Raw genomic sequence first — 55,564 nt, 5'->3', positions numbered from 1 at the left:
GGTCCGCCGTGGATCCGGTGAGATCCTGCACGGTGGTCTCCAGGGCGTTCGCGAGCCGGACCAGGAACTCGATCCCCGGAGCGGGAACCCGCTCCTCCACATAGGCGATGAAGCCGGGCGCGGAGCCGGACCGTTCGGCCAGCTCCTCCCGGGACAGGCCGAGCTGTGCGCGCCTGGCCGCGACGCGGCGGCCGAGGTCGCTCGTGGCATGCGGGGTGTGGGGTTCACCGGCCATGTTCATCACGACGCTCCTTCCGTGCTCTCGGGACGCCGGTGGGGTACGACGGCGACCGGGCACGTGGCGTGGTGCAGGGCGCGGTGGGCGACCCTGCCGAGTTCCAGACCGACGATCCCGTCCCGGCGCCGGGCCCCGACGACCAGCAGGTCGGCGGCGGCGGAGCGCTCGGTCAGCACCTTGTGGGCGGGACCCTCGACGGTGGTCCTGCGCAGGCGCACTCCGGAATGTTCGGACGCCGCGGCCTCCAGGGCCTTGTCGAGCAGTTCGGAGGACCGTTCCGCAAGGTGGATTCCTCCGTCGCCACTCAGCAGCGGGTGGTCGACCGGTTCATGGACCGGCCGCCGCCAGGTGCGGACGACGTCGAGCTCCGCGTCCCGGGCCGCCGCCTCACGGAAGGCGAAACGCACGGCGGGCGAGTCGATGTCGTGCTCTCCGACGCCGAGCAGCACGCGTCCGTGGCGTGCCTCCAAGGCGTGCCGGTCCCCTCTCACGACGACGACCGGGCAGTGGGCCCGGGCGGCCACGACGAGGCCGACAGAGCCGAGCATGAGGTCGGCGAACTCGCCGCGCCCGCGCGATCCGACGACGAGGATCGCTCCCTCCTGCGCCTCCCTGAGCAGCGCGGTGGACGCGTCCTCGGCCAGAACGTCCGTGGTGAGGGGGAGGTCGGGTGCGCGGCGCCGGGCGCGTTCGGCCGCGGTGCCGACGATGTTCTCGGCGAGGATCTGGCCCGAGGGCCGGTCCGTGGCCCAGGTCGGCACGACTCCTTCGTACCGTTCCCACAGCGAGGCATGGACGATCCGCAGGGGAAGCCCGTGCCGTACGGCTTCGTCGACCGCCCAGTCCAGGGCCGTGAGACTGGCGTCGGACCCGTCGACTCCTACCACCAGAGGCGATTCCATCGCGTCCACCCGCCTTTCCGCATGATGTGGTGGCCTGCTGCCACGCTCGCACCGGGCGGGAGGAGCCGGGTAGGGCCGGTCGGTCCCGGTCGCGGCCCGCCCGGGACACCTACGGAGGCAACACGGCGACACGCCGGGAGGAGGGGCCCATCCGCTTCTCGCGGATCCTGATCGCGCGGTGCACGGCTCGAAGCCGCTTCCCCGCGTCCCTGGAGCGGGCCCCTCCTCACTTTCACGAAAGCACCGGTCGACGGTCCGGGCCAGGGCCGTCCGGGCCCCGACGTGCCCCTTCCGGCCCTTGTCGTCCGCCGCCCGGCGGCGACACCCTCGCAGCAACAGGACTCGGGCCGCGGAAGTACGGGAGGCCGGTCGTGAAGCACCCACGTACCGTCGACGACGTGATGACCCACGCGGTGGTCTCCGCCAGGCTCGACGCACCGGTCAAGGAGATCGTGCGGTCGATGCGGCGCTGGGGTGTGAGCGCGGTTCCCGTGCTGTCGGCCGAGGGGCGGGTGGTCGGCGTGGTGTCCGAGGCGGACGTACTCGGCAAGGTTCCGGGAGAGGACCACGACGACTCGGGTCCGGTGACGGCGGGCAGCTTGATGTCGGCACCGGCCGTCACCGTGCCACGCGGCGCCACGATCGCGGGGGCGGCGCGGCTGATGGGGCGTGGGCGTCTCAAGCGTCTTCCCGTGGTGGACGAGGACGGCCGCCCGGTCGGTGTCGTCAGCCGGGGCGACCTGCTCAAGGTCTACCTGCGCTCCGACGCCGAACTCGCCGAGGACGTGAGGCACGAACTCCTCACGCACCTGATCGCCGAGGGCGACGCCGCACTCACCGTACGGGTCACGGACGGGGCGGTGACGCTCTCCGGACGCCTGCCACGGTCCGTACCCGCGGATCTGGCCCTGCGGCTCACCCGGGCGGTGCCCGGCGTGGTGGACGCGGCGGCGGAGTTCACGACCGCGTAGCGGCCTTGGTGTCATGGGGCGTGTCACGTGGCGGAAAGTGCTGGACCCGCGCGTCCGGACCGGGGAACACCAGAGTGACCCGGCCTGTGTCCGACCATCGGACGTCGAAGGGGGGAGTGCCGTCCGCGTGGTGCAGACCGATGATCTCACCGTCACGCCCCTCGTCCCCGACCGTGGAACCGCCCACGATCAGACGGTCGCCGACGCGGGCCCACAACCCTGCGCGGGACGTCTCCTGGCCCTGCCGTGTTCCAGGCGCAGCCATGGTCCTCGCCTCCCGGCCCGAGTGACCGGCCGCGGCCCTCCCGAGACCGGTGCTCACGCCTCCACCATGCGTCCCGATCGGCCGCTCGTCATGGGGCCGACCGTCCCGGAAGGGGACCATTCGGCACTGCCCGAGGGCCGGCTCCGCGCAGCAGGGTGAGATCTACCGGGGCCGCCGCGTGCCGTGAAGGAGGACCGTCATGCAGCACCGTACGGTTTCCGAGGTGATGACCCACAACGTGGTCACAGCCGCCCCACAGACCCCGTTCAAGCAGATCGCCCGGCTCTTCGCCGAGAACGACGTCTCCGCGGTCCCGGTCGTGGGCCCCGACCGACGCCTGCTCGGCGTGGTCTCGGAGGCCGACCTGCTGCGGTCCACGGCCGAGCTCCCCGACCTGGAGGGACGTTGGGCAGGCGTCCGACTGCTGTCGCAGGAACGTGGGCTGCCCGACGCGGAGACGGCCGCCCAGCTGATGACCTCGCCGGCCGTCACGGCACAGCCGTACTGGAACCTCGCCGAGACGGCCCGGACGATGCACCGCAAGAAAGTGAAGCGGCTTCCCGTCACCGACGAGACCGGTCGGCTCGTCGGGATCATCAGCCGGAGCGACCTGCTGCGGCCCTTCCTGCGCGGTGACACGGCGATCCGTGAGGAGATCGAGCACGACGTCCTGGTCGACACCCTGCGCCTCGGTCCCAGCACGATCCGTGTGACCGTCGACGACGGAGTCGTCAGGCTCACGGGCCGCGTCGACGAGCGCGCCGACATCCCCGTGATCGTACGGCTCTGCCGATCGGTCGACGGAGTGGTCGCCCTGCACGAATCGATCGAGTACGCCTACGACAACCTGGCGTTCGACGTGGAGCCACCGCGATGACCGCCCCGTGGGTGGTCAGTGGGACGGAACTCACCGAGGACGACCATCCGGCCCTCGACACCTGGGACGGCTGCGCCGCTCGCCCGGTGGACGAGGCACGTACGTCCGCGCAGGGAAGGAGAGGATGATGCGGCACCGGAGGATCGACGGGCTGATGACCCGTGAGGTGGTGAGCGTCCGCGGCGACGCACCGTTCAAGGAGATCGTGCAGGTGTTGTCGCAACACCGGGTCACCGCGCTGCCGGTGGTGGACGGAGAGAACCGGGTGATCGGAGTCGTGTCGGAGAGTGATCTGATGCGGAAGACGGCCGACCAGGCCGCCGTCCCGGGAGACATGCCGGGCGTGCCGGGGCTTCAGGCGTGGGAGCGTGCGAAGGCCGAGGGGACACGCGCGGAGGAGCTGATGTCCGCACCGGCCGTGTGCGCCCGCCCCGACTGGACCGTGGCGGAGGCGGCACGGCTGATGGAGGTCCAGGGGATCAAGCGGCTCGTCGTCGTCGACGACGAGGACAGGCTGGTGGGCATCGTGAGCCGCCGTGACCTGTTGGGCATCTTCCTGCGTCAGGATGACGACATCCGCCGGGAGATCGTCGAGGACGTGCTCGGTGCCACTCTGCGTCTCGACCCGGACTCTCTCACGGTCGACGTGCGTGACGGACGGGTCGACCTCACCGGGAAACTGCCGTTCCGCGGCATGATCCCGGCCGTCGAGCGCATGTGCGCGACAGTCGACGGAGTGGTCTCGGTCTCCTCGACCCGTCTCACCTACGACATCGACGACACCGAACAAGGAGGTGGACGATCATGACGCAGGGCATTGTGGTCGGCCTGGACGGCACGGATCAGGCGAACGCCGCCGCGCAGTGGGCGGCGGAGGAGGCGGTGCTGCGCGGTACCGGGGTGCGCCTGGTACATGTGAAGGAGACATCGCCGGACGCCCTGCTGCCGTTCGCGGCACGGGAGCCCGACGAGCCGTGGGCGGAGGACCTGCTCGCCCGCACGGCGGCCGGGCTGCGCGAGCGTCATCCAAATCTGTCGGTGACCACCAGGCTGTTGCCGTCGGAACCCGTGGCGAGCCTGGTCTCCGCGGCCGAGGAGGGCGACCTGCTCGTCCTCGGCTCGCGCGCCCTGGGCGGCACGGCCGGATACCTGATCGGCTCGGTCGGGATGACGGTCGCCGGTCTCGTCGACCGGCCCGTCGTCCTCGTACGGGCCCCCGGCACGTCGCCTTCGCAGGGACCCGTCGTGGTCGGCGTGGACCTGCGGCAACCCGTGGACACGGTTCTGGGATTCGCCTTCGAGGAGGCGGCACGGCGACTCGCCGGGGTGCAGGTCGTCCACGCGCAGCAACTGCCTGTCTACGCGACGCTCGGCCCTCCCATGGTCCCGGACATCCGGCCGACCGTCGCGCCCGAGATCCAGCGTTCGCTCGACGATCTCCTCGAACCCTGGCGAGCCAAGTTCCCCGACCTGGCGGCGACCGGGCGAGTGGCGATCGGGTCGGCCGGCCAGGAGCTGGTGCGCACTGCCGGGGACGCGGCTCTTGTGGTCGTCGGTCGCCGCGCCCGGGGATCGGCACTGGGTACACGCATCGGCAGCGTGGCCCACGCGGTGCTGCACCACAGTCGCTCGCCGGTCGCCCTCGTCCCCCACGACTGACCTCCGAGCCCATCAGCCGTCGGACGCCGCAGGCCGCAGCCGTACCGCCGTGACCTTGTACTCCGGACACGAGGTCACGGTGTCGGCGTGCTCCGAGGTGAGGGAGTTGACACCGCTGGCCGGGAAATGGAACGCATAGAACACCTGTCCGGGAGCGAGTTCCCTTCCGACGCGGCCGACGAGTCGCGCCTGTCGTGGCGGCTCTCCACGATGACGGGGACGCCGTCCCGCAGTCCGTGGCGTGCGGCGTCCTCGGGATGCAGATCCAGGCGGTCCTGCGCGTCGAGAAGGAGATTGCCGCCGCGCCGGGTCATGCTCCCGGAGTTGTAGTGGGCCCATCGGCGCCTTGTGACGAGCACCAGGGGATAGTCCTCGTCCGGCTCCTCGCCGGGCGGCAGACAGAGGGCCGCCGGCAGGTGGGCGCGCCCGTCGGGAGTAGCGAACTCGACGGCGTACAGAGTGCGTTCACCCAGCTGGTCAGGCGCGGGACAGGGCCAGGGCACGACCCCCTCCTGGTCGATCCGCCGATGCGAGAGACCGGCGACTCCCGTCCCCGTCCTGACCGTTTCGTACGGGATCGTTTCGGCGTGCGCCCTGGCCGCGGCGTTCGAAGCGGAGCTGGTCCCCCTGGGAACGGCGGCTTTCTTCGGCATGGCCCCCGGCCTGGGCGCCGGGTCCGGGGCGTTCTTCGCGCTCGTCGCGCGTCTGGTGCCCGCCGAACGGGTCGGCTCGGTGACGGGCGTGGTCGGGGCGGCGGGCGGCCTCGGAGGCTTCTTCCCGCTCCTCGTGATGGGAGCGGTCGACAGCATCGCGCACGACTACACGTGGGGGTTCGTCCTCCTCGCCGTCACCGCGACGGCCGCGGGCGCCCTGGCCGCCACCGCTGTCCGCCGACACGCCCGGGCGACCGCGGACGTCTGACCGCGGTCACGAAGCGGCTCGAGCGGGCCTCGCGGCCACCCTGCGATTAGGTCCTTCGGCCCATCCACCGGGCCTGGGTGGCCGTAGCCGCACCTTCCTTCAGAAGGTTGGTATGGAAAGCATGAACACCGACCAGACGCTCCTCGTCGCCTCCGGCGTGCGCAAGATCTACCGGACGGGCTCCGTGGAGGTCACGGCCCTGCTCGACCTGGATCTCCTCGTGCGGCACGGGGAGATGGTGGCGGTCATGGGACCGTCCGGCTCCGGAAAGACCACGCTGTTGAACTGTCTGTCGGGGCTCGACGACATCGACGGCGGCCGGGTGGAGGTCGACGGTCACGACCTGTTCGCCATGTCGGACGCCGCGCGCACGGAGCACCGGGCCCACACCATGGGTTTCGTCTTCCAGGCGTTCAACCTGATACCGGTGTTCTCCGCGGTGGAGAACGTCGAACTGCCCCTGCTGCTCGTAGGCACCCGGCCGCGTGAAGCGCGGCGCAGGGCCCTGGACATGCTGGACAGGGTGGGTCTCGGTCACCGGGTCGAGCACCGACCGAGCGAGATGTCCGGCGGCGAGCAGCAGCGGGTGACCATCGCCCGCGCCTTGGCCGGACGCCCGGCCATCGTCTGGGCGGACGAACCGACGGGCAACCTCGACAGCGCGATGGCCGACCAGGTCATGGACCTGTTGTGCGGCCTCAACCGGGACGAGGGCCAGACGATCGTCCTGGTCACCCACGACAGTGCCATCGGCGCACGCGTCCCCCGCCTGATCCGGATGCGCGACGGGCAACTGGTCGACGACGTCCGCCAAGCCGTCGTCACCCCGGCCGCGATCCGTGACTTCCCCATGGGCTGATCATGTACCCGAACCTCCTCGTCCCGCTGCTCAGCGCCCTCGCGCTCGCCCTCGCGGCCCTGGTGCTGGTCGCCGTCCGGCAGCCGGTGTCACGGCGGCTGGCCTTTCGGCAGGTCGCCCGTCGGCGCACCGAGGCGGCGCTGGTGATCGGCGGATCGATGCTCGGCACGGCCATCGTCATCGGGGCCCTGGTCGTCGGCGACACCTTGAACTTCTCCGTACGACAGGAGGCGTACCGCACTCTGGGACCGGTGGACGAGCGCGTCGTCGCTCCGCCCGGCCCGGCCGGGCGCGTCGTCACCGAACGGCTGGCCGCCCTGGCCGGCGATCCCGACGTCGACGGAGTCCTGAACGCCCAGGCCACCCAGGCATCGGCCGTCAGCAGTGCCGGCGACCGTACGGTCGCCGAGCCACGCGTCCTGGCCTGGCAGGTGGACTTCGACAAGGCGGCGCGCTTCGGCGCACCGGGCGGTGACTCCGGTCTCGGCGGACCGAACCCGAAGCCCGGCCAGGTCGTGGTCAACGAGCCGCTGGCCCGGTCCCTGAGCGTGGAAGCCGGGGATCCGATCACGGTGTATCTGTTCGGAGCACCGCAGACGTACCGGGTCGAGCGTGTGGTGCCGGAACAGGGCCTTGCCGGTGCGGGCCTGGGTGGCAGGCTGAACCGCAACGTGTTCCTGCCGTCGCAGTCCCTGGACTCCGCCGCCCGAGCCGTCGGCGCCGAGCCGCGCTCGGTCACCTTCGTCTCCAACCGCGGCGGCGTCGAGGGCGGCGACGCCCTGACCGACCGGGTGACGGCCGACATCCGGCAGTCACTGGGGCCGCTCGCCGCGCAGACGGCGATCGACACTCCGAAACACACCGTCCTGCGGGACGCGAAACAAGCCGGAGACTCCCTCGGAGCCCTGTTCCTCATGATCGGCAGCTTCAGCATCATCGCGGGCGCCCTGCTGCTGGTGAACATCTTCGTGATGCTCGGCGAGGAGCGGAAGTCCCAGATGGGCATGGTGCGGGCCGTCGGGATGAAGCGCTCGCGCCTCGTCGGGTCCTTCACCCTCGAAGGGGCCACGTACGCGTTGCTGTCCGCGCTGCCGGGCGTGGCCATCGGGGTCGCCGTCGGCTGGGGCGTCGCCGTGGTGGCCGCGCAGATCTTCCAGGGCTGGTCGGTCGGCGGCAGCAGCATCCGCATCGCGTTCGCGATCACTCCTACCAGCGTCCTCAACGGACTGGCCATGGGCCTTCTCATCGCCTTCGCGGCGATCCTCGCGACCAGCGTCCGCATCAGCAGGTTCAACATCATCGCCGCGATCCGCGACCTCCCCGCCACGCCCGGACGAGGGCCACGCCGCCGTCTGCTCGCGGTCTCCACCGCCCTGGCCCTCCTGTGCGCGTTCGTGGCCGTCCCGGCCGTGGCGCGCAGCCAGCCCGACGCGACGTACCTCATGCCGGCGCTTGCCCTCGCCTTCGCCACTCCGGCGCTGCTGCGCGTCCTTCCCCGTCACACGGTCACCACCCTGGTCGCCGGGGCCGTGCTGGCCTGGACGCTCCTGGCGCCCGTCATACGCCCTCGGATCTTCGACACGCCGTCGATGTCCGTGTACGTCATACAAGGCGCCCTGGCCGCCTTCTCCGCCGTCGTGCTCGTCAGCGACAACCAGAAGACACTGCTCCGCCCCGTACAACGGTTCCTCCAGCGCCCGACGGAAGGCGGCCTCGCGGCGCGGCTCGCGGTCGCGTACCCCTTGGCCAAGAGATTCAGAACCGGTGCGACGCTGGTGATGTACACCCTGATCGTGTTCGTCCTCGTGCTCCTGACGGAGATCTCGGGCATTCTCCGCGCCGGCGTCGACGGCGTCGTCGCCGACGCCACCGCCGGATACTCCCTGCGACTGGACTACAACCCCGAGGTCGCAGGAGACCGACTCGTCTCCGATCTGCGCGGCGGCCCGTCGGTCGCCGGCATCTCCGCCGTGACACCGCTGCTCAACGCCACCGGGCGGGCCACCGACCCGGGTGGCCGCAGCCCTCAACCGCTCGACACCGCCGTCGTCGGCGTACCCGACGGGGCGATCACCGGCATCACGTTCCGCGAACGGCTGCCCGGCCTGGCCGACGACCCCGCGGTGTGGCGGGCCCTCGCCTCCGACCCCCGGTACGTCGTTCTCGACGGCTTCTTCGGCAGCACCGGCGGCCCGGCGGGCGACTACTACGACCCCGGGGACACCCTCAACCTGACGGATCCCCGGACGGGCCGTAGCGAACAGAAAATCATCGCCGGCGTGCTCAGCAACGGGATGGTCTTCTACCCGGGCACCGGCGCCAGTTCGACCACCTACCCCGTGGTGATGAGTGAACAGGCGACGCGCGAGCTCTTCGGTACCCAGGCGCAGAACGCCTCCGCACTGGTGAGAACCGGCCCCGGCACCTCCCCCGACGCGCTGGCGACCCGACTGCAGGGCGAGCAGCTCTCGTCCAGCCTGGTCGCCACGCCCATCGAGTCGGACATCCGGCGCCAGTTCGACTCCAGCACCGCCTTCTTCCACCTCATGCAAGGTTTCCTTGTCCTGGGCCTCGGCGTGGGCATCACCGGCCTGGGCGTCGTCATGGTCCGAGCCGTACGCGAACGCCGGCGCACCATCGGCATCCTGCGGGCCCTCGGCTTCCGGGCGCGGACGGTCCAGCGGTCCTTCCTGTGGGAGAGCGCCTTCGTCGCCGTGGAGGGAATCGTGCTCGGCTCGCTCCTCGGCGTGCTGACCACCTGGCTCATGTACAGCAACAGCGCCGCGTTCGAGGGTCTCGAAGGAGGATTCCCGGTCGAATGGACCAGCATCTGCGGCCTGGCCGCAGCCACCTTCGTCGCATCACTCCTGGCCACGATCGGGCCGGCCCGGCGCGCGGCCGCCATCCGCCCGGCCCTCGCGGTCCGCGTCACCGAATGACGAGCACCCCAGCAAGGCCCATCCGACCGACCCCGATGGTGAAGCGCCTCCGTCACGAGATCCACTTACGCAGCATCCCTTCGTCACGCGTCGAGCTGCCGGGCGATGTCGTCCGCCCAGGCGTCGATCGCCGCCCAGTCCCGGTGGTCCCCGTAGCGGCAACCGAGCAGCCGGAACAACAAGGCACCCTTCCGGTCGAGGTGTTCACGCCGGATCACACCCGAGAAACGCCGATGGTCCCGAGGACGGACGACCTCGACGAGAGCGGCGACACGCGGCTGCACCATGCGTTCGGCAAGCCGGCGCAACGGCCCGGGCAAGGCGGCGGCCATGCCGACGCTGAACATCCACGTGGGCTGATCGTCCCAGCGGTCGGCGTTGTCCTTGACGAAGCCTTCCGCCGTCGGCAGCCAGGCGCCGTTGTGGACCGCGCTGCCCAGCACCAGCGCGTCGCCCGGCAAGGACCGCTGTCCCCCGGAGGACGCGCGCAGCGCCTGGATCTCCACATGACGTCCGTGCAGGCGCAATCGCTCACCGATCCGGTCGGCGATCTCCTGCGTGGAGTGATGCTCGGACGCATAGAGGATCCGAACGGAGACCATTGCACCTCCTCCATGAATCCCAGCGTCGCACCATGAGGTGTGGTCCGCATTGCCCACTGCGGTGCGCACACCGCCCCTTAGGACCGTGCCCTATGCGGCCCGTACGTCAGAGCGCGTCGGGGCCGCGCTGCCCCGTGCGTACGCGCACCACCGTTTCCACGGGTACCGCCCACACCTTGCCGTCGCCGATCTTGCCCGTGTGGGCGGCGCGGACGATGGCGTCGATGGCTGGCTCTGCGTCGGCGTCCTCGACGACGACCTCGATACGGGCCTTCGGGACCAGGTCCACCCGGTACTCGGCACCCCGGTACACCTCGGTGTGCCCGCGCTGACGCCCGTAACCGCTGGCCTCGGTGACCGTGAGCCCGTTGATGCCGAGCTCCTGGAGCGCGTTCTTCACCTCGTCAAGGCGGAACGGCTTGACGATCGCGGTGATCAGCTTCATGCGGAGGGCTTCCTGTCCTTGACGAGCGAGGTGACGGGGGACGCGGCGTGCAGCGGCGAGCCGCCGTGGCCGAGCACGCCGTGATCGTAGGCGGTCTCCGCGTGCACCGTCTGGTCGAGTCCCGTCAGCTCCTCCTCGGCGGAGGCCCGCAGCCCCATCACCCGGTCGAGAACCTTGCCGATCCCGTAGGTGACGAGGAAGGTGTACGCCGCCACGGCCACCACGGCGAGGGCCTGCCGGCCGAGCTGGCCGAGCCCACCACCGTAGAACAGCCCTTCCTTGTCAACGGTCATCACCGACGTCGCGAACAGGCCGATCAGCAGCGTACCGACGACACCACCGGCGAAGTGCACGCCCACGACGTCGAGGGAGTCGTCGTAGCCGAAGCGGAACTTCCAGGCGACCGCGTACGAGCACACGACGCCCGCGGCGAGACCGACCACGGCCGCGCCGGGCATCCCGACGACCCCGCACGCCGGAGTGATCGCCACGAGGCCGGCGACCGCGCCGGACGCCGCGCCGAAGGTGGTCGGGTGACCGTCGCGCCGCTGCTCGACGAAGAGCCAGCCGAGCAGGCCGGTGCACCCGGCAACGAGGGTGTTGAGGAGCGACGCGGCGGCCAGGCCGTTCGCGCCGAGCGCCGAGCCGCCGTTGAAGCCGAGCCAGCCGAACCACAGCAGACCCGCGCCGAGCAGCACCATCGGCAGGTTGTGCGGCCGCATCGCGTCCTTCTTGAAGCCGATACGCGGGCCGAGCACCAGACACATCGCGAGGCCGGACGCGCCTGACGCGATCTCGACGACGAGTCCGCCCGCGAAGTCGAGGGCGCCCAGCGAGTGCGTGATCCAGCCGCCGGGACCCCACACCCAGTGCGCCACGGGGACGTATACGAGAAGCGTCCACACCGGCACGAAGACGAGCCAGCCCGCGAACCTGGTGCGGTCCGCGACCGCGCCGCTGATCAGCGCCGCCGTGATGATCGCGAACGTCAGCTGGAAGGTGCTGAAGAGGAACGTGGGAACCGTACCGGTGAGGGTGTCCGGACCGATGCCCGCCAGGCCGAGGTGGCCCAGGCCGCCGACCAGTCCGGCGAAGGCGTCGTCGTCGAACGCGAGCGAGTAGCCCGCGACCAGCCAGACCACCGTGACGAGGGCGATCGACACGAAGCTCATCATCAGCATGTTGAGGACGCTCTTCGTGCGGACCATGCCCCCGTAGAACAGGGCCAAGCCGGGGGTCATCAGCAGAACGAGTGCGGTGGCGGCGAGCAGCCAGGCGGTGTCGCCGGTGTCGAGCCGGAGTGCGGCGGCGAGGGGCATCGAAGGTCTCCTCCTACGGGTTGGGGAGAGCCTCGTGGCGGCGCATTTCGCGATGCGTACACGGAAGTTTCCGTCATGTTTCGTATGGCGCGGGGATTGGCGAACCCTCACAATGCGGCGTGCCTGGGCGAGGCCCACCTGCGCGGTCTGGCGGGCAACGCTCGGACAAGCATTTCCGGCCCCGTCCCCGGTTCCGCACCACCGACCGACCTGGCCATCAGTCACGGCAAGCACCGTTGCAGCACTAGGAACAGAGCCCGCGGCACGCCACCTTCCGTTGCCAGACGGGCTTCGATCGGCTCACGTAGTCCGAGCAGGCATTGCAGACGCAGCCCAGATCCTCTACTCCGACTATTCGCCATCGGCTGCACCGTCACCACCCTTCACCGAGATCCGGACCATGTGCGCTCCGGCGCCCCGCCGTTGATGCTCCGGACCATCGTTCCTGCTGATCAGAAAGGCATCCCGCCCGTACCACCAGCAGACGAAGAACCTGCTGTTCCTCAGCGGCGGAGGAATCAGGCTGCTTCCCATAGGCCGGTGTCCAGGATCCGGGCGGCCTTGGTGACACTGCCCGGCATCAGATGCCGGTAGGTCCGGTACGTCTCCTCGATGGACTTGTGGCCCATCCACTCCGCCACATCGGTGATGGGAATGCCGTTGCCGAGAGCGTTCGAGGCGAAGTAGTGCCGGAAGCCGTACATCCCCACGCCGCCCTCCGGAGGGAGGGTCGTGAAGAGCTTCCTCACCCGGCGCCGCTCCATGCCCTCGGTGAAGTAGCCGCCCGGACCGCGCAGCAGGTAGCCGTCCTTCGTGGTGCCGTGCTTCTCCGCGTAGCGCTCGATCGCCTCCCGCACCGATCGCGGCAGCGGCACCTCCCGGAACTCCCCTACCTTGCGGTGCTTCAGCTTCGCCGGGCTCAGCGTGTTGGAGTGGATCTGCTCCCGCACCCGGTAGACGTCCTGGGCCACGACATTGTTGACGTTCACCGCCCGCGCCTCACCATTGCGCAGGCCGCACCCCGCCATCATCACGATCTCCAGAGCCAGATCCTCATCCGCAACGGCCAGCGCTTTCGTCACGTAGGCGAGAGACGGAATGGCAACCATTGCCCGAACGTATTCCGGTTCCTGGACGCCCTTCACCGGGTCGTCCGCCATGGCCCCCTTGGCGTATGCGTCTCGCAGGATGGTCTTGAAGACCCGGAAGATGTTCACCTGGTTTCCGCGGCCGACCCCGTCGCCCTCCATCTGATCCAGGAAGCGTTCGACCACCATCGGGGTGACCGAGTTCAGCTTGCGCGATCCCAGGCGCGGGACGATGTGCACGTTGATCGAGCTGTCGACGTGCTCCCCCGTGGAGTAGTCCGTCATCTTGCACTGCCGGGGCCGCCACTGCTTGGCGTACTCCTCGACCGTCAGCTGCCCCAGTTCCCGGCGGGCCGCCGCCACGGAAGGCGCCGTGGTCTTCTTCTCCGCGTACAGCTGCGTGAGGCGTTCGATCGCCTCGTCCTGGGTGCCGTAACCGGACTCCTCGTGCTGCCTGCCGAGCGCGTCACGGGAACGGATCGAGTACGGGTGAGGGCAGCGGGTCGGCTTGGCGGAGTCGCAGTACTTGAAGAAGGGCTCCATGCCGCGGGCGAGCTGTCGGGCCATGTGACGCACCATCCGTTCCAGCCCAAGAACCTGCTCAGGCGCCGTGCTGTCGGTCGCAGGTCAGCAAGCGGGGACGCGTCGGGGACGCATGCTGACCGTTTGCTGACCTGAGGGGGGCGCATGAGGCCCCTGACCTGCGGAAACGCCAAATAGTCAGATCTTGGACTTGAACGGAGTGCGCAGCACTTTGGACTCCTCTGAGACGGCTCCCTGCCTGCTTTCTGCAGGTCAAGGGCGGCATCGACTTTACACCGACACCCTCGTCCGATGTTTGTGATGAACGTCCATCCGCACCCCCGAGGCGGCGGACCGCTGGACCCTGCTGACCCTCGCGGTCTCCACCGACTGCGACTGGCCCGGGCCTCTGGCCCCACCCCTGGGCGGGTGCGCCCGGACCCCGGTCCGGGCGCACCCGCCCGTGCGTTGTACTGGCCCGTGTCGCCTGACTACGCCGAAGTCTCGGCCCCTGCGCTGGGGGCGAATCCGCTCCCCTGCTCGGCGAACACCTTGATCGCTGCGCCCATGAACTCCACCATCCCGGGGTGGTAGGAATCGTGGAACGCCCTCATGGCCTCGTCCTCGGCGTAGAAGAGCGACATGCCGATGTAAGCCTCCCTGGAGGGGGTGTAGAACCGGCAGATGATGTCGAAGTGCCTGCGGACGAGCTCCTGGATCTGCTGGTCTCCGGGCAGGAAGCCGTCGTCCAGGAAAACCGTGATCTCCCGGTACAGCAAGTCCCAGTCCTGGTGGACCCGCTCCCTGTCCACATGTTCCCAGTCGTTGGTCTCGGCAAGGCTCTTCGCCTGCTCCTCGGCCAACGACCGGCGACACTCGTCCTCGTAACTGTTCCCCACGACACCGGTTCCCGTCGTTTCGTCACCTCTCCGGTGGATCCCCAAGAGGCCGCCAACATGTCGACATCGACCGGCCGCTGATGATCAACTGCCGGTCCAGGCCGAACGGTGACACACAGGCACCGGGTCGGCAAACCATTTCTCGGACCCTCCGGCGCTCCGTCCCGGTCACCTGGCGGCGGAAAGGCACAGCTCGAACGGCCAGCCATCGGAGCGGGCCGTCCAGCCGCTCGACCTCGCGGCCCGGGTTCCCGCGGCGACCTCGCTCGGCAGGACGAACTCGGCCGGCACCGGGGCCGGTTCCATGACGGTTGGTCGACCGATCTCCACGACGAGTGTCGTCCCGGGGCGGGCAGCTTCCTCCGCCACGTAGCCCAGGGTGCCGAGGCGGTATGCGCAGAACCGGCGGTTCCTGCTCACCCCCGGCGGCACTCGACGCCGTCGACGACGATGCGGCGGGAACCCTTCCTCGTTACGAGCTGGTGTGTGACAGCGGTGGAGGCGTGTTTGTCTGGTCGGGGTCGTGGTCGTGGTCAGGCGTTGGCGGTGCGGTCGGAGACGAGGTCGGCGATGGCCCGGTAGGTGTCGGGCAGAGTCTCGCGTCGGTGGATCCGGCGGGCCAGCTGCTTCCAGCGTTTGTGGTCGGCAAGTGCGTGCTCGACGGTGATGCGCTTCGATGGGTGTCTGTGCCGGGCTTCTTCTCTGGCTGCGTGCACGTGCGGAAGGGCGATCTTGTTTGGCTTTCTGGGCGGTGTGATCGCCTGCCCCGGGTGGTCGCGGCGGAGGCCCAGATATCCGTCGTCCAGGAAAACCTCCACTCCACATCAGGGAAGTGCTGGAAGCAGACACCCATTCCTTCGTTGCGTATGGCGGTCGCGTCATGCATCCGCCCTGGTCTCAGGGCATCAGTCCATAACGTGCGGCCCTGGCGGTCGGCGATGACGGTGGCCTTCATCGTGTTCTGCTTCTTCTTCCCCGAGACGAACCCCCGGCGCCCGCCGCGGCCGGCCAAGGGCCCGCGGACCTGGACCTCGGTGGTGTCCAGGCGTAGCTCGATACCCTCGGCCGGGGCATAGGCGAAGACATCCGCCAGGGTCCGAAGCCGCAGGCCAGGACAGTCGGGGACCGCGCATCCGCGTTCGGCCAGGAGCCCTCGTATCTCTCCGGTGGCGCGGGTGATGGTGGAGCGGTCGACACCGAACAGCAGGGCGAGAACGAAGTGCGGGAGATCGTGCCGCAGGTGGATCAGAGTGGCGACCAGCCGGCCGACGAACACCAGCCGATGCCGGGCACCTGCCCCTGCCTCGCGTTTTCTGGTCCCGCCGCGTGCTTCGTGACGGCGTCCCTCGACCACGGCCTGCCACGGGCAGGCCAACTCCTCGGCCAAGCAAGCCAGATGCTGCCGGGAGATGCCTGTGAACAACTGACGCGCGAGAACCGCCCGGTTGACCATGATCGCCTCAGCCGGATCATGCCATCCACCAGCACGGACGCCTCACCCGCTATCACGCACCAGCTCGTCAGGCCCCCAGGGGGACGGCGAGGCGCATGACTCACAACACCGGCTGGGAAGCCACCATCGGACCTGGAGGGCCGCCGCCGCGACGTCGGCTGGATGCTCCGGGCCGCCGCCTCGTCTGCACGCTTTCTCGTCGTCGCAGCAGTGCAGCTCGCGGCTGCTGGCTGAGCGGGCGGGGTAGGAGTTTCCTGAGGTCGTGGTGGGTGGTCTGCCTGGTCAGGTCACGTCGAGGGCCAGGCGGACGGTGATCCGTTTGCCGACCGGTTCACGGCGGGCTTCGAAGCTCTGGGCGACGGCCGTCACGATCTCCAGCCCGTGCTGCCCGACCCGCCCCATGTCAGCCGAGCGGGCCACCGGCAGATCCGGGGCCGAGTCCCATACGACAACTTCGAGCAGTGAGCCCACGATCGACAGCTCCAGCAGAACCGGTCCACGGGCGTACTTGTGGGCGTTGGTGACAAGTTCGCTGACGACCAGCTGTGTCACGTCGATCGCCTCGCGGGTCACGGCCGTGGCGTGCCAGGGCCGTGCGCGGGTGAGGAAGTCCTTGGCCAGGTGGCGCGCCTGCGCGATGCTCGTGTCGTCGGGCTCCAGAGCCGCCGCCGTGTACAGAAGGTCGCGGGGTATCTCTGCGACGGCGTTCATGCCTGCTTCCGGTTCGCTCATGGCCTGCTGTCCCACCCCCGTTCCCCCGTTCCAAAAACCACGTGTACCCCTTGTTCAGCGCCTCACACCTGGAGTTCGGCGGCGATGCAGGCATTGTCCACCGGCCGTCGCGGAGCAGACGAGGAGGCCTCCACACCGCTTCCGGAGTGTGCCAGGATCGTCTTATGTCTGTTCCGGAACGTGTCAATCATCAGAACACGGGCGGGGCTGGAAACCTTGAGGCCACCCTCACCACCGACGCCGAGGGCATCCGCATCGTGACCCTGGTCGGCGAGGTCGACCACGCCACCCGATCCATTCTTACCGAGGAACTGGCCGCGGCCTGCGACGGAACTCGCCCCCGTGTTGTGCTGGACCTGAAGCAGGTCACGTTCATGGACTCCAGCGGCATCAACGCCCTCATCCGCACCCACCACACCCTCACCGACGCACAGGGGTGGCTACGTCTGGCCGCGCCCAACCAGGCGGTGATGCGCGTCATCACCATCGTCGGCATCGATGCCTTCATCGACTGCCACAGCAGCCTTCCCAGCGCGCTCGCCGCCTGAGCCCTCGGCGCTGCGGCCCGAAGACGCACTTGGCCCGCGCACGCCGCCGCGTGGGCCGGCTTGCAGGACTCTCTTGACGCTGCACTGTGACGCGTAACCCCCGGGGCTCCCTCGCGCAGGATGGAGGGAGCCCCTCGGCGTGGGGTCTCAGCGGGTGAGTGTCGCGCAGCGGATGCCGTCGGCGGGGTGCCACTCCGTCACCGGTTCGACGGCGGTGCCGTGTTCGGTGCAGTGCGGAGTGGGGATGACGGCGCCGCAGGTCTGGCGTGCGCACCGGCAGAGGGGGCTGGGGGCGGTGCAGGGCAGGCCGTGACGGATGACGCCGCCGGCTGTGCGGGGCGAGGCGGTGCCGGCTGTGCGGGGCGAGGCGGTGCCGCGCAGGCGGGCCGGCCAGGCGAGGGTGACGCGCAGGCCCCCGGAGCCGGCCCTGAACCGGTCGATCACCTCCAGGCCGTCGGGCACGGCGAGCGGGACGGTGCCGGGGGCGGTGAGCTTGACCAGTGCAGCACCGGTGACGGGGAGCTGGGCGAGGGTGTCAGCGTCGGCGTCGGTCATCCAGCCGGACAGCCGGTCCTGATCCTGCGGGTCGTCGGTCAGCTCCAGGAGGGGATCGTCCATGCGCAGGCGCTCGGGGGTGCCTGCGCCGAGGGACGGGCCGACGGTGAGGGTGGCGGCCGGGACGCTGGTGGGAATGGCGATCTTGTCGTGGGCGAGGAGCCAGACGACGACGTCGCGGAGGGCGAACTCGGGATGCACGTCGGTGCCGCCGGTGGGGGTGGGGAAGTCGGGGCGGCGGCGACGCGAGTTGACCACCGCGGCCCTACCGACGCGGGCGATCCACGCGACCCCGGCCAGGAGCAGCCGGGCCCCGCCGCCCTGCGGCTCGGGGGTGAGGGCGGCGAGTGGAGAGCGGCGGGGCTTCCTCAGTGCCTCGGTCAGCCGGTCCGCCGCCCACGACGCACCAGCCGGGCCGCGCAGGGCGGCGCGGACCGCTTCCGCGTCGGCCGCCTCCACTGCTGTCCGGGACCACAGGCGCATATCTGCGTCGCCGGCCGGGGCGACGCCTGAGGCAGTGGCCCAGCGCCATGCCGCGACCGGCACCCGCATCCGCATCCGCATCCGGCCCGCGGCCTCGGATTCGTCATAGGTCTCACGCATCGCGTCTCTCCGATCTCACGGCGGCACGGCCCGCCCACCGGGCGACGCCGGAAGGATGACGAAAGATCAGTTTTTATTTTAATATCCCTTTTTTCAGGGCGAGTTGGAGCCTGTCCCACAAGTCGCGTACGTGTACGCAAGGGCAAAACCCGCCCGCATGGGTGAACCGCGGCAGGGCTGAAACGACGAAACCCCCGCCGTTGCGGCGGGGTTTCGTTTGGTGGGCGACGCCCCGCGGGAGCGTGGCTCCGGTCGGCTATATCGCGGCTGGGCGGGTGGCGCGGAGTGCCTCGTCCAGGGTCGGGTGCACGCGGAACAACGACTGGGCACCGGTGATCTCCAGGAGCCGGGTGATCTGCCGTCCTGAGTCGGACAGCACCAGGAGCACGTCAGCCTTCTCGGCGTCGCGGCGCAGCTGCAAGAGGGCATTCAGGCCTGTGGAGTCACAGAAGACCACACCGGCGAGATCGACCACGATCGTCGTGCGGGGCTTGGCGAGCTCCAGGGCGCGTTGGAAGGTCTCCAGGAGCGTGGGGCGAGCTTCTATGTCGATCTGGCCGGCGATGCGGCACAGAACGGTGCCGTCGCTTCGGCAGTGGCAGGAGTAAGCGGCTGCTGGAGCTTCGTGTCCGCGAGTCATGGCTTGCACCGCCTCTCGTGCGGGCGGATCTGTCTTACTCCAGCTTGGTCCGCGGGCCGGTGTCGGGCAACCCTTGAAGCGAGCTTGCCCAGTAGGCGGAAACGAGAAGCCCGTAGGTGTCTGCGACGCGCCTGGTCCCCTGCTTGGGGATGCAGAAGACCAGGCGGGGGCGTCGGGGGCGAGGACCAGTCGGCACCCGGAGCCAGGCCCGAAGGTAGTCGATTGGATACCCTCCGTAGTGCGCGGCGACGAGGCCGGGACATGCAGTTGACGCAGCGCGGCTGGTTTTGTCGATGACGAGGAGCAGCGTTTCTTGCGCAGTTCGGGAGGCATTGCCCGCGTCGAATGATGACGGCTTCGGACAGCAGCTTAGAAGCGACCGGCAAGACGCCGTGTGCCGTTTGTCCGGAGCCCGGAGCAAAAGCGCCGGCTACGGGCGCAGGTGGCGGATGGCGCCGCGCCGTTACCGAGTGCCGGCGGGTGCCTCCCGTTCTTCTCGACATCGAGCCCGGGGCCCGGTGAGCGCCTCCCGGGTTCGTCGACGACTGTTGTCGTGTGACATCGATAAAGCCACCCCGGAAAACCGCAGGACCTGCGAGCCCGGTTCTGAAGGGGAGAGACCGGGGCCGCGGGCCCTGCGGTGCGGCAGGAGGAACAGCTGCGGGCGCCAAGGGCCGCGGTTCCGGTACCTGGCGTGCCGGCCCGGTCCCGCAGGAAGCCGGGCCGCTACAGTTTTGCCCATCGCCTCATCAGCCGAGGGGGCCGTGTACTGGGCTCTTCCCTCTCAGTCATCCTGCACACGGCCCCTTCCGGCTCTCCGACACCAGGCACAGGCCGCGTAGCCTTCGCGGACCTGAGAGCCGGGTTCGTGGCGCGGCCCGTGGACTCACCCGGCATACCACGCTCCGTCCCACCCGGGCCCCAGCGCAGGCAACTTCTCCGGGACCTCGCGGCACCTCCTCACGGCCGGCTCACGCACTGACTCCCGCACCTGCATCCAAAGCGGTCGTCACACGGGAAACAGGGCACATGCGAGTCCTGTTTGCTCTGATATGAGAGCCATCCCCGCGCCGCGCTCCCCCCAGCCGCCGGCCCACCGCATGCTGCGGTGCGAGCACTGCCGCGACTGGGGCACCCTCGTTGCGCCCGACGGCCGCGGCCTCATCCCCTGCCCCCACTGCCAGGCCGGCCCCTCCCCGCCCGGAGACAACAGCCCAGGCCCTCCGTAGCCCCCGGAAATGAAGCACACCGCAGCCGGCCCTGGTCTACAAGGTGGGGTGCCACTCGGCCATCACCATGGGGGTGTCGTCGGACAGCTTGTGCTCCTGATGGCATCTGAGATGTCACAGCAACCGCGCAGAGCTTCGGGGGCGGGTTCGTCGGGCGGCCGACACCCAGTGCCCTTCTCCAGGCGCTCGCCCATGTCTCGTCCGGGTGCCCATGACGCCCCCGGGCAGTGCAGGGTGACGTCAGGCCGTGATGTGATCGAGGGCGCTCTGGAGTCGGCGGATCGCGTCTTCGGCGTCCGTGTACTCCTCAGGAGCCGGCGGGACCGCACCGAAGGTGGGGCCGTCTTCGGCGGGCAGGGCGCGCCAGTGCAGGACTGGAGTGAGGGCGGTGGCGGCGGCGCCGAGGAACCAGGCCAGGCGCCCATGCACATGGGCGAGGGCGATCGCCACAGCGGCGATCGCTTCCCGTAGCCGTTCCAGCCGTTCGACAACGGTCAGGGCCTGTTGGGCTTGGGGGTCGCCCACGGCGGCGTGCAAGTCGGCTGCTGCCTTTACGGCCACAGCACGGTCGGCAGAGGTCAAGACCCACACCTGATCACGGATCAGCCGCTCGGCCTTCTCCGCCAGATCCTCGATCACTGTCCGCATCTCCACCCGCACCATCCTATGGCTGCTCCCGATCAGCGGTAGAGCACAGGCAGAACCGCCTGTGGCCGGCCGCCGCGTGAGCGAGGGGCGGCCATCGTGGGGATGCCGATAGCCAACCGGTCGGAGAAACAGGAGACGCTGCGCGAATGGCTGCGGCGGTAGCTCGACCGGACGGAGCACACGATCCGCAGGTTCAATACGCAACAGACCGAGGAGCAGTGGCGCCAGGAGGGCGCGCGCCGGGAGTTGTCGTGGAAGGTACTTCCACCTCGGGCGGTAGAGGGGCATCCGACGCTGCATGGGGAGAATTGCCCGGACGCCGGTCTGCCGAGGAGGGCCGGGCTGAGGTTGTGGGTGCATCCAGTCGCCTGGACCGAAGACACCGCAGGGCCCGTTCCCTCATCGGGAATGGGCCCTGCGGTGCTGTCTTGGGCAGCCCGACGGTACTGCCCCCGGGGGTACCCCTGGGCGCCGGGCGTCACCCGCGCACGCCATATCGGCGCGGGCTATGGCGCAGGACAGCGGTGGTCTGCATGGCGTACTGCGAGGGCCCTGACTTTCAAGATCAAGCCTCAGGCGCCGGTGGGGTGGGAGCGGGCGTCGACACGGAGGTGGGAGGCGCCGGCAGGGGCCGAGCATCCCCCGACCCTCCATCGGCCCGGCAGAGAAAACCCCAGCTCAGCGCACCCTCCCCCGCGCCTTCAGCTGGGTCGCCGGAACCTCCGGCGCGTCCAGGCGGGCGCCGCCGCAGCCCTTCACCTCGCCGAAGCGGTCGCTCGTCATCCAGTCCTCCCTCGCCTTCCGGATCTCCTCGTCCGTGCGGCCCACGAAGTTCCACCGCAACCCGCGTGGACACCACATCACCGCAGGTCAGCAGCCCATATGCCAGGCAGGGGTCAGCAAAAGGTCAGCATCAACGTCTGGACGTTCCCATAGGCTTCCAGCCTGCGTGTGAGGGGATGCGGCCATCCGTCGATTCCGACCAAGGAGATCGGCCGGGGGCGGCTCGTGCTGCTGGCTTACGCACCCTCGCCCGTTTCGCTCTGCACCGCCTCGCGCAGCCTCGACCCCGCGCCCGCCGCCGCTGGGGTCTGTCCGGCCGGTGAATCGAGCAGAAGCCGTGCGCAGCGGCCCCGCAGGCAGGAGCAACGGGGTTCCGCTGCTGAGCCTGCGGGGCCGGTGCATCACTCATGCGCCCCACGGGACGCCCGATATACGTGGTCCATGTCGATCGCCTGGGCGGGGAGTCCTCTTCCATGAGTGAGGCCCGACCGTATCCGGTCGGGCCTCACTCACCTCGCGCGCGTAGCGCTCCTCGTGCTGTCTACCAGCGGTACCAGCGGCCCTTGCGGCCGCCACTGCCAGCAGGCCGGATGACGAATCCCAGCAGCCAGACAACGAGAACGATCACCGCGATCCACCACAGCGCCTTCAACGCGAAACCCGCACCGAACAGGATCAGAGCCAGCAGAAGAACCAAAAGCAGGGGAACCATCGTCATCAACCTCCTGGCCACCAGTTGCCCCCACCTCGGGCCGACAAGCCCATGAGCGGAAGTTACTTCCGCAAGCCACGGGGCATATGCGCGGGCGCCCGCGCCATGCCTGGTCCCCCGTCACCTCTTTCGTGGCTCCGCAATGGGGCCTCCGGCCTTCGGGCCCGGCAGGACTTCCCCCCCTTGTCGTTCATGATCCGAGAGGTGGTGCCACCGGGTCCGGAGGCATCGACGGACCGCTGGTGAGGGGCTTGAACGCCGGCTTCACCCAGGGCCGGAAGAGCTCTCCGTACCGTGGATGCGGCAGCTCGATGCCCTGGCAAGGCCGGACGAAAGCGTGAGGGAGGGGCCGGCACGTCATCGACACCGGCGGCATCGACGTCTTCCTCGACCTGTACGAACCGAGACCGGCCCGTTCCCGACCGCTCACTCCGTCCGCGACCTCACCGTCTGGTTGTCCGCCCGCCGCTTCCCCCGGACGGCCGACCAGGCAGGTCGGCGAGTTCTCGAACACGGCCCGGTCACGGTCGAGGGACGCCGGGCCCTGCGGCGCTGACGGTGTCGTAGGACTGGAGGCCTTGGACCATCGCACCTCCTACGAGACCGCCCCGGCCGGACATGAAGAGGGCGAAGTGCTCGCAGCACGGGAAACCGGCTTTGCGGCGGTGGGGTGGAAGAGGTTCCGCGGGCGTTATGCGGCCGGTATGCGGGATACGCGTGTGTGGACGGTCCGTGCCCGGAGGGGTGTGGGCCGGCACGGACTGCAAGCGCACATCAGGAAGGCACTGCGATGACGACCGCACGCGAGATCATGACCGAGGGCGCCGAGTGCATCGGCGCCGAGGAGACGGTCCTGGAGGCCGCGAAGAAGATGACGCAGATGGGCGTCGGCGCGCTGCCGATCTGCGGCACCGACGAGAGGCTGAAGGGCGTGCTCACCGACCGCGACATCGTCGTGAAGGTCCTCGGCGCGGGCAAGGACCCGGCCCAGGTGAAGGCGGGCGAGCTCGCCCAGGGCGAGGCGGTCACGATCGGTGCGGACGACGACGCGGGGGAGATCATGCGCACCATGGCGTCGCACAAGGTGCGGCGGCTGCCCGTGATCGACGGTCATCGCCTGGTCGGCATGGTCGCCCAGGCGGATGTCGCCCGCGCGCTCCCCGACCCGCAGGTCGGCGACCTCCTCGAGGCCCTCTCCACCGACTGAGGACACGCTCCCGCCGTCACCCGGGGCCCGGCGCCGGGGTCGCGGGGGCCCCGGCCTGCGGCCTGGAAGCGGACGCCGAGACCTTCGGCTGTCAGGCGGCGCTTCCGGGGCGGAGGGGCGACGTGCCGAGACCGAGCCGCCCGCCGGGCATCGCCGTGTCGGCCGCGGAGTGGAGCCGCCGGTCGGTGGCCACGCCCGGGCGCGGCCAGGCCGGCAGCGGTGCACCTTCGGCGTCGGACCGCGGCGGCACCTCCCGGGCACGTCCCTGAGGGCGCACGCTGGGGCCCCGCTCTCCCGGCCGGCTCACCACTCCGCCTCCCGGTAGTCCTTGAGGAACACGCCGGAGACCGGCGCGCCCGCCTCGCCACGCACGATCGGGTCGTAGACCCGCGCCGCACCGTCGACGACGTCGAGCGGCGTGCGGAAGCCGGTGCCGGCGATGCGGTTCTTCTTCGGCAGCGGGTTCTCGTCGGTGATCCAGCCGGTGTCGACGGCGCACATGTGGACGCCCTGCTCGGCCAGTTCCGGTCCGCTGGTGCGCGTCAGCATGTTGAGCGCGGCCTTCGCCATGTTGGTGTGCGGGTGCCCAGCGGTCTTGCGGCGGGCGGCGAACCGCCCCTCCACCGCGGTGACGTTGACGACGTACCGGTGCCGCCGGGGCGAGGCGAGCAGCAGCGGCAACAGCCGGTCGACGAGCAGGGCGGGCGCGAGCGCGTTCACGAGCTGGGTCTCCAGGACCTCGGCCGGGTCGAGGGAGCCGAGCTTCGCCGACCACGAGTTGTCCGGTGCGGGATCGGGCAGCAGGCCCGCCTCGTCGGCCCCGTCGAGGACGAGGGCCAGGGCCGGCGCCCCTCCCGTGGCCGGAGCCTCCACCGCGCGCAGGGGCGTGTACCCGGGGGCGTGCCGGACGCCGGGCGGCAGGGCTCCGGTCTCGCCGGCGGCGAGCAGCGCGTACGCCTCGGGCAACCGGCGCACGGTCTGGGCGGCGTTGTTGACCAGGATGTCCAGCGGCTGTCCGTCCTCGCGGAGCCGCTCGCACAGGCCGAGCACCTGGCGCGGGTCGCGCAGGTCGACGGCGACGACGGTGAGCCGGTCGAGCCACACCTCGCTGCCGGGCTCGGCGCGGAACCGGCGCAGGGTGTCGTGCGGGAAGCGGGTGGTGACGAGGAGTTCCGCACCGTCGCGGAGCATCATCAGCGCCAGCTGGAAACCGATCTTGACCCGGCCTCCGGTGAGCAGGGCGCGCCTGCCGGTGAGGTCGGTACGCAGAGAGCGGCGGGCGGCGTTGTCGGCAGCGCAGTCGGGGCAGAGCAGGTGGTAGAAGCCATCGACCTGTCGGTAGAACGACTTGCAGACGTAGCACCGCCGGGGGCGCTCGTAGACGCCGCCCGCTCCCGCCTGGCGGGGCGTCAGCGGGGCGTCCTCGCGTCGGGCGACCGCGCCGGTGGCGGTGGCCGCCGCCACGGTGGCGTCCGCCTCGGCACGTACGGTCTTGAGGCGCTTACGGCGGCGGGTCCGGCCATCGCGTGTGAAAACGGCGGCGGCCTGCTCGGCGCGGAGGCGGACCGGGTCGTCCACCGGCAGGGCGCGTAGACGGGTGAGCGTACGGTCGAAGGCGGCGAGTTCCTCGTCGCTGATGTGCTCCATGTGTTCCCGCCCCGCCTCTCGCACTTCCTCGTGGCCCGGACAGAGACGAAATCGGCGGCTCCCCCGGAGCAGGAGGGTGCGACCGCCTGTGCGCTCCAGGACCGGGTCGCCCGAACGGTCGGACACGAACCGACTCAGCGGCCCCGCCGAGTCGGCGCGCCTGCCCCTGCGCGACGTCCGGACCGTGCCGAAGATCATATCGCCGCACCGCACCGGCTCGTCGCCACGATGTCGGGCGGCAGCCTGACGTACGCCCGGGGTCCTCTCCTACGAGCACCCGGCAGTTCGCCGGAGGTCTCCGGAAGGGGGGTGCCTCGGAAGCGGACGAGCCCGACCGCATCGCCCTGGGCGATGCGGCCCACCGCGTCGGGAGCACGACGCGTCGGTAGCAGGCATTGGTCGCGGCCGTCGGGGCACGCGGGACCGCATGGGAATCCAGACGACCGCAACGAACCCCGCGCACGGCCGGTTCCCTGTGCGGCGGGCAGGGGCCTCGCACCGTCGCGCCGAGGGGCGGCACCGGCGCTCCGGGCGGCTGTGGGGCAGATGGCATCGGCGGCTCCTGGCCTATCGCGACGTCCGGCTGGTGCCCTGCCCCGACACCGCCGGCGACGGCCTTGAGTGTCTGCTGCTGGTGCACATCCGCAAGGTGGTGGGCCGGGTGACGTACCGGACATGCGAGCGGTGTGCCGAGGGAGTGATCACCGAGGTGGTGCTCGACGATCCCTTCCTCGGCAGCGGGCTGGGGACCAGGGCACTGGCCAACCTGCGCTCCCGGCACCCCGACGTCAGGTGGCGCACGACGCTCGACGGCCGGCTCGCACGTGACCTGCTGCGGCGGATGCGCGTCCGCCCGGCGCGCGACGGTGGGCCGTGCCCCCACGCGCTGCCCGCCGTCCCCGCCTCCACCGGTGGTTGAGCGAGCGCTGGGGCGGGGCGGGAACCCGAGCCGGATCGGCGCGGCCGGACAGTGGTGCCGACGGCAGGTCCAGGCCCGCTGGGAGTTCGTGCGGCGTGCGGCGCGGGGGCCCGGCGAGGAGCGGGACTCGCTGCTGTTGCAGGCCAAGGGAGCCGCTGCCGCCGCGGTCGCCTGGTGGCTCGCGGCCTGGCTGCTGCCGCCCACGGTGACGGCCTTCGCCACCTTCACCGCGCTGCTGTCGCTGCAGTCGACGCTCTACCGCTCCTTGTGGGACTCCGTGCAGTACCTGGGGGCCATGGCGCTGGGAACAGTCGGAGCGGCGGCGTTCGGCAGCACCGCCGGCGTCCACGTCTGGAGCGTGGGAGTCCTCGCCTTCATCGCCCTGCTCGGGGCACGGCTTGAACTCCTGGGCCGACAAGGCGCCCAGGTCCCGGTCGTCGCGTTGTTCGCGTTCGCGGGCGGCGGCGGTGACATCGACTACATCGGCCACCTCGTGGCGGCCGCGGCCATCGGCGTGGGCTGCGGACTGGTCGCCCATTTCGCGGTCGCGCCCTCACCCCACACCGATACGGCACGGCAGCTGACCGCGGACCTGGCTGCCCGTACCGCACACCTTCTGCGGGACCTGGCCGGCACAGCGACGGACGGCACCGCCGAGGGCGGCTCGGAGGGGGACTGGGCTCACCGCTGTGAGGACCTGGCCGCCCGCGCGGCGCGGACCCGTGCCGCGGTCGACAGGGAGGAGGAGAACACCAGACTCAACCCCCGCCCCGCCTGGGGCCACGCCGACGACACCCTCCCACGCTGTCACGACACGATCGGGATGATCGAGCGCACGGCCACCCACATCCGCTCCATCGCCCGCGCCCTCCCCCACGCCCGGCGTGCACCAGAGGCGATGCGGAGCCTCAGGGCGTACGCGGAGCTGCTGACCACTACCGCCGCCGCCCTGGAGTGTCTCGACCCCCCGCAGGGCCCCGAGGACGCCGACAAGCTCCGCGCCCGCGTCGAGGACGCCATGCGCCGCTACCGGGACCTGACCGTGGCGATACGCCGGGAGCGACACGACGCTCCGGGCGAGTGGCCCGTCTACGGCACGGCCCTCACAGAAGCCGTCCGCATCGTCGAAGAGATCGAACGCACCTGGGCCCGTACGGGGGAGACGGCCGGCGCCGGGTGAACCCCATGGCCGGTGGTGCGCCCCTGTCGACGGCCCTCGACAGGGGCGAGCACACCGCCGCACGGACGGGCGAGGAGCGGCCGGGGTCATCCGCCCCTGCTCCACCCTCCTGTGCCCGAGTACGAGTCCAGCAGGTCCACCACGAAGACCAGGGTCGAGCCGGCGGGCATCAAGGGCGAGGGCTACTGGTCGCCGTGGCCGAGACGCGGGGGAACGATGATCCGGCGCCGTCCACCGACCCTCGTTTCCTTGACGCCACGGTCCCGGCCCTTGATGACCCGGCCACTGCCGGGGCGAACTCGAACGGCTCGCCCCGGTCCCACGGGGCGTCGGACTCCTCCCCGGTCTCGAAGGTCACCCCGACGTAGTGCACCCTGACGACCGTGCCCGTCTTCACCTCGGGTCCGTACCCGGCGACCAGATCCCGGACGGTCAGCTCGGCAGGAGCGTCACCCTCCGGAACGTCGGCCTTCGGCTTCATCGGTTCACTCGTCGCACCTCGTCTCTCTTCGTCAAAAGCCCCCGCACGGACCCACCAGGACGCGCGGGTCTCGCATGGGGCAGACGGCCCACGCCACCGAGACCGCCGCTCCCCGGCTCACACGGAGCCTTGCCGCCGCCCGCGTGCTCGCCCCGAGGCGTCGCCGGCTTTTGCCGGTACGAGCGAGAGGACTGCCGACCGTTCCGGCACGGCATCCGTGTTCAGCAGCAGGCCCCTCGGTTCAGCTGCCGAGGTCGAACGCGCCCCGCGCGGTGAACGGCTCGCCCTGGACGTAGATCCTGCTTCCTCGGCCGACGACCCGGCGGCGTTTCGGGCTGCCCCGGTAAGGGTGAGCAGGCCGGCTTCGGTCGGCCCGACCGATGTCTCGGTGAGCTCTCCGTCGGCGACCCGGCCCCGTTCCTCGCCGTAACCGCCGTAGAAGGCGGCCCGGCCATCGTGGGCGGCCACCACGTGAGCGCCCCGTACGCGGTTTCGCCCACACTCCACCGCATCCAGCGCCAGGCCCGCACCGGCGGGCTGGACTGGCGGCCCCGATGACCTGTGATCGTCCTGCGCACGCCAAAGGGCTGGGCCGGCCCGGCGGAGGTGGACGGATTGCCAGTCGAAGGCACCTGGCGTTCCCACCAGGTCCCGCTGTCCGGGGCCCGGGACGATCCGGAACACCGCCGGCAGCTGGAGAGCCGACTGCACTCCATACCGTCCCGACGAGCTGCTCGACGAGCGGGGCAGGCCGGCGGCCTACGACACCCGTGCGTCGCCCTCTTCTCCCTTCGCCGCCCCTTGCCCTTGCGCCTCGGCCGAGGCCCGGAGGGCATCGAGCAGTGTCCGCAGGACGGGCTGTTCCAGGGATCCGGCCCGGAAGACGGCGTGGAGGGACCTGACCGGCTCCGGGCGCCGGATGCGGCGGACGGCGACGCCGGGATGACGGACGCTCAGCCCCAGTCGCGGGACGAGACTGACGCCCAGGCCCGCGGCGACGAAGCCCTGTGCGGTGGCGTAGTCCTGCGACATGGCAGCGAAGTCCGGGCTGAAACCCGCGGCGGCGCAGCCGTCGGTGATCGGCGTGAGGCAGGGGCCGGGCGGCTCGCTGCCGACCCAGGGCTCACCGGCGAGATCCGCGAGGTCGAGCACGCGCTTCGCCGAGAGCGGGTGTTCGGCGGGGAGGACCGCTCGGTACGGATCGTCGAGCAGGTGCACGACCCGTACGCCGTGCCGGGACGCGTCGGTGGGCGGCCGGACGACGACGGCCAGGTCGGCCTCACCCCGGTACACCTGCGCCACCGCGTCATCGGGATCGGCCAGCCCCGGGTCGATCGCGACCGCCGGGTGCTCAGAGAGGACGCGGGCCAGGGCCGGCGCCAGCAGCGTCGGTCCGACGGAGGCGAAGTAGCGGACGGTCAGCATGCCCTCGCGGCCGGCCCGCAGATCGGCCAACGCGGTCTCGGCCTCGGCGAGATGCTCGCTGATGACGGCCGCGTACCGGGTGAGCAGCAGTCCGGCGGCCGTCGGGCGCACTCCCCGGCCGGCCCGCTCCAGCAACGCGCTCCCCGCTTCCCTCTCCAAGACCGAGATCTGCTGGCTGATCGCGGAGGGGGTGTAGCCGAGGTTGGCGGCCGCCGCCGTCACCGAGCCGCTGGTGATCACGGCGCGCAGGACTTGCAGACGTCTCACATCGAGCATGTAGCAGAGCTTAATCGAAGTGCAGAAGCTTTTGCTTGTCCTTACGGCAGGACTGCGGCAGCGTTCACGCCAGGGCCGAACAGGAGGTAGCGGTGAACGGCGTCAAGAGCAGGAGCCGAGGCGGGGCGCGGATCGGCGTCCTCGCCTTGCTGTGGGGATCGACCTTCCTGTGGATCGAGGTGGCCCTGGAGGCACTGACCCCCGTGCAGGTCACGTTCAGCCGCTGCCTCCTCGGGGCGGCCACCCTGCTCGCCCTCTGCCTGCTCTCCGGTCGGCGGCTGCCGCGCAGCCCGGCCATATGGGGCCGTGTCGTCGTGGCGGCCTTCTTCTGCAACGCCCTGCCCTTCGCCCTGTTCAGCTTCGGACAGCAGAGCATCGACTCGGGTGTCGCGGGCGTCCTGAACGCCACGACCCCCCTGTGGTCCCTGCTGCTCGGCGCGGCCGTGGGCACCGAACGCCGTCTGCGTCCGGGGCGCGTCACCGGGCTGCTGCTCGGATTCACCGGAGTGGTGCTGATCTTCGCGCCGTGGCAGGCCAGGGAGTCGGGTGGCTGGGACACCCTCGCCATCGTCGGTGCGGCCGCCGCATACGCGGTCGGCTTCCTGTTCATGAGCCGCCACCTGGTCGGCAAGGGCATCCCGACCACCGCGCTGTCCGCGGCCCAGCTCATCGCCGCGACCGTCCTCACCGCGCCGACCCTGGCGCTGGGCGGGCTGACGCCGATCGAGATCGGCCCGAGGCAGCTGATCGCCACGGTGATCCTCGGCGTCGTCGCCACCGGCGTCACCTTCCACCTCACGTACCGCAACATCGCGGCCGAAGGCGCCACCAACACCGCCGCCGTGGGCTACCTGCTGCCCGTGGTCTCGGTGGCACTGGGCATCGCCGTCCTCCACGAGGACTTCAGCCTCCGCATCGCCTTCGGGATGGTGGTCGTCCTCGCCGGTGTCGGCCTGACCCGCCGCTCCACACCGGTCAACCGCCCCGCCGGCCCTCCCGACAACGGCCACGGCAGCGACGACCTCCGGACGGCGCCGCGGCACGCCGAGAGCCGCACCTAAGGCGCAAGGTCGAGGCCTTCCCCTCCTCTACCGTCACGGGTGGAGCGACGAGGCCGAACCAGCGCGGCACGACAGCAGGCGCAAGGCCCCGGAGCTTTTCACCGCCACCAGGGCGGCCGCCAACGCCACGCTGATGCCGTCGACCGCCTCCGCGTCCTCGGCCGCGGCGGCCGGGGGCGAACCGCAGGCTCTGCGGCGGACCGGACAGGTCACCCCTGACCGTCACCGTAAGTCCCGGTGACCGGCGAGCCGGTGCCCGACGTCGGGACCTGGTCCGCGACCTCGCCCGCGGCTGCGACGCCATGGTTGAGCCGCAGCCCACGCATGCCAGATCGCCGGTACGACCGTCAGACGAGGAGGGCACTGACCCCCGCACGACGCACCTGATGGTTCGTCAGCAAAGTCGGCAAAAGGTCAGCATTCAGCTGACCGGACCTGCTCACACACGAGCGCACCCGAGAAAGACGCCGAACCGGCTGCACCGCACGGGCGCCCGGCTCGCCAATGCCCCTGACCTGCGGCGACGCCACATAGCCAGATCTTGGACCTGAACAGAGTACGCAGCACTCGGGACTCCCCTGAGACGACTCCCTGCCTGCTTTGTGCAGGTCAAGGGCGGCCCCGACCGTACACCGACACCCCGTCCGATGTTTGCGAAAAACATCGCTCCAGTCAGGCGATACGGGTCCCCACCTGGGATTTCGCGTCGTCACCGACGTCTGTCCAGGCGATCCTCCGGGAATGCCCGGCGACTCGTGTGACCGGATGCCGACTTACCTGATGGGCCGCCAACCGTACGGGGAACCACTCTGCGCACACGGAGGCTGCTCGCCGGTGGCCTGCCTGCGTGGCCGAGATCCGGGCTGCGGTTCGTTGACGGCGCCTGAGGCCGTCTGCCAGAGGATCTGACCGGTGCGCTCGTCGGCCGACCACGAGCCCGGCTTGCCCTTGCCCTCGGAGACCCTGCTTGCCGAGCTCACAGGCCTCGATGCCGAGGTCGTAGGCCCCGGTGCCGCGCACGGCGAGCTTCGGGTGGTCCGTCCGGTCCGGGTAGCCGTCGTGGTCGACGGCCGTGGTGCCCACTGGTCAGGGCCGCACCACCACCGTGCTGCGCGATGTCAGCGGCCGGTCGCGACAAGCAGCGGGACGAGCGTGCGGCCCTCCAGGGCCTGCCGGTATGCCCCGCGCCGCTCGGCGTGCACGCTGCGGCGGGCCAGGCACAGCGTCCCGGCCGGCACTCCGCACGTGGGGCAGGGAACACCGAACGCACCGTGCCCGTACAGCCGCTGCGTCTCGTATGCGGCGTCCAGGACCGCATCGGCGATCCGGTCTCCGAAGGACGGCGCGCGGCGCGGCGTGAGGATCGTGCTCATGGCGGGGCGATCTCCTGAGTTCGGCGGAGGACGGCATCGTCAGGTCGCCCCCGAGACTTCGGTCTTGCCGTCGTTTACCCGTCGGCACGGAAAGGAGTCCTGGTTCGCGACTCGACTGCGATGAGCACCGTTCTACGGGATGGGTCTGACATTGATACTCGTAGCGGGTTCCGGTGGTCGTGGCTCAGGGTCTGACTGACGTCCTGCTGGACTGTTGGGTCGGCTGCCGGGACCCGTTCAGTGAGGGTCGGAGCCGGCTACGGGCCCTGACCACGGCCTGACTGCCGCCCCTGCCGCCCCCCTCGGGCAGGCGCGGCAGCGCCCGCCGAACCGTCGAGCCTTGCTCGCCCGAATCTACCCTAGTACCCCTTTTCACCCCTTCTTGACAGTGAAGCGGGTCACTCTCCGTAAGGCATTGCGCATGGATCGCAGGCGTCAGGGCAGGTGGCCGGATCGCCGGACCACCGGCAGGGGGACTCGGAGAACGGAAGGCCAGACGCGACGTGACGGCAGCACAACAGACCATCCATGTGGGCGGAGAGTGGCGCGCAGCCCTGTCCGGAGCCACGCGCGAGATCATCGACCCCGCCGACGCGACCGCCTTCGCGGTCGTGGCCGAGGGCGGTGTCCGGGACACGGACGACGCCGTGGCCGCGGCGCGGGCCGCCTTCGACGACGGCTCCTGGCCCCGTACACCGGCCGCCGAGCGCGCCGACCTGCTGCGGCGGGTCGCCGACCTGCTGAAGCGCGACCGCGAGCGGATCGGCGCCCTGGAGAGCCAGGACGCGGGCAAGACGCTGGAGGAGGGCCGCATCGACGTCGACTGCGTCCGCGACGCCTTCCTCTACTTCGCCGACCTCGTCGCGAACGAGGGCGGCGGGCGGGTCGTCGACGCCGGATCGGACGAGATCCACAGCGTCGTCGTGCACGAGCCGGTCGGGGTCTGCGCCCTGATCACGCCGTGGAACTACCCGTTGCTCCAGGCCAGCTGGAAGATCGCGCCCGCCCTCGCCGCCGGCAACACGTTCGTGATCAAGCCCAGCGAGATCACCCCGCTGAGCACCGTCGTCCTGGTCGAACTGCTCCTGGAGGCCGGACTGCCCCTCGGCGCGGCCAACATCGTGACCGGCCCCGGCGACACCGTCGGCGCGCGGCTCGCCGAACACCCCGACGTCGACCTCGTCTCGTTCACGGGCGGTCTCGTCAGCGGGACGAAGGTCGCCAGGGCGGCTGCCGACAGCGTGAAGAAGGTCGCCCTCGAACTGGGCGGCAAGAATCCCAACGTCGTGTTCGCCGACGCCTGTTCGACGCACGAGGGGTTCGACACCGCCGTCGACCAGGCGCTCAACGCCGCGTTCGTCCACAGTGGCCAGGTCTGCTCCGCCGGCTCCCGCCTCATCGTCGAGGCGTCGCTGCGCGAGCGCTTCGTCGCCGAACTCGCCCGCCGTGCCGCCCACATCAGGCTCGGACGCGGCACCGACGAGGGAGTGGAGTGCGGTCCGCTGATCTCCGCCGCGCAGCTGGCGAGGACCGAGGAGTACGTCGCCTCGGCCCTCGGCGAGGGCGCGGTGCTGCGGGCGGGCGGTGAGCGACCGTCCGGGGCGGGCTACTTCTACCGGCCCACGGTCCTCGACCGCTGCCACCGGCGCATGCGGGTCGTCCGCGAGGAGGTCTTCGGGCCCGTCCTCACCGTGGAGACCTTCGAGACGGAGGACGAGGCCGTCGCCCTCGCCAACGACACCGAGTACGGCCTCGCCGGGGCGGTGTGGACTGCGGACGAGGACCGCGCCCGGCGCGTCGCGGCCCGGCTGCGCCACGGCACCGTCTGGATCAACGACTTCCACCCGTACCTGCCGCAGGCGGAATGGGGCGGCTTCGGGAAGTCCGGCATCGGCCGGGAACTGGGCCCCAGCGGTCTCGCCGAGTACCGCGAGACCAAGCACATCTACCGGAACCTCGCTCCGCGCCCCGTGCGCTGGTTCGCGGGCGAGACGAAGAAGGACCGGGCATGAACGAGCGGCACGTGTACGACTACGTCGTCGTCGGCGGCGGCACCGCGGGGTCGGTGATCGCCTCCCGGCTGACCGAGGACCCGGACGTCACCGTCGCCGTCATCGAGGGCGGCCCCAGCGACGTCGGCCGCGACGACGTCCTGACCCTGCGCCGCTGGATGGGCCTGCTCGGGGGCGAGCTGGACTACGACTACCCCACCACCGAGCAGCCCCGTGGCAACTCGTACATCCGGCACAGCCGGGCCCGCGTGCTGGGCGGCTGTTCCTCGCACAACACCCTCATCGCGTTCAAGCCCCTTCCCTCCGACTGGGACGAGTGGGCCGAGGCCGGTGCCGAGGGCTGGGGCGCCGCCGCCATGGACCCCTACTTCGCCCGGCTGCGCAACAACATCGTTCCCGTCGACGAGGCCGACAGGAACGCGATCGCGCGGGACTTCGTCGACGCGGCGCAGGCCGCGCTCGGGGTGCCCCGCGTCGAGGGCTTCAACCGCGAGCCGTTCCACGAGGGCGTCGGCTTCTTCGACCTCGCCTACCACCCGGAGGACAACAAGCGGTCGTCCGCCTCCGTCGCCTATCTGCACCCGTTCCTGGACCGGCCGAACCTGCACATCGCCCTGGAGACCTGGGCGTTCCGGCTGGAGTTCGAGGGCACCCGGGCGACCGGCGTGCACATCCGCACCAAGGAGGGTGCGGAACACCTCGTGCGCGCCCGGCGCGAGATCCTGGTGTGCGCGGGCGCCGTGGACACCCCGCGCCTGCTGCTGCACTCCGGCGTCGGGCCGCGCGCCGATCTCGAGAAGCTCGGCATACCCGTCGTGCACGACCTGCCGGGCGTCGGGGAGAACCTGCTCGACCACCCCGAGTCGGTCATCGTGTGGGAGACCCACGGCCCGATCCCCGAGAACTCCGCGATGGACTCCGACGCCGGTCTCTTCGTCCGCCGGGACCCGGAGTCCGAGGGACCGGACCTGATGTTCCACTTCTACCAGATCCCCTTCACCGACAACCCCGAGCGCCTGGGCTACGAACGGCCCGCGCACGGCGTGTCGATGACACCGAACATCCCCAAGCCGCGCAGCCGCGGCCGGCTGTACCTGACGAGCGCCGACCCCGAGGTCAAGCCCGCGCTGGACTTCCGGTACTTCACCGACGAGGACGACTACGACGGCCGGACCCTCGTCGACGGGATCCGCATCGCCCGGCAGATCGCGGCGAGCGAACCCCTGGCCGGCTGGCTGAAGCGCGAGGTGTGCCCGGGGCCGGAGATCACCTCGGACGAGGAGCTCAGCGCCTACGCCCGGCACGTCGCACACACCGTCTACCATCCGGCCGGCACCTGCCGGATGGGTGCCGTCGACGACGAACTCGCCGTCGTCGCACCTGACCTGAGGGTCCGGGGCCTCGACGGCATCAGGATCGCCGACGCGTCCGTCTTCCCGACCATGACCGCCGTCAACCCCATGATCGGCGTGCTCATGGTCGGCGAGAAATGCGCCGACCTGCTGGGAGGTACGACCCGATGAGCGCTCCGTGCCCCCCGACCCGCACCACCACGCCGTCCCCGGCGGCCGACGGGTCCGTCTTCTCCGTGCGCAGTCTGTGGAAGGTCTTCGGTCCCAGGGCCGAGCGCGTGCCCGGCGACCAGGAGCTCGCGCGGCTCGACGCGGCCGAGCTGCGTGAGCGCACCGGCTGCACCGCCGCCGTCCGCGACGTCTCGTTCGACGTCGCGAAGGGTGAGGTCTTCGTCGTCATGGGCCTGTCGGGCTCGGGCAAGTCGACGCTCGTCCGCTGTTTGACCAGGCTGATCGAGCCGACCTCGGGCACGATCTCCATCGACGGCGAGGACGTCCTGTCCATGGACCCCGGCCGGCTCCGCGAACTGCGCCGGCACCGGGCCGCGATGGTCTTCCAGCACTTCGGTCTGCTGCCGCACCGCACCGTGCTCGACAACGTCGCGTACGGCCTGGAGATCCAGGGCGTGGGGCGCGGCGAACGGCGCGAGCGCGCGGCGGAGTTCGTCGTCAAGGTCGGACTCGCGGGCATGGAGCAGCGCAGGCCGGGCCAGTTGTCCGGCGGTCAGCAGCAGCGGGTCGGTCTGGCCCGTGCTCTGGCCGTGGACCCCGAAGTGCTGCTGTTCGACGAACCGTTCAGCGCGCTGGACCCGCTCATCCGCCGGGAGATGCAGGAGGAGGTCGTGCGCCTGCACCGGGAGGAGGGGCGCACGATGGTCTTCATCACGCACGACCTGAGCGAGGCGCTGAAGCTCGGCGACCGCATCGCGCTGATGCGAGACGGCCGGATCGTGCAGCTCGGTACGCCGGAGGAGATCGTGGGCTCCCCCGCCGACGACTACGTCCGGGACTTCGTCCGTGACGTGCCGCGCGAGCAGGTGCTGACCGTGCGCTCGGCGATGCGCCCCGCGCTCGCGGAGGAACACGAGGCCGGCCCGGCGCTCGCCCCCGGCGCCACCGTCCAGGAGGCCATCGAAGCGGTCGCCCGGACGGGCGAGAACGCGCGGGTGGTCCAGGACGGCCGGTGCCTCGGCGTGGTGGACCACGCGGGACTCCTGGGTGTCGTCGCCGGCGTACCGGCCGCGGCGGGGAAGGCGGTGGCCTGATGTACTCCCCCACGACCTGGCCGCCGCCGTGCGGAACGACCGGTGCCGGCGCCCGGGGAGAGCGCCGCGGCAGCGGACACCCCCGCCCGTCCTTCGGCCACGGCGCCGGACACGCCGGCGTCGCTCCGGCCGGCGGGGACGCCGGCCGCCGCCGTCCCGTCCGGCCCGCGGGCCGGACGCGCGGCCCGGGGCGGTGGGTGCGATGACCGTGACCGTCACCCCCACCCCTTCCGGCCGGACGGCCACCGGTGCTGCCGGCGCCGGCGGCGCCGCGACCGGTGACACCCGGCCCGGCGCGCTGCGCGCGCTCGCACGGCACCGCGGCCGCCTGGTCGGCGTCGTCACGGCCCTCGGCCTGCTCCTCGGCGCCGTCCTCCTGGGGGGCGGCGGCTGGCCGGGAGCGCTGACCGTCGACGTGTCGGCGCCGCTCGGGCGCGGCAGCGACTGGATCATCGACAACCGCGACAGCCACCCGCTGTTCCTCTACTTCCTCGGCCACGTGAGCGACCTGGTGGTCGTGTCGGTCCGCGCGGTGTACCTGGCGCTGCTGGCCGCCGGGTGGGCCGGCGTCATCGCGGCCGCCGGCCTGGTGGCCTGGCGTGTCGCCGGTGTCCGGCTCGCGCTGGCCTCCGTCGCCGCCTTCGCCGTGTGCGGACTTCTCGGCATGTGGGTACCCACCATGCAGACGCTCGCACTGATGGCGGTGGCCGTCGCAGCGTCGGTGCTGCTCGGTGGTCTCCTCGGACTCGCCGCGGGCCTGTCGGACCGGATGCACCGGATCCTGCGGCCGGTCCTCGACACCATGCAGGTGCTGCCGGCCTTCGCGTACCTGCTGCCCGTCGTCCTGGTCTTCGGCATCGGCGTGCCCGCGGCCGTCCTGGCGACCGTCGTCTACGCCGCCCCGCCCATGGCCCGGCTCACCGCGCTCGGACTGCGCGGCGCGGACGCCGGTGTCATGGAGGCGGTCGCGTCCCTCGGCGCCGGCGCGAGGCAGCGGCTGCTGACCGCCCGGTTGCCCCTGGCCCGCAAGGAGCTGATGCTCGGTGTCAACCAGTCGATCATGATGGCCCTCGGCATGGCCGTGATCGCTTCCGTCATCGGCGCGGGCGGCCTCGGCGACCGCGTGTACCAGGCGCTGGCCTCGGTCGACGTCGGTGCCGCGCTCACCGCCGGTGTGCCGGTCGTGCTGCTCGCCGTCGTCCTGGACCGCGTCACCGCCGCGGCGGGAGCGCGGATCGGTGCGCCGCCGGTCCCCCGCGCCGGGCTGGGCTGGGCCGTCGCCCTCGTGGCGACCGCCGCCGTCGCGGTCACCGGGCGCCTGTCCGGCCGCCTGTCCTGGCCCGCCGCGTGGACGGTGGACGTCGCCGAGCCCGCCAACCGGGCCGTGGACTGGATGACCGCCCACCTCTACTCCGGCGTGCCTGTCGTCGGGGGCACCGCCGACTGGGCGGGGCGGTTCACCACCTGGGTCCTCAACCCGCTGCGGGACGGGCTCCAGTGGTTGCCCTGGTGGGCGGTCCTCCTGGGCGTCGGCGCGCTCGCCCTGCTCATCGGCACCTGGCGCACCGCGGCGACCGCCGTCCTCGCGATGGGCGTGATCGGTGTGCTCGGGGTCTGGACCCCTGCGCTCGACACGCTGTCCCAGGTCCTGGCGGCCGTCGCCGTGACCCTGGTGCTCGGCGTCGCCCTCGGGGTCGCCGCGGCCCGTGGCACCCGGCTGGGGCGCGTGCTCCGTCCGGTGCTCGACGTCTTCCAGACGCTGCCGCAGTTCGTGTACCTGATCCCCGTGGTCGCCCTGTTCGGAGTGGGCCGCGCCCCGGCGGTCGCGGCCGCCGTGGTCTACGCGCTGCCCGCGGTGGTGCGGATCACCGCCCAGGGCGTACGCGCCGTGGACCCTGCGGTCCTGGAGTCCGCCCGGTCGCTCGGAGCGACCGGCCGTCAGCAGCTCCTCCAGGTCCAGCTGCCGCTGGCCCGGCCCGCGCTGCTGCTCGCCGTGAACCAGGGGGTCGTGCTCGTCCTCGCCGTGGTCGTCATCGGCGGCCTCGTGGGCGGCGGCGCACTCGGCTACGACGCGGTCTTCGGTCTCGCCCGGGGCGACCTGGCGACCGGTCTGGTCGCCGGTGCGGCGATCGTCTGCCTCGGTCTGGCGCTGGACCGGGTGACCCAGCCCACGGAACGCCGTGAGCTCACCGGAAAGGGGGCCTGAGATGGCTCGCACACGTCTCGCCGCTCTCGCGGCCGCCGTCGCGCTGACGGCACTCACCGGCTGCGGCGCAGCGGACATGACCCGCCAGGCCTCCCCGTACGCCGCCGCCGAAGGCTCCCGCACGGTGACGCTGTCCGTACAGTCATGGGTGGGTGCGCAGGCCAACGTCGCCGTCGCCCAGTACCTGCTGGAGCACGAGCTCGGCTACCGGGTCGACACCGTCCAGATCGACGAGGTGCCGGCCTGGGACGCGCTCAGCCAGGGCCGGGTCGACGCCATCCTGGAGGACTGGGGCCACCCGGACCAGGAGAAGCGGTACATCGACGACAAGGGGACGATCGAACGGGGCGGCGATCTCGGGGTGACCGGTCACATCGGCTGGTTCGTGCCCACGTACTTCGCCGAGCAGCACCCGGACGTCACCGACTGGAAGAACCTGAACAAGTACGCCGATGCGTTCCGCACCGCGGAAAGCGGCGGCAAGGGCCAGCTGATGGACGGCTCCCCGTCCTACGTCACGAACGACAAGGCGCTCGTGGACAACCTCGGCCTCGACTACCAGGTCGTGTTCGCGGGCTCGGAAGCCGCGCAGATCACCCAGATCAAGCAGTTCGCCAAGGAGCACAGGCCGTTCCTGACCTACTGGTACAAACCCCAGTGGCTGTTCGAGAAGGTCCCGATGACGGAGGTGAAGCTGCCGGCCTACGAGGAGGGCTGTGACGCCGACCCGGAGAAGGTGTCCTGCGCGTACCCGCACACGCCGCTGCAGAAGTTCTTCAACGCCCGCTTCGCCGAGGGCGGGGGCGACGCCGCCGTCTTCCTGAAGAGGTTCCGGTGGACGACCGACATGCAGAACGACGTCGCCTTGATGATCGCCGAACAGAGGCTGTCGCCGCAGGAGGCGGCCGGCCGATGGGTGAAGGACAACGAGTCCACCTGGCGGGCGTGGCTCCCGTCCTGACGTGAACGGGGGTACGGCCGCGGCCGACGGATTGGCTCGGATGGGTGGCCGATTTCCCCCGCAGTGGGGATCTTCGCGTCGCCCGGGGGTGAACGAACGCGATCGCTCGTTGCCCGACCCGGGCGAGCGCCGGTTGATGGTGCGTGAGTACATCGACTACCAGCCCGATACTGGCCCACGACACCGACCGGCATGACACGGGCGCCGACACCGCGCCCTGCGCCATAGTCCTCCCTTCCTGCGCTCCGGTCGGTGACACGCTGGTCGTTCACCTGGCCGGTGAGGTCGACCACTACAGCGTCGCGCCCGTTCGCGAGATACTCGCCGCCGCCCACGGCTTCCGCGGTCTGGTTCTGGACACCTCCCGCGTGACTTTCGCCGACTCCGGTCTCCTGGCCTTGCTGGACAGCTGGACCGGCCCTCACCGCCGCGTCCGGATGACGAACACCTCCGCCGCCGTGCAGCGTCTTCTCGACGTCGCAGCGGCTGCCGGGCGGCACCGGTGAGCTGACTCCCACCGCGGCTGTCGGTCATGGGTGCCGGGCGTCTGCCCGGCACCCTTCCCGTCCTCACCGAGGCCGACTGCTGCCGCCGGGAACGCGGGGTGCGGGACGGGCGGACGTGCTGGGTGAAGAGCCCTGCGCGCACGGTGGGGCGGAGGGGCATCGATGGATCTTGATGGTGGAGCCGCCGCGGGACCGGCCCATCCCGTGGTCCTCCGGCTCGATGCGCGGGGTCCGTCGGACGGCTGCGGCCGTGCCGTCCCACAGCGGCCTCCACGTGGTCGGCATGAGGTGCGCCACAGGGGCCGTCGAAGGCAGGTCGGACACTTCCGTACGCGCTGTGCGCTCTGGTAGACGTGATGGCGTACGCGTTCGATTCCCCCCCGAAAGCCCCGCCCATGAACCACGAGCCCGACCCCCGTTCCGACCTGGTCGGCTTCAGCATCGACCTCACCGTCGAGGAGGCGCGTCGGCGTGCCGGGGTCGTGGCGGCCCTCGGGCCCGACTGGGATCCCGTCGCCGTTCTGCGTGAGGAGGAGGCGGCGCACGCCCTGCTGTACTCGGGCCTGGACGAGGAGCAGCAGAGGCTTCACGCGATGCTGGTCGCGGCCGGTGTGCTGCCCGGGGAGGCGCCAGGCCGTGCGTCTTCCGCTTGATCCCCACGCCGACCCGGCTCGGCGGGCCTGGGTCGCGTGCCCGGGCTGCGACGACGCCCGCGACTGCGGGACCTGTCTGGACCGCCGGAACTGCCGGAGTCACTGGCGCTATCTGATCGGGAACAACGGGCTCCGGGTCCACCTGCAGTGCCCGAACTGCACCCACATGTGGACCCTCGACACCTCCCGTGCGCGACGCGGCCGCCGGGCCTGAGCTCAGCAGATCCGCGGCAGCTGCTCTCCGAGCGGCATGTCCACGACGCGCGTGCCCCCGAGTCCGGTACGGGCCACCACCATGCCCGGGTGGGTCTCGACCGCCTCGCCGATCACCGCCGCTTCGGTGCCCAGGGGGTGGGCGCGCATCGCGGCCAGTACGGCGTCGGCGTGGTCACGCGGGACGAAGGCCACGAGCTTGCCCTCGTTCGCCACGTACATGGGGTCGAGTCCGAGCACCGCGCAGGCATTGCCGACCGCTTCGGGCACCGGAACGGCACGCTCCTGGATGACGACTCCCGTGCCCGACGCCGCAGCGATCTCGTTCAGCGAGGCGGCCAGGCCCCCGCGCGTGGGGTCGCGCAGCACGTGCAGGTCCTTCGTGACGGCGAGCATCGCCTCCACGAGGCCGCCGAGCGGTGCGCAGTCGCTGTTGATCTCGACTCCGAATTCGAGGCCTTCCCGCACGCTCATGATCGCCACGCCGTGCATGCCGATCGGGCCGCTGACGATCACCACGTCTCCGGGCACCACCCGTTGCGGGCGCAGGTCGACTCCGTCGGGGATCAGCCCGATCCCCGAGGTGTTGATGTAGACGCCGTCGCCGTGACCGGCCTCCACGACCTTGGTGTCACCGGTGACGACCTGGACGCCGGCCGTGCGCGCCGCCGCACCGAGGGCTCGCGCGACGCGGGCGACCACGTCGGTCTCGACGCCTTCCTCCAGGATGAAGCCGCAGGAGAGGTGGCTCGCCCGGGCGCCGCTCATGGCGAGGTCGTTCACGGTGCCGTTGACGGCGAGGTCGCCGATGCTGCCGCCGGGGAAGAACAGGGGGCGCACCACGAAGGAGTCCGTGGAGAACGCGAGGCGGGCGCCGCCGATCCGGATCTCGGCCGCGTCGGCGGTGTGTGCGAGGGCCGGTCCTCCGTAGGCGGGCGCGAAGACGTGCTCGATCAGCTCGGCGGACAGGGTGCCTCCGCCGCCGTGGCCCATGACGATGCGTGACTGGTCGCGCAGTGGCGCCGGGCAGGTCCAGGCGAGCATGTCGGGTGCCGGCTGCGCGGCGTCGACCGCCGGGGTGGTGCTGACGGTGTCAGGCAAGGGGGCTGCCCTCCAGGGAAGCGGTGACCGGGGACGGGGTGCCGGAGGCCGCGCGGGCCGGCGCGGGAGGTCGCTGTCCCGGGGTCGCCGCGTCGAGCCGCCGGTAGAGGTAGTAGGCGGCGCAGGCGCCCTCGCTGGACACCATCGTGGCGCCGAGCGGGGAGCGGGGCGTGCAGGTGGTGCCGAAGGCCTCGCACTCGTTCGGTTTCAGCAGGCCCTGGAGGACTTCGCCGCTGCGGCACTCGGCGGGCTCGCGGGTGTCGATTCCCTCGACGGAGAAGCGGTGCTCGGCGTCGTGGTCACGGTAGCGTTCGGACAGGCGCCAGCCGCTGTCCGGGATGACGCCGATGCCGCGCCAGGCCCGGTCGGTGATCTCGAAGACGTCGCTCAGCATCGCCTGTGCCGCCGGATTGCCCTCGGCCGTCACGGCGCGCTGATAGGCGTTCTCGACCCTGTGCTCGCCCCGCTCCAGCTGCAGCACGGTCCTGCGTACGCCTTCCAGGATGTCCAGCGGCTCGAATCCGGTGACCACGATCGGCACCTGGTGGCGCTGTGCGAGTTCGGGGTACTCGGCCGTGCCCATCACGCTGCAGACGTGGCCGGCGGCGAGGAAGCCCTGGACGCGGCAGTCCGGGGACCGCATGATCGCCTCGATCGCCGGGGGGACGCGGACATGGGACACGAGCAGGCTGAAGTTACGGATGTTCCGCCTGCGCGCCTGGTGGACCGTCATCGCGTTGGGCGGCGCCGTGGTCTCGAAGCCGATGCCGAAGAAGACCACCTCCCGGTCCGGGTTCTGCTCGGCGATGCGCAGCGCGTCGAGCGGGGAGTAGACCACTCTGACGTCGCCGCCCTGCCCGCGGACCTGGAACAGGTCGCGGCCCGTGCCGGGCACGCGGAGCATGTCGCCGAAGGAGCAGAAGATCACCCCAGGCCGGGAAGCGATCTCCAGGGCCTTGTCGATCATCTCCAGCGGGGTGACGCAGACCGGACAGCCCGGGCCGTGGATCAGCTCGATCTCGGGGGGCAGGAGCTGGTCGATGCCGTGCCGGATGATGCTGTGGGTCTGGCCGCCGCAGACTTCCATCAGGGCCCAGGGGCGGGTCACCGTCGCGCGGATCTCGGCGAGCAGCCGGCCCGCCAGGTCCGGGTTCTGGAACTCGTCGATGTACTTCACGACCGCACCTCTCCCTGAACGTCGTCCTGCGTCTGCCACTCGCTCACCGCGGCCTCGGCGGCCTCCCACGGGTCGCCGAACTCCTCCTGGAGCAGGCCGAGGGTCTCGAACAGCTCCAGCGTCCGCTTGGCCGACTCCTCGTCGAGCCTCTGGAGGGCGAAGCCCACGTGCACGATGGCGTACTCACCCGGCTTCAGGTCCGGCAGGTACTCAAGGCACACCTCCTTGACCACGCCGCCGAAGTCGACCGTGGCCATGCGGGTGCCGTCCCGGTCCTCGACGGCCAGCACTTTTCCGGGTACCGCCAGGCACATGGGTGTCTCCTCACTGTCGCTCTCGTCGTGGCGTGCCGGAGGCCGCCCGGTCCGTGGTCCTGGCGGCCACGACGAGCTGGCCGAGAGCCAGACCGCCGTCGTTCGGCGGGATCGAGTGGTGGCGCAGCACGGTGAAGCCGTCTTCCCGAAGCCCTTCGGCGCAGGCAGAGGAGAGCACCGTGTTGGCGAACACCCCTCCGGTCAGGGCGACGGTCTCCACGCCGGTCTCGCCGCGGGCGGCGGCGCAGACCGTACGCACCAGCCGGGCCACGGCGCGGTGGAACCGCGCCGCGACGACGGCCGCGGAAGTCCCCTCCAGTACGTCGGCGGCCACCGCCGTCAGAAGGGGCGCGGGGTCGGCGGCCAGCGGGGCGCCGGCCCGCGGCGGGCCGAGCCGGAAGGCGTAGCGTCCGTCCTCCGCCGCATCGGGGGCGCGCAGGGCCGCGGCCTCCAGCTCGATCGCGGCCTGCGCCTCGTATCCCGCGTGATGGCAGATCCCCACGAGGGACGAGACGGCATCGAACAGGCGCCCCATGCTGGACGTGGGCACGCAGTTCAGCCCGCGCGCCAACTGCCTCTCCAGGACGGGAAGTTCTCCGGGCGCACAGGCTCGTGTGCAGGGCAGGGCACGGTCGGCGGCGAGGCCCGCGGCCCTCAGGTGGGACAGCGCCATGCGGTACGGTCGCCGTACGGCCGCGTCGCCGCCGGGCAGGGGCACGTAGGCCAGGTGCGCGAACCGCTCGAACCCGGTGTAGTCCGCGAGGAGGAACTCACCGCCCCACACGGCGCCGTCGAGACCGTAGCCGGTGCCGTCGAAGGCCACGCCGATCACCGGACGCGTGCCGTCGAGACCGTTCTCGGCCATCGCCGCCGCGACGTGCGCGTGGTGGTGCTGTACGGGGACGACGGGCCGTCCCGCCGCGTGTTCGCCGGCCCAGCGGGCGGACCGGTAGGCGGGATGGCGGTCGGCGGCGAGCAGTCCGGGCCGTACGCCCGTGACGGACTCCAGCTGCCGCTCGGCGGAGGCGAGGGCGAGCTGGGTGGCGAGGTCGTCCATGTCGCCGATGTGGGCGGAGAGCCAGGCCTGGCGCCCGTCGCCGAGGCAGAAGGTGTTCTTCAGGTCTCCTCCGACGGCGAGGGCGGGGGCGACCTCGACGGGCAGCGCGACCGGCAGCGGCGCATAGCCCCGGGAGCGGCGCAGCGTCAGCTGTTCGCCGTCGCAGACGCGGACGACCGAGTCGTCACAGGGCACGTGGATGGGCCGGTCGTGCAGCAGCCAGGCGTCCGCCAGACCGGCGAGCCGTGTCAGGGCCTCCGCGTCGTCCGTGACGATGGGTTCGCCCGCGAGATTGCCGCTGGTCATCACCAGCAACCGGGGGCCTTCCCGGTCCGCCGAGCCGAGGCCGAGGAGGAGATGGTGCACCGGGGTGTACGGGAGCATGAAGCCGAGGTCCGGGCTGCCCGGCGCCACCGCCCGCGCGGGCGCGGCCCCGTGGCGCGGGCGGGCGTCGTCGCGGCGGCGCAGCAGGACGACGGGCCGGACGCCGCCGGTGAGGAGTTCGCGTTCGAGGGGGCCGAGGTGCACGAGGGGCTCGACGTCGGCGAGGTCCGCGGCCATCATCGCGAACGGTTTGTCACCGCGCGCCTTGCGGCGGCGCAGTTCGGCCACCGCGTCGGGGTTCGTCGCGTCGCAGGCCAGGTGGTAGCCGCCGAGGCCTTTGACGGCGAGGATCGCGCCGGAGGCGAGCATCCTGCGGGCGGCGGTGACCGGATCATCGCCGGGGTCACGGCCGGGGTCGGCCCCGTCGGAGTCGGAGGCCGGATCGGCACCGCCGGGGGCGGGGCCGCCCGGCGCCGTGACCAGCCGTAGCCGGGGCCCGCAGCGGGGGCAGGCGACGGGCTGCGCGTGGAAGCGCCGGTCGGCCGGGTCCGCGTACTCCCGGGCGCAGTCCGGGCACATCGGGAAGCCGGCCATGGTGGTGTGGGCCCGGTCGTAGGGCAGTCCCGTGACGATGGTGAACCGCGGGCCGCAGTTGGTGCACGTGATGAAGGGGTGCAGATACCGTCGGTCGGCCGGGTCCGCGAGCTCCGCGAGGCAGTCGTCGCAGGTGGCCGTGTCCGGCGGGACGAGGGTGCGGCCGGCGCCGCCCTGCCGGGAGGGCACGATCGTGAATCCGCTGCCGCCGCTCGCGGTCACCTCGGCCGCCTCGACCGACTCCACCCGGGCCAGGGGCGGGGCATCGGGCGCGAGGCGGGCGCAGAAGGTCGCGACGGCCGCGGGGTCTCCCTCGACCTCCGCGACGACGCCGTCCGCCGTGTTGGTGACGTGGCCGGACAGGCGCAGCCCGGTGGCGAGGGCGTAGACGAAGGGCCGGAAGCCCACGCCCTGTACGACCCCGCGGACGACCACACGGCTGCGCCGCGGGCCTGTGACGGGTGCGGTTCCGGGCCGCGCCGTGGTCACGCGCCGGCCCGGGCCATCACCGGGGTGTGGACGCGGTTCCCCTCGGCCGTGGCGAGGGCCCGGTCGAGGAGCGCGCCGGCTCCCCTGCCGTCGCGCACCGAGCTGAGGACGACCTCGACACCGGGGTTGACCTGCTGCACGTGGGCGCGGAAGGCCGCCTCGTCGAACTCCGCGGCCCCGGCCATGTCGGTCTTGGTGACGATCACCAGTTGGGCGAGGCCGAACGCGGTGGGGTACTTGAGCGGCTTGTCCTCCCCCTCGGTGACCGAGGCGAGTACGACGCGGAGCGACTCTCCGAGGTCGTAGCCGGCGGGGCAGACGAGGTTGCCGACGTTCTCGACGAAGAGCAGCCGGGTGGACTCCGGCAGCCAGTCGTGGAGGTGCCGGGCGACCATGTCGGCCTCCAGATGGCAGAGGCCGTCCGTGAGCACTTGCTTGACGGGGACGCCCGAGCGGGCCAGGCGGCGGGCGTCGTTCTCGGTGGCGAGGTCGGCGGTGAGCGCGGCGGCGCTGACGCCCCGTTCGCCGGCCAGACGCAGTTCGCGCTCCAGCAGGGCGGTCTTGCCGCTGCCGGGGCTGGAGAGCAGGTTGACCACGGTGGTGCCGCGGGCGCTCAGCTCGGTGCGCAGGATGTGTGCCGCGGCGTCGTTCTTGGCGAGGACGGCGCGCTGGAGGTCGACGGCTCGGCACATGCTCAGCTCTCCTCGGTGATCGGGTGGCGAGGCTCTTCGCGCGGCGCCTCGGGGTCGGCCCGGCGGCCCGCCCGGACCTCGGGGTCGGCCCAGCGGACCTCCCGGATCTGGAGTTCACGGCCGGAGACCAGTTCGGCGGCTGCGGCGCCGCAGCCGGGACAGAGCAGCCGGGGCGGCATGCCGACCGCCCAGTCCTCGGCGCACGGTGCGCAGCGCGCGGTGCCCGGGACGGTACGGGTGATCAGTTCGGCGCCCTCGACGACGGTTCCGGCGCAGGCGAGCTCGAAGCAGAAGGCGAGGGCGTCGGCGACGACGCCGGCCAGCTCGCCCACGTCCAGTTCGATGCTGCTGACGCCGACGGCCCCGCGGGACTTCGCCGCGGCCTCGACCTGGTCGACGACGGCGACCGCGAGGGACATCTCGTGCATCGGTCTCCGTCCTGGGCGCGGGGGTGGGTCTCGGGCGCCATTAGAGAACGGGGGGCGGCGGGGGCACGCCCGGCACGCCGGGACCGGACGGCGGTGTCGTCCGTTCGGTGCAGTCGCCGCCACCGGCCCCGTGGGTGCGTCACATCCTCCTGATGCGCAGATAGCGCCGAAGGTCGGGGAGGGCTCCGACGAAGACGGCCACGACGGCCAGGGCGGCGGTGGCGGCGGCTGCGGCGCCGAGGACGTTCCTTTGCATGGTGCTCTCCGTTTCGGTCTTCATACGACGGCTTCCTGACGGACCAGTTCGGTCACCATGCGCACCGCCTCGGGCACGGCCGCGGCGACCTGCGGGCTGAGCCCGATGCCCTCGTCGAGGCAGGCCGGTTCGCAGCCGACGACGAGGATCCGCCGTGGCGGCGCGACCCCGGTTCCCGCGCACAGGGTGTCGAGCAGGGCGAGGACGGCGTCGGGCGTCATCCGGTGGCCGTCGAGCGGGGCGGGTTCCCTGCCGCGGGCGCGGTCGCCGGTCGCCGAGGCGTCGATCAGATAGAGCGTCCCCGGTTCACCGCCGCGGGCGGTGACGTCGACGAGGACGAGGGTGTCCCAGCCGTCGAGGAGCTCGTAGGCGAGATGGACGCCCCGGACCCCGACGTCGGCCAGCTCGACGGAGGCGGGGAGTTCCTCGCGGGCGAGCCGCCGCAGGGCCTCCACGCCGAAGCCGTCGTCGCCGAGGAAGATGTTGCCCACCCCGGCCACGAGGGTGCGGGCCTCGCCGGCCGGCCGGGGGTCGGGCGCCGGGCCGTTCACAGGTCCTCCAGGGCTTCGACCTCGTCGGGCTGGAAGTAGAGGAACCGGCCCTGTTCGCGGCGGATGTCGGCGCCCGGGTCGTCCTCCACGGTCACCGCGATGTGGACTCCGCCGTCGACGTCGTGGAGGACCGCTTCGACCAGGGCGCCGCGCCCGTCGAGGAACAGGTCCTGGGCGTCCGAGCGGCGCAGCCGTGGGCGCAGGACGACCCTGCTGCCCGCGCGGACCTCGCGTCCGTCGACGAGGACGTGGTCGCTGCCCGGATCGACACCGGCGTCACCGCCCGGGTCCCACCAGGGGGTCTCCGGCCGGAGGACGTCGTCGGCCGGTTTCGGCGGCCCGGTGACGCTCTGGAGGCTGCGTACCGCTCCGTGCAGACGCTCCAGGACTTCGGGCGGCATGGTGTCCGCCAGCTCGATCACGGCCGCGGCGCGGGCGTCGGTCCCTCTGGCCTCGCGCTTCTCCTCGTCGGTGAGGGCCGCGGTGCGCAGGGCCAGGATCTCGTCGATCTCGGTCGCGTCGTAGAGGGCTCCCGGACTCTCGGGCGCGATGGCCGGGTGGTCCTCCAGGATGATCGGTGAGGAGAGCATCAGGTCGTCGCGGCCGGGTTCGCCGGCCAGGACGGGCCAGGTGTGCAGGTTGCGGCAGGCGGCGACGGCACCCTTGGCCCATTCCGGCGGGTCGGTCATCGAGAGGAAGGAGCCGCCGTCGACACGGAGCAGCGTGTGGGTGGCGACGAGGGAGTACGGCAGTGCCGCGTGGCGGTCGGTGTCCCGCCCGGCAGTCCAGTCGCTGGTGTTCTCCACCGTGACCGAGAGTCGCTCGACGCGGTACGGGCCGTCGAGTTCGGCCGCCGAGATCCGCAGGGTGCCGCGGATCTCCTCGCGGCGGCGTACGAGTCGGCCGAGGACGCGTCCGTCGGTGTCGGTGACCTCCTCCGTCTCCTCGGCGGCGGGGCGGCCGAAGGGCAGGGCGGTGCCGTCGCCCCTCAGTTCGGCGACGGGGACGACGAGGGTGACGCGCTCCTCGACGCCCTCGTCCCAGGCCACCAGGACCCTGTCGGCCAGCCGGAGTTCGCCGGTCGGTGCGAAGGTCCCGTCCTCACGGAGTTCCTCGACGGTACGCCGCTGGGCCCGCAGGAAACGGACCTCCACGGCGAGTTCGGCGCCGGTCCTGGGCTCCATGAGGCACTCGGTGAGCTGGAAGTCGTGCTCCTCGGTGGCGGCGCTCCAGGACGGCGGCACCAGGACCCCGAACTGCCAGCGGAGCCGGTTCTTCGCGGCGGACGCGCGGTACGGATAGAGGACGTACCCCTCGAAGAGGACGGCGTCGGCGACGTGCCGGGCGACGGCGAACCGTGCCTCGGTGCCGGGAGGGAAGGCGACGGTGGTCATCGTGTCCTCTCCCCCGCCGCTTCGAGCAGGGACTCGACGGTGGCCTCCCACGACGGGAGGGCCCGGCGCGAGCGGTAGGCGAGCAGGGCGTCCATCGCGTCGCCCGGGAGCCGGATCCATCCGCAGCCGGGGAAGTGCTGGTCGATCATCTCGCGCCACACCTTCACGGGCATGCGGTGGGAGACCTCCTTGTCCCAGGGAACGGGCTCGACGTGGAAGCCGCCGGCGCCGGTGAAGGCGGTGCCGGAGAAGAGCAGGAGCAGCGGGACGTCGCCGTCGGAGAGCGCCCGGAGGTAGCGGGACGCGGCGATGTCGGTGTCGTAGGTGCACGGCACGACCAGGTCGGTCTCGATCTCGTCGGTGAAGCCGGGCACCATGACGGAGGCGTGGGCGAACTGGACCGGGTTGAGGCTGCTGCCCCACCGGGAGCGCTCGCCGAAGAGGTCGCCCAGGGCTGCGGCCTCGTGGTCGTCGTAACCGCGCCGGGCGGGTTCCACGCGGATCTGGCAGCGCAGGGCCATGGCGTGGACCCGGGTGCCGCCGGTGGCGGTGATCCGCAGCCGGAACACGAGCGTGGGTCCGGCGGCGTAGGCGTCGGCGCGGACGTCCGTGCAGTCGAAGGAGAACTCGGTCACGGCCGGCTCCCCTGCGGCTCGCGGGCCAGGCCGCGGACGTGGGTGAAGAGGTCGTCGAGGTCCGCCCGCGCCTCCGCGCCTCCGTCGAAGCCCTGCCAGTGCAGTCTCATGCGGCCCACCAGTTCGTAGCAGAGGTCGATCGGCACGAGGAAGCACTCGGTGCGGCCCTCGTGGCGACGCAGCAGCAGGGCCTCGACGTCGGGTTCGAGGTGGGCGGCGAGCCGGGTGGCGTCGAGGACGGACCGCCAGGCCTCTTCGTCCGGTTCGCTCTCGGTGGCGCCGGCGGGGCTCGGGTAGAGCACCACCGGCCTGTCGAGGGCGGAGTTGCGGAAGAAGAACGCGACCGAAACCGGGATCCGCAACGATTCCCAGGCCCGGTCGTCGATCCGGTGGCCCGGGTCGCTCAGGAAGCGGCCCGGGACCGCCCGGAACCGCCCCGGGGAGGCGGCGGAGCGGTCCATGAGCTGCGCGCACGGGCCGCAGGCGCAGACCAGGGCCCGCTTGTCCGTGTCGACGAGATGCGGGTGGCGCTCCTCGGCCGCCAGCGGGGCGCCGCACAGTTCGCACCGCTCCTCGCGGGGCGGTCGGGGGGTGGTGAAACGGCGCAGGCCGATGGGCCCCGGGGGGCGCACCACGCTGTTCGGCGGCCCGTTCACCGGGCGGCCGATGAGCGGCCGTCCGCGCCCGTGAGCGACGGACGGGTGCCGATCTGAAGCAGCGCCGGTTCGCGCGGGGTGGCGCTCTCCAGCTCCACGCCGGTCACCTCCGGGGCGAAGCAGGCGAGGGCGTCCACGGCCGCCTGACGTACGGACTCCTGGGTGCCGGAGCAGCCGCAGCCGGTCGAGGCGGTGACCCGCAGCCGCAGCACGCCCGTCGCCGGGTCGAATCCGGCGTTCTCCACGGGCTGCGGCAGGGCGGACAGGGCGCGGTCGATGCGGGTCGGCGCGTCCTCGGGGTGCAGTCCGTGCAGGGTGAGGAGGCTTGCGACGAGTTCGTCCGCGAGCAGCGGGCCCAGCGGGTCGGCGGGCGGGCGGGCGGCGGGGCGCCCGAGGAGCTCGACGACGCGGGCGATGCCGCTGCCGTAGAACTCCATGAGGACGCGTACGACTTCCTCCGCGGCCGCGCAGGCCTCGGCGTCGCCGTTCTCGGCCAGCCGGTCCAGGACCTCCTCGACCCGCCGGCCCGCCTCTTCGGCGGTGGTCGCGCTCATCCGGCCAGACCGCTCAGGCCGGTGGGCACGTGCATCTGCTTCACGGTCCTGCCGTTGCCCGTGTACATGTGGACGCCGCACGGCAGGCAGGGGTCGAAGCTGCGCACGGCGCGCATGATGTCGATGCCCTTGAAGTTCTCGGGCGTGTTCTCCTCGAAGATCGGGGTGTTCTGCACCGCGTCCTCGTACGGACCGGGGGTTCCGAACGTGTCCCGTGTGGAGGCGTTCCACGGCGTCGGCGGATAGGGGTGGTAGTTGGCGATCTTGCCGTCCCTGATGACCATGTGGTGCGAGAGGACGCCCCGTACGGCCTCGGTGAAGCCGACACCGATGGACTCGTCCGGCACCTCGAACTTCTCCCACGTCTGCGTGCGTCCGGCGCGGACCTCCTCCAGGCCCTTCTCGGCGCAGTGCAGGGCGACGGCGGCCGCGTACGCCTGGAAGTAGGTCCGGGCGCGGTTGCGCTCCAGGGCGTTGCTCCACTTCGGGATGTTCCACTCGAAGGTGGTCTCCGGCTTGGTCATCGTCCGGGGCAGGTTGATGACGACGCTGTGGCCGGTGGCCTTGACGTAGCCGATGTCGACGAGGCCGGAGAGCGCGGTGGACCACAGGCGCGCGATGGGACCGCCGCCGGTGTCGAGTGCCAGGTGGTCCTTGCCGTCGAACCAGCGCGGGGACATGACCCAGCTGTACTTGTCGTCGAAGTTCCGCTTCTGCGGGGCCGGGATCGTGTGCTGGTTCCAGGGGTGACGCGGGTCGACCGGGTTGCCCAGCGGATCGTGGGTGACGAACTGCTCCTGGCCCTGCCAGTCCTCGTAGTACGAGCTGCCGAGCAGGATGCGGATGCCGAGGTTGATCTCGGTGAGGTCGTTGGTCACCAGCTTGCCGTCGACGACGACACCGGGGGTGACGAACATCCGCCGGCCCCAGTCGGTCATGTTGGCGTAGGTGAAGTCGCAGTGCTCGGGGTCGTTGAGCGCGCCCCAGCAGCCGAGCAGCACCCGGCGGCGGCCGACCTCCTCGTAGCCGGGCAGCGCCTCGTAGAAGAAGTCGAAGAGGTCGTCGTGGAGCGGGACGACCCGCTTCATGAACTCCACGTAGCGCATGAGGCGGCTCATGTAGTCGGTGAACAGCTGCACGGACGCGATCGTGCCGACACCGCCGGGGTAGAGGGTGGAGGGGTGGACGTGCCGCCCCTCCATGAGACAGAACATCTCCCGGGTGTAGCGGCTGACCTGGAGCGCTTCCCGGTAGAACTCGCCTTCGAGGGGGTTGAGGGAGCGCATGATGTCCGCGATCGTGCGGTAGCCGTGCTCGGCGGCGTGCGGCGCCTCGGTGCGCTCGGCCAGCTCCAGGACTCCGGGATTGGTCTCGCGGACCATCTTCTCGCAGTAGTCGACCCCGACCAGGTTCTCCTGGAAGATGTTGTGGTCGAACATGTACTCCGCGGACTCGCCGAGGTTGATGATCCACTCGCCGAGGTGCGGGGGCTTCACGCCGTACGCCATGTTCTGCGCGTACACCGAGCAGGTCGCGTGGTTGTCACCGCAGATGCCGCAGATGCGGCTGGTGATGAAGTGCGCGTCGCGGGGGTCCTTGCCCCGCATGAAGACGCTGTAGCCGCGGAAGACGGAGGACGTGCTGTAGCACTCCGCGACGCGCTTCTGCTTGAAATCGATCTTCGTGTGGATGCCGAGGCTGCCCACGATCCGGGTGATGGGATCCCAGGCCATCTCCACCAGTCCGGAGCCGTCACCCGTCGTCTTCGCCGGAGATGCCATGGTCGTTGTGGTGCCCTTCGTCAACTCTTCGACTACGCGAACAGTGGGATGGATAGGGTCTGCGGGGGTGGAGCGATGACGTCACGGTCACCAGGGCGGCCGGTAGCCGGTGGTGATGCGCTCGCCGGTGTGCCGCCACTTCGGCTCCTTGTCCACGGTCTTGGCCGTGATGGTCCGCAGGCGGCGGATGACGGAGCCGTACACGCCGCTGGCGGTGCTGGAGACCTTGCCGCCGGGGGGTTCGTCCATGAACGGCATGAACTTGTCCGGGAATCCGGGCATGGTGCACGCGATGCAGATGCCGCCGACGTTCGGACAGCCGCCGATACCGTTCATCCAGCCGCGCTTGGGGACGTTGCACTTGACGACGGGCCCCCAGCAGCCGAGCTTGACCAGGCACTTGGGCGAGTCGTACGTGGAGGCGAACTGGCCCTGCTCGTAATAGCCGGCCCGGTCGCAGCCCTCGTGCACGGTCGCCCCGAACAGCCAGGTCGGACGGAGCTTGTCGTCCAGCGGGATCATGGGCGCGGAGCCGGCCGCCTGATAGAGCAGGTAGGTCAGGGTCTCCGCGAAGTTGTCCGGCTGGATGGGACAGCCGGGCACGCACACGATGGGGATCCCGGCGTGCGACTTCCAGTCCCAGCCGAGATAGTCCGGGAGACCCATCGCGCCGGTCGGGTTCCCCGCCATGGCGTGGATGCCGCCGTACGTGGCGCAGGTGCCGATCGCGACCACCGCGAGGGCCTTGGGGGCCAGCCGGTCGATCCACTCGCTGGTGGTGATGGGCTGACCGGTCTCCGGGTCGTCGCCGAAGCCGCTCCAGTAGCCCTCCTGCTTGATGGCCTCGTTCGGGATCGATCCCTCGACGACCAGCACGAAGGGGTCGATCTCGCCCCGCTCCCCCTTGAAGAACCACTCGATGAACGTGTCGGCACCGCCCACCGGACCGCACTCGAAGTCGATCAGTGGCCAGTGGACCGCGATCCTGGGCAGCCCTGGCAGCCCCGCGAGGGCGATCTCCTCGATGCTGGGCTGCATGGCGGCGGTCAGGGCCACCGAGTCTCCGTCGCAGCTCAGACCCGCGTTGATCCAGAGGATGTGGATCGGCTTCTCTTCGCTGCCGGGTGCGGCACCCTGGTCCTCGACCGGGGCCGGCTGTACTGCGCTCATGCGTCGCCTCCTGAGGAGGGATGGGGCGAAGGCCTCATGTCGGGCCTGGGTCTTGCTTAACAGTCGGCCGATCCGCCCGCGCCCGCACCTGGGCCGTTCGGGAGCGCCGCTCGGCGGGGGCCTCCTTTCGGACGAAGGCCCGGCGGCGCGCGTGGTAAGTCGCGGCGGGATCATCGAAGATCGACCGCATCCGGGAGAGCTCCCGCTCCCGGTGGGCCGCAAGGGGAGCGACGCACTCCAGGCGCTCGTGCTCCGCCTTCTTCGCCGCGATCCGCCGCTGGAGACCGTCACGGGATGCCAGGTGGAGGGCCAATCGGGTGATCTCGGCGGCGAACTCCCCGGGTCCGCAGTCGACGACCCGGTCGACGAGACCCATGTCGAGCGACGCCGCCGCGGACACCGGCCGGGCCTCTTCCACGAGGCGCGCGGCCAGGGCCTCGCCCACCTTCCCGGGCAGAGTGCGGGTCCAGTACTCCGATCCGTACAGTCCCATGCGCCGGTAGTGCGGATTGAGCACCGACCCCGAACGGCACCAGACCTCGTCGGCCGCGAGGGCGAGCATCACCCCGCCGGCGGCGGCGTTGCCGCCGATCGCGCTCACGACGAGCCGGTCGGTCGTGGTGAGAACCGCCTCGACCAGGTCGTTCATGGCGTTGATGTTGGCCCATGACTCGGCGGCGGGGTCGGCGGCGGCCTCGATGACGTTCAGATGGATGCCGTTGGAGAAGAAGTCGCGCTGCCCGCCGAGCACCAGGACGGAGGTGGGGCGGCCGCGGGCGGTCTCGTACGCGGCCAGCAGGCGGCGGCACTGGTCGGTGCTCATCGCGCCGCCGGGGAACGAGAAGGACAGGACGCCGACCGGCCCCCGCTCCCGGTACCGGATGTCGGACCAGGTCCGCCGGCCTGGCGCCGGGTCGGCGGGGGCCGGCAGTTCGGGGAGCTCCGGCAACCGGCCGGCGAGGGCCAGGGTGGCGGGGAGCTTGCAGGCGCGCGGCCTGCCGGGGCCGGTGCGGGCGCGGAGCTCGGGGATCCACACCGCACCGTCCGCGGTGGCACGGCACACCGCGCCCGCCCGGGTGGCAAGGAGCGCCCCGGGCCGCCCGTTCATACCGTCCTCCGGGTGGCCTCCGTGCAGGAACCACTCGGCACCGAGCAACCGGTCCGGTACGCCGGGCTGGGAGTCGGCGGCCCGCAGGGTGCGCAGCACGGTCTCGGTGCTGTCCTCGTTCCACGAGATACGGCGCT

At 71.3% G+C, this 55,564-nt stretch carries 52 protein-coding genes and 4 pseudogenes (2 of these 56 only partly in view); 21 read left to right on the top strand and 35 right to left on the bottom strand.

The features are described 5' to 3' along the window. Both AC067A_RS18560 and AC067A_RS18555 read right to left on the bottom strand, forming a co-directional pair. Positions 1-235, bottom strand: the beginning of a protein-coding gene (locus AC067A_RS18560; RefSeq protein ID WP_479243669.1) for a helix-turn-helix domain-containing protein. It extends 491 nt beyond the left edge of the window; only the first 235 of its 726 coding nucleotides appear in the window; the start codon lies at positions 233-235; its stop codon lies beyond the left edge, outside the window. Between the two features lie 5 nt (positions 236-240). Then, entirely contained in the window at positions 241-1,140 is a 900-nt protein-coding gene (locus AC067A_RS18555) for a universal stress protein (protein ID WP_479243530.1), read from the bottom strand. A gap of 371 nt (positions 1,141-1,511) precedes the next feature. On the opposite strand from AC067A_RS18555, the gene AC067A_RS18550 reads away from it, so the two are divergent. Beyond that, positions 1,512-2,111, top strand: a complete 600-nt coding sequence (locus tag AC067A_RS18550; protein WP_479243529.1) for a CBS domain-containing protein — start codon at positions 1,512-1,514, stop codon at positions 2,109-2,111. 37 nt (positions 2,112-2,148) lie between these two features. Here the strand turns inward: AC067A_RS18550 and AC067A_RS18545 are convergent. Beyond that, positions 2,149-2,328, bottom strand: a pseudogene (locus tag AC067A_RS18545) (DUF1918 domain-containing protein); the annotation flags it as partial. A gap of 247 nt (positions 2,329-2,575) precedes the next feature. Between AC067A_RS18545 and AC067A_RS18540 the strand changes: the two are divergent. The 4 genes from AC067A_RS18540 to AC067A_RS18525 are packed head-to-tail and all read left to right on the top strand — an operon-like array spanning position 2,576 to position 4,912. Next, the gene (locus AC067A_RS18540) at positions 2,576-3,253 is read left to right on the top strand and encodes a CBS domain-containing protein (protein WP_479243528.1); all 678 of its coding nucleotides are present in this window, start codon (positions 2,576-2,578) and stop codon (positions 3,251-3,253) included. Continuing rightward, a complete protein-coding gene (locus AC067A_RS18535; protein WP_479243527.1) occupies positions 3,250-3,381 on the top strand; it encodes a hypothetical protein in 132 nt (43 codons plus the stop codon). Before AC067A_RS18540 ends, AC067A_RS18535 begins: the two co-directional genes overlap by 4 nt. Further along, on the top strand, positions 3,381-4,061 hold the full coding sequence (locus AC067A_RS18530; protein ID WP_479243526.1) for a CBS domain-containing protein: 681 nt from the start codon (positions 3,381-3,383) through the stop codon (positions 4,059-4,061). The genes AC067A_RS18535 and AC067A_RS18530 overlap by 1 nt, the downstream gene beginning before the upstream one ends. Next, positions 4,058-4,912 (top strand): universal stress protein, encoded by an 855-nt coding sequence (locus AC067A_RS18525; RefSeq protein WP_479243525.1) that lies wholly within the window; start codon positions 4,058-4,060, stop codon positions 4,910-4,912. Before AC067A_RS18530 ends, AC067A_RS18525 begins: the two co-directional genes overlap by 4 nt. A 74-nt stretch (positions 4,913-4,986) precedes the next feature. On the opposite strand, the gene AC067A_RS18520 is transcribed toward AC067A_RS18525, so the two are convergent. Beyond that, positions 4,987-5,565 carry a molybdopterin dinucleotide binding domain-containing protein gene (locus AC067A_RS18520; protein WP_479243524.1) on the bottom strand — a complete coding sequence of 193 codons (579 nt, stop codon included), beginning with the start codon at positions 5,563-5,565 and terminating at the stop codon, positions 4,987-4,989. Here AC067A_RS18520 and AC067A_RS18515 point away from each other — a divergent pair. The 3 genes from AC067A_RS18515 to AC067A_RS18505 all read left to right on the top strand — a co-directional run bounded on the left by AC067A_RS18515 (position 5,564) and on the right by AC067A_RS18505 (position 9,631). After that, positions 5,564-5,833: a hypothetical protein gene (locus AC067A_RS18515; RefSeq protein ID WP_479243523.1), complete on the top strand. Its 270-nt coding sequence runs from the start codon at positions 5,564-5,566 to the stop codon at positions 5,831-5,833. The genes AC067A_RS18520 and AC067A_RS18515 overlap by 2 nt on opposite strands. A 112-nt stretch (positions 5,834-5,945) precedes the next feature. Continuing rightward, positions 5,946-6,692, top strand: coding sequence for an ABC transporter ATP-binding protein (locus tag AC067A_RS18510; protein ID WP_479243522.1), 747 nt, complete (start codon positions 5,946-5,948; stop codon positions 6,690-6,692). Positions 6,693-6,694: 2 nt separating this feature from the next. Further along, entirely contained in the window at positions 6,695-9,631 is a 2,937-nt protein-coding gene (locus tag AC067A_RS18505; RefSeq protein ID WP_479243521.1) for an FtsX-like permease family protein, read from the top strand. Between the two features lie 83 nt (positions 9,632-9,714). On the opposite strand, the gene AC067A_RS18500 is transcribed toward AC067A_RS18505, so the two are convergent. The 8 genes and pseudogenes from AC067A_RS18500 to AC067A_RS18465 all read right to left on the bottom strand — a co-directional run bounded on the left by AC067A_RS18500 (position 9,715) and on the right by AC067A_RS18465 (position 16,670). After that, complete coding sequence (locus tag AC067A_RS18500; protein ID WP_479243520.1) at positions 9,715-10,233, bottom strand: flavodoxin domain-containing protein; 519 nt, start codon at positions 10,231-10,233, stop codon at positions 9,715-9,717. Between the two features lie 106 nt (positions 10,234-10,339). Continuing rightward, positions 10,340-10,678: a P-II family nitrogen regulator gene (locus tag AC067A_RS18495; protein WP_479243519.1), complete on the bottom strand. Its 339-nt coding sequence runs from the start codon at positions 10,676-10,678 to the stop codon at positions 10,340-10,342. Then, positions 10,675-11,997 carry an ammonium transporter gene (locus tag AC067A_RS18490; RefSeq protein WP_479243518.1) on the bottom strand — a complete coding sequence of 441 codons (1,323 nt, stop codon included), beginning with the start codon at positions 11,995-11,997 and terminating at the stop codon, positions 10,675-10,677. The genes AC067A_RS18495 and AC067A_RS18490 overlap by 4 nt, the downstream gene beginning before the upstream one ends. A gap of 518 nt (positions 11,998-12,515) precedes the next feature. Then, the gene (locus AC067A_RS18485) at positions 12,516-13,628 is read right to left on the bottom strand and encodes a tyrosine-type recombinase/integrase (RefSeq protein ID WP_479243668.1); all 1,113 of its coding nucleotides are present in this window, start codon (positions 13,626-13,628) and stop codon (positions 12,516-12,518) included. Between the two features lie 470 nt (positions 13,629-14,098). Then, entirely contained in the window at positions 14,099-14,506 is a 408-nt protein-coding gene (locus tag AC067A_RS18480; RefSeq protein WP_479243517.1) for a TipAS antibiotic-recognition domain-containing protein, read from the bottom strand. A gap of 168 nt (positions 14,507-14,674) precedes the next feature. Next, positions 14,675-14,875: a hypothetical protein gene (locus AC067A_RS18475; protein WP_479243516.1), complete on the bottom strand. Its 201-nt coding sequence runs from the start codon at positions 14,873-14,875 to the stop codon at positions 14,675-14,677. A 164-nt stretch (positions 14,876-15,039) separates the two neighbouring features. Further along, a pseudogene (locus tag AC067A_RS18470) lies at positions 15,040-15,959 on the bottom strand (transposase). A 282-nt stretch (positions 15,960-16,241) separates the two neighbouring features. Beyond that, positions 16,242-16,670 (bottom strand): ATP-binding protein, encoded by a 429-nt coding sequence (locus tag AC067A_RS18465; RefSeq protein WP_479243667.1) that lies wholly within the window; start codon positions 16,668-16,670, stop codon positions 16,242-16,244. A gap of 185 nt (positions 16,671-16,855) precedes the next feature. On the opposite strand from AC067A_RS18465, the gene AC067A_RS18460 reads away from it, so the two are divergent. After that, entirely contained in the window at positions 16,856-17,239 is a 384-nt protein-coding gene (locus AC067A_RS18460; RefSeq protein WP_479243515.1) for an STAS domain-containing protein, read from the top strand. A gap of 147 nt (positions 17,240-17,386) precedes the next feature. Here AC067A_RS18460 and AC067A_RS18455 read toward each other — a convergent pair whose 3' ends face one another. From AC067A_RS18455 to AC067A_RS18440, 4 genes are all read right to left on the bottom strand, one after another. After that, positions 17,387-18,397 (bottom strand): hypothetical protein, encoded by a 1,011-nt coding sequence (locus tag AC067A_RS18455; protein WP_479243514.1) that lies wholly within the window; start codon positions 18,395-18,397, stop codon positions 17,387-17,389. 256 nt (positions 18,398-18,653) lie between these two features. Beyond that, positions 18,654-19,037, bottom strand: a complete 384-nt coding sequence (locus AC067A_RS18450) for an STAS domain-containing protein (RefSeq protein WP_479243513.1) — start codon at positions 19,035-19,037, stop codon at positions 18,654-18,656. Between the two features lie 1,469 nt (positions 19,038-20,506). Continuing rightward, positions 20,507-20,914, bottom strand: coding sequence for a hypothetical protein (locus AC067A_RS18445; RefSeq protein ID WP_479243666.1), 408 nt, complete (start codon positions 20,912-20,914; stop codon positions 20,507-20,509). A 1,324-nt stretch (positions 20,915-22,238) separates the two neighbouring features. Continuing rightward, positions 22,239-22,409 carry a hydrophobic protein gene (locus tag AC067A_RS18440; RefSeq protein WP_479243665.1) on the bottom strand — a complete coding sequence of 57 codons (171 nt, stop codon included), beginning with the start codon at positions 22,407-22,409 and terminating at the stop codon, positions 22,239-22,241. A gap of 790 nt (positions 22,410-23,199) precedes the next feature. Between AC067A_RS18440 and AC067A_RS18435 the strand changes: the two genes are divergently transcribed. After that, entirely contained in the window at positions 23,200-23,616 is a 417-nt protein-coding gene (locus tag AC067A_RS18435) for a CBS domain-containing protein (RefSeq protein WP_479243512.1), read from the top strand. A 303-nt stretch (positions 23,617-23,919) separates the two neighbouring features. Here the strand turns inward: AC067A_RS18435 and AC067A_RS18430 are convergent, their stop codons facing one another. Beyond that, complete coding sequence (locus tag AC067A_RS18430) at positions 23,920-25,263, bottom strand: SDR family NAD(P)-dependent oxidoreductase (RefSeq protein ID WP_479243511.1); 1,344 nt, start codon at positions 25,261-25,263, stop codon at positions 23,920-23,922. Positions 25,264-25,849: 586 nt separating this feature from the next. Here AC067A_RS18430 and AC067A_RS18425 point away from each other — a divergent pair. Further along, the gene (locus AC067A_RS18425; RefSeq protein WP_479243510.1) at positions 25,850-26,182 is read left to right on the top strand and encodes an N-acetyltransferase; all 333 of its coding nucleotides are present in this window, start codon (positions 25,850-25,852) and stop codon (positions 26,180-26,182) included. After that, positions 26,175-27,362, top strand: coding sequence for an FUSC family protein (locus AC067A_RS18420; protein WP_479243509.1), 1,188 nt, complete (start codon positions 26,175-26,177; stop codon positions 27,360-27,362). The genes AC067A_RS18425 and AC067A_RS18420 overlap by 8 nt, the downstream gene beginning before the upstream one ends. Positions 27,363-27,448: 86 nt before the next feature. Here the strand turns inward: AC067A_RS18420 and AC067A_RS18415 are convergent. Beyond that, a pseudogene (locus AC067A_RS18415) lies at positions 27,449-27,843 on the bottom strand (FKBP-type peptidyl-prolyl cis-trans isomerase). A gap of 501 nt (positions 27,844-28,344) precedes the next feature. Between AC067A_RS18415 and AC067A_RS18410 the strand changes: the two are divergent. Beyond that, positions 28,345-28,597 (top strand): annotated as a pseudogene (locus AC067A_RS18410) (phosphoketolase family protein); the annotation flags it as partial. A gap of 5 nt (positions 28,598-28,602) precedes the next feature. Here the strand turns inward: AC067A_RS18410 and AC067A_RS18405 are convergent. After that, a complete protein-coding gene (locus AC067A_RS18405) occupies positions 28,603-29,544 on the bottom strand; it encodes a LysR family transcriptional regulator (protein ID WP_479243508.1) in 942 nt (313 codons plus the stop codon). Positions 29,545-29,636: 92 nt separating this feature from the next. Between AC067A_RS18405 and AC067A_RS18400 the strand changes: the two genes are divergently transcribed. Then, positions 29,637-30,605, top strand: a complete 969-nt coding sequence (locus tag AC067A_RS18400; protein ID WP_479243507.1) for a DMT family transporter — start codon at positions 29,637-29,639, stop codon at positions 30,603-30,605. A 1,118-nt stretch (positions 30,606-31,723) separates the two neighbouring features. Here AC067A_RS18400 and AC067A_RS18395 read toward each other — a convergent pair. Then, positions 31,724-31,978 (bottom strand): zinc finger domain-containing protein, encoded by a 255-nt coding sequence (locus AC067A_RS18395; protein ID WP_479243506.1) that lies wholly within the window; start codon positions 31,976-31,978, stop codon positions 31,724-31,726. A gap of 503 nt (positions 31,979-32,481) precedes the next feature. Here AC067A_RS18395 and AC067A_RS18390 point away from each other — a divergent pair. The 7 genes from AC067A_RS18390 (at position 32,482) to AC067A_RS18360 (ending at position 40,933) form a co-directional block, all read left to right on the top strand. Continuing rightward, positions 32,482-33,990 (top strand): aldehyde dehydrogenase family protein, encoded by a 1,509-nt coding sequence (locus AC067A_RS18390; RefSeq protein WP_479243505.1) that lies wholly within the window; start codon positions 32,482-32,484, stop codon positions 33,988-33,990. After that, positions 33,987-35,513 (top strand): GMC family oxidoreductase, encoded by a 1,527-nt coding sequence (locus AC067A_RS18385; protein WP_479243504.1) that lies wholly within the window; start codon positions 33,987-33,989, stop codon positions 35,511-35,513. The genes AC067A_RS18390 and AC067A_RS18385 overlap by 4 nt, the downstream gene beginning before the upstream one ends. Then, positions 35,510-36,607: a quaternary amine ABC transporter ATP-binding protein gene (locus tag AC067A_RS18380; protein ID WP_479243503.1), complete on the top strand. Its 1,098-nt coding sequence runs from the start codon at positions 35,510-35,512 to the stop codon at positions 36,605-36,607. The genes AC067A_RS18385 and AC067A_RS18380 overlap by 4 nt, the downstream gene beginning before the upstream one ends. A gap of 202 nt (positions 36,608-36,809) precedes the next feature. Beyond that, entirely contained in the window at positions 36,810-38,813 is a 2,004-nt protein-coding gene (locus AC067A_RS18375) for an ABC transporter permease subunit (RefSeq protein ID WP_479243502.1), read from the top strand. A 1-nt stretch (position 38,814) separates the two neighbouring features. Next, entirely contained in the window at positions 38,815-39,774 is a 960-nt protein-coding gene (locus tag AC067A_RS18370; RefSeq protein ID WP_479243501.1) for an ABC transporter substrate-binding protein, read from the top strand. Between the two features lie 143 nt (positions 39,775-39,917). Next, complete coding sequence (locus AC067A_RS18365; RefSeq protein WP_479243500.1) at positions 39,918-40,280, top strand: STAS domain-containing protein; 363 nt, start codon at positions 39,918-39,920, stop codon at positions 40,278-40,280. Positions 40,281-40,675: 395 nt separating this feature from the next. Then, on the top strand, positions 40,676-40,933 hold the full coding sequence (locus AC067A_RS18360) for a DUF6400 family protein (protein WP_479243499.1): 258 nt from the start codon (positions 40,676-40,678) through the stop codon (positions 40,931-40,933). A 216-nt stretch (positions 40,934-41,149) separates the two neighbouring features. Here the strand turns inward: AC067A_RS18360 and hypE are convergent, their stop codons facing one another. The 15 genes from hypE to AC067A_RS18285 form a co-directional block, all read right to left on the bottom strand. Next, on the bottom strand, positions 41,150-42,190 hold the full coding sequence (gene hypE, locus AC067A_RS18355) for a hydrogenase expression/formation protein HypE (protein WP_479243664.1): 1,041 nt from the start codon (positions 42,188-42,190) through the stop codon (positions 41,150-41,152). Positions 42,191-42,239: 49 nt separating this feature from the next. Further along, positions 42,240-43,424: a hydrogenase formation protein HypD gene (gene hypD / locus AC067A_RS18350; RefSeq protein WP_479243498.1), complete on the bottom strand. Its 1,185-nt coding sequence runs from the start codon at positions 43,422-43,424 to the stop codon at positions 42,240-42,242. Beyond that, positions 43,421-43,738 carry a HypC/HybG/HupF family hydrogenase formation chaperone gene (locus tag AC067A_RS18345; RefSeq protein ID WP_479243497.1) on the bottom strand — a complete coding sequence of 106 codons (318 nt, stop codon included), beginning with the start codon at positions 43,736-43,738 and terminating at the stop codon, positions 43,421-43,423. Before AC067A_RS18345 ends, hypD begins: the two co-directional genes overlap by 4 nt. A 10-nt stretch (positions 43,739-43,748) precedes the next feature. After that, positions 43,749-46,202 (bottom strand): carbamoyltransferase HypF, encoded by a 2,454-nt coding sequence (gene hypF, locus AC067A_RS18340; protein ID WP_479243496.1) that lies wholly within the window; start codon positions 46,200-46,202, stop codon positions 43,749-43,751. Next, entirely contained in the window at positions 46,199-46,894 is a 696-nt protein-coding gene (hypB, locus tag AC067A_RS18335; RefSeq protein WP_479243495.1) for a hydrogenase nickel incorporation protein HypB, read from the bottom strand. Before hypB ends, hypF begins: the two co-directional genes overlap by 4 nt. Positions 46,895-46,896: 2 nt before the next feature. After that, positions 46,897-47,322 carry a hydrogenase maturation nickel metallochaperone HypA/HybF gene (locus tag AC067A_RS18330; protein ID WP_479243494.1) on the bottom strand — a complete coding sequence of 142 codons (426 nt, stop codon included), beginning with the start codon at positions 47,320-47,322 and terminating at the stop codon, positions 46,897-46,899. A gap of 139 nt (positions 47,323-47,461) precedes the next feature. Further along, on the bottom strand, positions 47,462-47,602 hold the full coding sequence (locus tag AC067A_RS18325; RefSeq protein ID WP_479243493.1) for a DUF6893 family small protein: 141 nt from the start codon (positions 47,600-47,602) through the stop codon (positions 47,462-47,464). Then, positions 47,599-48,129, bottom strand: a complete 531-nt coding sequence (locus AC067A_RS18320) for a hydrogenase maturation protease (RefSeq protein WP_479243492.1) — start codon at positions 48,127-48,129, stop codon at positions 47,599-47,601. Before AC067A_RS18320 ends, AC067A_RS18325 begins: the two co-directional genes overlap by 4 nt. Next, on the bottom strand, positions 48,126-49,523 hold the full coding sequence (locus AC067A_RS18315; protein WP_479243491.1) for a hypothetical protein: 1,398 nt from the start codon (positions 49,521-49,523) through the stop codon (positions 48,126-48,128). Before AC067A_RS18315 ends, AC067A_RS18320 begins: the two co-directional genes overlap by 4 nt. Continuing rightward, positions 49,520-50,158 (bottom strand): DUF6084 family protein, encoded by a 639-nt coding sequence (locus AC067A_RS18310; protein ID WP_479243490.1) that lies wholly within the window; start codon positions 50,156-50,158, stop codon positions 49,520-49,522. Before AC067A_RS18310 ends, AC067A_RS18315 begins: the two co-directional genes overlap by 4 nt. Beyond that, positions 50,155-50,814, bottom strand: coding sequence for a DUF5947 family protein (locus AC067A_RS18305; RefSeq protein WP_479243489.1), 660 nt, complete (start codon positions 50,812-50,814; stop codon positions 50,155-50,157). The genes AC067A_RS18310 and AC067A_RS18305 overlap by 4 nt, the downstream gene beginning before the upstream one ends. Next, positions 50,811-51,368 carry a hypothetical protein gene (locus AC067A_RS18300; protein WP_479243488.1) on the bottom strand — a complete coding sequence of 186 codons (558 nt, stop codon included), beginning with the start codon at positions 51,366-51,368 and terminating at the stop codon, positions 50,811-50,813. The genes AC067A_RS18305 and AC067A_RS18300 overlap by 4 nt, the downstream gene beginning before the upstream one ends. After that, positions 51,365-53,149: a nickel-dependent hydrogenase large subunit gene (locus AC067A_RS18295; protein WP_479243487.1), complete on the bottom strand. Its 1,785-nt coding sequence runs from the start codon at positions 53,147-53,149 to the stop codon at positions 51,365-51,367. Before AC067A_RS18295 ends, AC067A_RS18300 begins: the two co-directional genes overlap by 4 nt. 87 nt (positions 53,150-53,236) lie before the next feature. Next, on the bottom strand, positions 53,237-54,319 hold the full coding sequence (locus tag AC067A_RS18290; RefSeq protein WP_479243486.1) for an NADH-quinone oxidoreductase subunit B family protein: 1,083 nt from the start codon (positions 54,317-54,319) through the stop codon (positions 53,237-53,239). Between the two features lie 34 nt (positions 54,320-54,353). Further along, a protein-coding gene (locus tag AC067A_RS18285; protein WP_479243485.1) for a hydrogenase maturation protein crosses the window boundary here: on the bottom strand, positions 54,354-55,564 show its 3' portion. Its footprint extends 514 nt past the window's final position; the window shows 1,211 of its 1,725 coding nt (coding positions 515-1,725); its start codon lies off the right edge, out of view; its stop codon occupies positions 54,354-54,356.

It is taken from the genome of Streptomyces sp. NPDC043176, assembly GCF_056436715.1.
Note: the sequence above shows the minus strand (reverse complement) of the source record. Positions and strands in the feature narration are given on the sequence as shown.

Excerpts from the sequence above, each read along its gene's own strand:
- AC067A_RS18555 (WP_479243530.1), bottom strand. The coding sequence starts at position 1,140 with ATGGAATCGCCTCTGGTGGTAGGAGTCGACGGGTCCGACGCCAGTCTC.
- AC067A_RS18540 (WP_479243528.1), top strand. The coding sequence starts at position 2,576 with ATGCAGCACCGTACGGTTTCCGAGGTGATGACCCACAACGTGGTCACA.
- AC067A_RS18535 (WP_479243527.1), top strand. The coding sequence starts at position 3,250 with ATGACCGCCCCGTGGGTGGTCAGTGGGACGGAACTCACCGAGGACGAC.
- AC067A_RS18530 (WP_479243526.1), top strand. The coding sequence starts at position 3,381 with ATGCGGCACCGGAGGATCGACGGGCTGATGACCCGTGAGGTGGTGAGC.
- AC067A_RS18525 (WP_479243525.1), top strand. The coding sequence starts at position 4,058 with ATGACGCAGGGCATTGTGGTCGGCCTGGACGGCACGGATCAGGCGAAC.
- AC067A_RS18515 (WP_479243523.1), top strand. The coding sequence starts at position 5,564 with ATGGCCCCCGGCCTGGGCGCCGGGTCCGGGGCGTTCTTCGCGCTCGTC.
- AC067A_RS18520 (WP_479243524.1), bottom strand. The coding sequence starts at position 5,565 with ATGCCGAAGAAAGCCGCCGTTCCCAGGGGGACCAGCTCCGCTTCGAAC.
- AC067A_RS18510 (WP_479243522.1), top strand. The coding sequence starts at position 5,946 with ATGGAAAGCATGAACACCGACCAGACGCTCCTCGTCGCCTCCGGCGTG.
- AC067A_RS18505 (WP_479243521.1), top strand. The coding sequence starts at position 6,695 with ATGTACCCGAACCTCCTCGTCCCGCTGCTCAGCGCCCTCGCGCTCGCC.
- AC067A_RS18500 (WP_479243520.1), bottom strand. The coding sequence starts at position 10,233 with ATGGTCTCCGTTCGGATCCTCTATGCGTCCGAGCATCACTCCACGCAG.
- AC067A_RS18495 (WP_479243519.1), bottom strand. The coding sequence starts at position 10,678 with ATGAAGCTGATCACCGCGATCGTCAAGCCGTTCCGCCTTGACGAGGTG.
- AC067A_RS18490 (WP_479243518.1), bottom strand. The coding sequence starts at position 11,997 with ATGCCCCTCGCCGCCGCACTCCGGCTCGACACCGGCGACACCGCCTGG.
- AC067A_RS18485 (WP_479243668.1), bottom strand. The coding sequence starts at position 13,628 with ATGGAGCCCTTCTTCAAGTACTGCGACTCCGCCAAGCCGACCCGCTGC.
- AC067A_RS18465 (WP_479243667.1), bottom strand. The coding sequence starts at position 16,670 with ATGAACGCCGTCGCAGAGATACCCCGCGACCTTCTGTACACGGCGGCG.
- AC067A_RS18460 (WP_479243515.1), top strand. The coding sequence starts at position 16,856 with ATGTCTGTTCCGGAACGTGTCAATCATCAGAACACGGGCGGGGCTGGA.
- AC067A_RS18455 (WP_479243514.1), bottom strand. The coding sequence starts at position 18,397 with ATGCGTGAGACCTATGACGAATCCGAGGCCGCGGGCCGGATGCGGATG.
- AC067A_RS18450 (WP_479243513.1), bottom strand. The coding sequence starts at position 19,037 with ATGACTCGCGGACACGAAGCTCCAGCAGCCGCTTACTCCTGCCACTGC.
- AC067A_RS18445 (WP_479243666.1), bottom strand. The coding sequence starts at position 20,914 with ATGCGGACAGTGATCGAGGATCTGGCGGAGAAGGCCGAGCGGCTGATC.
- AC067A_RS18440 (WP_479243665.1), bottom strand. The coding sequence starts at position 22,409 with ATGGTTCCCCTGCTTTTGGTTCTTCTGCTGGCTCTGATCCTGTTCGGT.
- AC067A_RS18435 (WP_479243512.1), top strand. The coding sequence starts at position 23,200 with ATGACGACCGCACGCGAGATCATGACCGAGGGCGCCGAGTGCATCGGC.
- AC067A_RS18430 (WP_479243511.1), bottom strand. The coding sequence starts at position 25,263 with ATGGAGCACATCAGCGACGAGGAACTCGCCGCCTTCGACCGTACGCTC.
- AC067A_RS18405 (WP_479243508.1), bottom strand. The coding sequence starts at position 29,544 with ATGCTCGATGTGAGACGTCTGCAAGTCCTGCGCGCCGTGATCACCAGC.
- AC067A_RS18395 (WP_479243506.1), bottom strand. The coding sequence starts at position 31,978 with ATGAGCACGATCCTCACGCCGCGCCGCGCGCCGTCCTTCGGAGACCGG.
- AC067A_RS18385 (WP_479243504.1), top strand. The coding sequence starts at position 33,987 with ATGAACGAGCGGCACGTGTACGACTACGTCGTCGTCGGCGGCGGCACC.
- AC067A_RS18380 (WP_479243503.1), top strand. The coding sequence starts at position 35,510 with ATGAGCGCTCCGTGCCCCCCGACCCGCACCACCACGCCGTCCCCGGCG.
- AC067A_RS18375 (WP_479243502.1), top strand. The coding sequence starts at position 36,810 with ATGACCGTGACCGTCACCCCCACCCCTTCCGGCCGGACGGCCACCGGT.
- AC067A_RS18370 (WP_479243501.1), top strand. The coding sequence starts at position 38,815 with ATGGCTCGCACACGTCTCGCCGCTCTCGCGGCCGCCGTCGCGCTGACG.
- AC067A_RS18360 (WP_479243499.1), top strand. The coding sequence starts at position 40,676 with ATGAACCACGAGCCCGACCCCCGTTCCGACCTGGTCGGCTTCAGCATC.
- hypE (WP_479243664.1), bottom strand. The coding sequence starts at position 42,190 with ATGCTCGCCTGGACCTGCCCGGCGCCACTGCGCGACCAGTCACGCATC.
- AC067A_RS18345 (WP_479243497.1), bottom strand. The coding sequence starts at position 43,738 with ATGTGCCTGGCGGTACCCGGAAAAGTGCTGGCCGTCGAGGACCGGGAC.
- hypB (WP_479243495.1), bottom strand. The coding sequence starts at position 46,894 with ATGTGCCGAGCCGTCGACCTCCAGCGCGCCGTCCTCGCCAAGAACGAC.
- AC067A_RS18330 (WP_479243494.1), bottom strand. The coding sequence starts at position 47,322 with ATGCACGAGATGTCCCTCGCGGTCGCCGTCGTCGACCAGGTCGAGGCC.
- AC067A_RS18325 (WP_479243493.1), bottom strand. The coding sequence starts at position 47,602 with ATGAAGACCGAAACGGAGAGCACCATGCAAAGGAACGTCCTCGGCGCC.
- AC067A_RS18315 (WP_479243491.1), bottom strand. The coding sequence starts at position 49,523 with ATGACCACCGTCGCCTTCCCTCCCGGCACCGAGGCACGGTTCGCCGTC.
- AC067A_RS18300 (WP_479243488.1), bottom strand. The coding sequence starts at position 51,368 with ATGAGCGCGACCACCGCCGAAGAGGCGGGCCGGCGGGTCGAGGAGGTC.
- AC067A_RS18295 (WP_479243487.1), bottom strand. The coding sequence starts at position 53,149 with ATGGCATCTCCGGCGAAGACGACGGGTGACGGCTCCGGACTGGTGGAG.
- AC067A_RS18290 (WP_479243486.1), bottom strand. The coding sequence starts at position 54,319 with ATGAGCGCAGTACAGCCGGCCCCGGTCGAGGACCAGGGTGCCGCACCC.